We start from the raw sequence: 57,671 nt of genomic DNA, 5'->3' as shown, positions 1-57,671 counted from the left end.
ATCCGGACTACGACGCACTTTTTGGGATTCGCTCACTTTCGCAAGTTGGCTGCCCTCTGTATGCGCCATTGTAGCACGTGTGTAGCCCTACTCGTAAGGGCCATGATGACTTGACGTCGTCCCCACCTTCCTCCGGTTTATCACCGGCAGTCTCCCTGGAGTTCCCGACATTACTCGCTGGCAAACAAGGATAAGGGTTGCGCTCGTTGCGGGACTTAACCCAACATTTCACAACACGAGCTGACGACAGCCATGCAGCACCTGTCTCAGAGCTCCCGAAGGCACACCTGCGTCTCCGCTGGCTTCTCTGGATGTCAAGAGTAGGTAAGGTTCTTCGCGTTGCATCGAATTAAACCACATGCTCCACCGCTTGTGCGGGCCCCCGTCAATTCATTTGAGTTTTAATCTTGCGACCGTACTCCCCAGGCGGTCTACTTAACGCGTTAGCTCCGAAAGCCACGGCTCAAGGCCACAACCTCCAAGTAGACATCGTTTACGGCGTGGACTACCAGGGTATCTAATCCTGTTTGCTCCCCACGCTTTCGCATCTGAGTGTCAGTATCTGTCCAGGGGGCCGCCTTCGCCACCGGTATTCCTTCAGATCTCTACGCATTTCACCGCTACACCTGAAATTCTACCCCCCTCTACAGTACTCTAGTCCGCCAGTTTCAAATGCAGTTCCGAGGTTGAGCCCCGGGCTTTCACATCTGACTTAACGAACCACCTGCATGCGCTTTACGCCCAGTAATTCCGATTAACGCTCGCACCCTCCGTATTACCGCGGCTGCTGGCACGGAGTTAGCCGGTGCTTCTTCTGCAGCTAACGTCAAACGAGCACGCTATTAACGTACCCGCCTTCCTCACTGCTGAAAGTGCTTTACAACCCGAAGGCCTTCTTCACACACGCGGCATGGCTGCATCAGGCTTGCGCCCATTGTGCAATATTCCCCACTGCTGCCTCCCGTAGGAGTCTGGACCGTGTCTCAGTTCCAGTGTGGCTGATCATCCTCTCAGACCAGCTAGGGATCGTCGCCTTGGTGAGCCATTACCTCACCAACTAGCTAATCCCACCTGGGCATATCCTGACGCGAGAGGCCCGAAGGTCCCCCTCTTTGGCCCGAAGGCATTATGCGGTATTAGCCATCGTTTCCAATGGTTATCCCCCACATCAGGGCAATTTCCCAGGCATTACTCACCCGTCCGCCGCTCGACGCCGTTAACGTCACCCGAAGGGTCAGTTAACTCGTTTCCGCTCGACTTGCATGTGTTAGGCCTGCCGCCAGCGTTCAATCTGAGCCATGATCAAACTCTTCAATTTAAGATTTTGTTCGGCTCAATGAATACTGAACATTACATAAGTAATGTTTGAATTGACTGTGCTGAATCTTTCGATTCAATGGTCACTTCGTTTCATTGAAACCTAATTTGATACCGAAGTATCTAATTTGATTATCATCAACGAGTGCCCACACAGATTGATAGGTTTATATTGTTAAAGAGCTTGTTTTGAGCTTTGCTCAAAACGGACGGCCATTTTAGCGAGATAAGTTGTCGTGTCAACCACTTTTTTCAACTTATTTTGCTAAGCTTCTTAGAAGCTTGAGGCCTTCTGACTGGGTGCGAACTTTCGTCTGCGTTCCCGTGTCAGCGAGGGGGCATTATAGAGATCGAAATCTTCTTGGCAACCCTTTTTTTGAAGTTTTTCGCATTTTTTTATCGTTCGATTAAAAACAGCTCAAAACGACGCAAAAATCGACATTTTCTTATTATAGCTGAGCAAATTTATCCGCAAACAAGCTGACTTTATCCCAGTTAGTGTATTCCACTTCCTTTGAAGTATCTGTTTCTCCGCCGGTCATCGTCATAATCAGTTTAATCATAAAGCGGTCAAAAGGATTATAACGTGGGTAATACAATGCGCCGGCAAACACACCTATTAACTCCGGTTGCCAAGGTGACTTTTTCAAGAACGTCTTTATATAAGCACTGCCTTCCGGCGTATCTTTTCCTTGTTCTTCTTTTCTTGCGGTCAGATTGACGCAAAAGAATGCGGCTTTCATTGACGCTAACTTTGCACTGTTGGCATTTAAAAACTGATAGAGTTTCTTATTTAAATGACCATATCGGATTGATGCCCCGATAAGCACTTTATCGAACTCATCAAGATTAATGTTCATGTCTTGGTGTAGATTGACGATAGTGGCGGCATCATCACCTAATTGCTCAGCAATACGCGTAATGATTTTTGTCGTTTGTCCTTCACGAGAAGAATAGAGATAGAGAACTTTTTCCACGATGTTTCCTTTACCTTAATAAGCAGGCTGGTTAACTACGCCAAAATGCAGGAGTTAATAGAATAAGAAGGGTAAACACTTCAAGTCGGCCAAATAGCATCGAAACGATGAGCACCCACTTAGCGCTATCATTGACTTCACCAAAGTGGACAGCTACTTCTCCAAGACCTGGACCGAGGTTGTTCAACGTAGCCGCAACTGCGGAGAACGCACTAAGCTCATCCATACCAGTAGCAATTAACGCTAACATACAGACCACAAACACCAGTGCGTAAGCCGAGAAAAATCCCCATACGGCGTCTACTACACGCTGAGACAGTGCTGTCCCACCCACTTTGATGGTATATACCGCTCTTGGGTGTACAAGACGTTTCATCTCACGAGCACCTTGCAGAGTAAGTAATAAAATACGAATTACCTTCATACCACCACCCGTTGAGCCTGCACATCCACCAATAAAAGAAGAGAACAGTAGCAACACGGGTAAAAACAATGGCCATTCCGAGAATCCAGTAGTGGTAAAGCCCGCCGTCGTCGAAATAGATACTGACTGGAACAGTGCCTGATCAAACGCATCGTATACCGAGTTATAGGAGTGATGCTTCAATAAAATAAGGAAGCAGATCAGGAATAACACCACCTGTATAAAGATGAAGGCTCTAAACTCGGGATCTTTCCAATAATACTTCGGATGTACGCCACCTGAAGCAAATGCAGCAAAGTGCAAAGAGTAATTACAGGCCGATATAAGCAGGAATACCACGGTAATCATATTAATAGCATGACTATCAAAGTAGCCCATGCTCGCATCATGAGTGGAGAAACCACCAATCGCAATGGTTGAGAAACTATGGGCTATCGCATCAAACGGTGTCATACCTGCTACCCAAAATGCCGCTGCACAAGCGATAGTCAAGCTTAAGTAGATGTACCAAAGCGCCTTTGCTGTCTCAGCAATTCGAGGCGTCATTTTGCTGTCTTTCACCGGACCAGGGATTTCGGCCCGATATAACTGCATACCACCAATGCCTAGCACCGGTAAAATAGCGACGGCGAGTACAATAATCCCCATGCCCCCAAACCACTGGAGTAATTGACGATAAAACAATATCGCTTTAGGTAGCTCATCTAAACCAACAATAACCGTCGCACCGGTAGTGGTTAAGGCGGAGAATGATTCAAAGAATGCATCGGTTATCGATACATTAGGGAAATCGGATATAAGGAACGGTAAGGCGCCGGCGCTGCCGATTACTGTCCAAAACAAAACCACAATAAGGAAGCCATCACGAGCTTTGAGCTCGTGTTTGTGGCGTCGGTTGGGAAACCAGAAAAAGCCACCACAAACTAATAAGACAAAAAAGGTCGTAACAAAAGGTACACCCGCACCATCACGATAGATGAGCGCGACAAGAGCTGGCGCAAGCATTGACACACTGAACAGCGCTAAAAGAAGCCCGACAATGCGGATTATGGATCGAAATTGCATATATGTTGAATGAAGCTACGCTTCGTTACGTCCTAGTTGTGTTCTACTGGAGAAACCATTGCCTTGGCTCCACTTTTATTAATTATGCTTTGCGTGAGTGCATCAACCTTATTCACCTCAACTTCTACAATAAGAATAACCTTATCGCTATAGTGAGATTCCACTTCTACTGCAGAACACTTACTAAGTTCAGACTGAGCCGTGGCTACAAATGCATAGTCTAACTCTAGTCGTAATTGTGTGGTGATTTTTTTTTCTATTGTTTGAATTAGCTTAAGTGCTTGTTGAACTCCTCCACCATAAGCTTTCACTAATCCGCCTGTTCCTAGCTTGATTCCACCAGAATAACGGGTAACAACAGCCGCCAATTCTCCAATCCCGGAACCGCTTAACTGTGCCAAAATAGGCTTTCCTGCTGTGCCAGATGGTTCACCATCATCACTAAAGCCCCACATCATTGAATTTTCTGGACGACCGGCTACAAAGCCCCAACAGTTATGTCTGGCACTACTGTGTTCTTTCTTCACATCATCGATAAACGCTTTGGCACTTTCGATACTTGGTGTATGGGCAATTTGTGTGATGAAGACACTCTTTTTGATTTCTTCTTCAAAAATCACAGAGTGCTCTGGTATCAAGTATGCAGTTGAGTTCATTAGGATTTATGAGATCTGTAGCCTAAAAAGGGTATTCTATCACGGGTGAATAGGATTGACTCCAAGATTGGACCACGGTCATAATGTTAAACAGTTGTTTAAAAAATGTATTGAAATTAAATTCAATGCGGTTCAATATTAGACAACTGGTCTAACCAGAAGCAAAAACAATAACTACCGCTTTCGCACAATCACGGATTGTCTGTCACGGAGAATGACAATGATTTACCAATCTGAAACCCTACAGGTAAAGGAAGTACACAACGGCATCGCCGAACTGTGTTTTAGCTCTCCCCAGTCGGTCAATAAACTTGATCTGGCTACTCTTGAAGCCCTAGACAAAGCACTTGATGCTCTTGCAGCATGGAATGATTTAAAGGGTCTAATCCTCACTACAGATAAAAGCGCATTTATCGTTGGCGCCGATATCACGGAATTCTTGGGATTGTTTGCCAAACCAAAAGCAGAACTCAAAGAGTGGCTTGGTTTTGCAAATAGCATCTTCAACAAGTTAGAAGATCTACCCGTTCCGACACTTTCAGCCCTAAAAGGTCACACGCTTGGTGGCGGTTGTGAGTGTGTATTAGCAACAGATTTTAGAATTGGTGACAAAACCACCAGCATCGGCCTTCCAGAGACAAAACTTGGCATTATGCCTGGCTTTGGCGGCACTGTGCGTCTACCACGCCTCATTGGTGCCGATAGCGCAATGGAAATCATCACACAAGGTAAAGCATGTCGCTCAGGTGAAGCGTTAAAGCTTGGTTTACTCGACGCAATCGTCGAAACCGATGCACTGTATGAATCTGCACTTAACACGATTCAATTAGCCATCAATGAGAAAATCGATTGGAAAGCACGCCGCCAAGCGAAAGTGTCTCCACTGACACTGAGCAAGCTTGAAGCGATGATGAGCTTCACTATGGCTAAAGGTCTTGTTGCTCAAAAAGCAGGCCCACATTATCCAGCACCAATGGCTGCAGTAAAAGCCATTGAAGAAGCAGCTCGCTCTGGCCGAGATCAGGCTCTTGATATTGAAGCAAATTACTTTATTCAACTAGCTGGCTCTGATGTAGCCAATGCACTAGTTGGTATCTTCCTTAACGACCAATACATTAAAGGTCTTGCTAAGAAAGCCGCGAAGTCAGGTAAAGACACCGAACGTGCTGCCGTGCTAGGTGCTGGCATCATGGGTGGCGGTATTGCTTATCAGTCTGCGCTTAAAGGCGTACCCGTAATCATGAAAGATATTGCTCAGGCTTCTTTAGAGCTTGGCATGACTGAAGCATCCAAACTGCTGAACAAACGCTTGCAACGTGGTCGTATTGATGGCTTTAAGATGGCTGGCGTATTGGCAGCTATCACTCCAAGCCTTCATTACGCTGGCATCGAACAGAGCGATGTGATCGTCGAGGCTGTCGTTGAGAATCCAAAGATCAAGGCGTCGGTATTGAGCGAAGTCGAAGGATTGGTCGGTGAGAATACTGTCATTGCATCGAATACGTCGACCATTCCTATTAATTTACTTGCGAAGTCACTCAAGCGCCCAGAAAACTTCTGTGGTATGCACTTCTTTAATCCAGTGCACCGTATGCCATTGGTCGAAATCATCCGTGGTGAGCACACGTCAGAAGAAACCATTAATCGTGTTGTGGCTTACGCAGCAAAAATGGGTAAATCGCCAATCGTCGTTAATGATTGCCCAGGGTTCTTTGTTAACCGCGTACTCTTCCCTTACTTTGGCGGCTTTAGTCAGCTATTAAGTGATGGTGCTGACTTTATTCAGATTGATAAAGTCATGGAGCGCAAGTTTGGTTGGCCTATGGGGCCTGCTTATCTTCTCGATGTTGTTGGTATCGATACCGCTCACCACGCTCAAGCTGTCATGGCGGAAGGTTTCCCTGAGCGTATGGCGAAAGAAGAGCGCGATGCAATCGATGTTCTCTTTAGTAACACTCGCTACGGTCAGAAGAATGGCTCTGGCTTCTACGCGTACACTACAGACAAGCGTGGTCGACCGAAGAAAGCACCAAGTGAAGACATCACTAGCTTACTAGAACCGGTTTGCAAACCAAGCCAAGCGTTCGACGACGACACCATCATTCAACGTATGATGATTCCAATGATCAACGAAGTAGCACTGTGTCTTGAAGAGGGCATCATTGCAACACCACAAGAAGCCGACATGGCTCTAGTATATGGATTGGGCTTCCCTCCATTCCGCGGTGGTGTATTCCGTTACCTAGATAGCATTGGTATCGATAACTACGTAGCAATGGCGAAACAATATGAGTCATTGGGTGCAATGTACAAAGTCCCTCAGTCGCTAGTAGACATGGCAAGCTCTGGTAAGCGCTTCTATGAACTGCAGCAAACTGGCTCACTGTAATTACCCATTGGAAGAGGAATATCAAAATGAAAAATGTTGTCGTTGTTGATTGTCTTCGCACACCGATGGGTCGTTCCAAAGGTGGTGCATTTAGACATCAACGTGCTGAAGATCTATCAGCGCATCTTATGAAAGGAATTTTGGCTCGCAACCCACAAGTCAAACCTGAAGAAATTGAAGATATCTATTGGGGCTGTGTGCAGCAAACATTAGAGCAAGGCTTTAACGTGGCACGTAATGCAGCATTGCTCGCGGGTTTACCTATTGAAATTGGTGCGGTTACCGTTAACCGTTTGTGTGGTTCATCAATGCAAGCTCTGCATGACGCGGCACGCTCTATCATGGTAGGCGATGCGGAAATCTGTCTTATCGGTGGTGTAGAACACATGGGTCATGTCCCAATGACTCATGGCGTTGACTTTCATCCACAGTTGTCAAAGAACGTTGCCAAAGCAGCAGGCATGATGGGTTTAACAGCTGAGATGCTAGGTAAACTCCATGGAATTAGCCGCGAACAACAAGATGAGTTTGCTGCCCGCAGTCACCAACGTGCACAAGCCGCAACCCTAGAAGGACGCTTCAAAAACGAAATTCTACCAACAGAAGGTCACGCAGAAGATGGCTCTCTCTTCACTTTAGATTACGATGAAGTTATTCGTCCGGAAACTAACGTGGAAGGTCTATCTAAGCTACGTCCTGTATTTGACCCTGCCAACGGCACTGTCACCGCCGGCACGTCATCTGCGCTATCTGATGGTGCTTCTGCCATGTTGATAATGAGTGAAGATAAAGCTAACGAGCTAGGTTTACCTATTCGTGCAAAAATCCGCTCAATGGCCATTGCTGGTTGCGATCCTTCTATTATGGGTTATGGTCCAGTACCTGCGACTCAAAAAGCACTGAAGCGTGCAGGTTTGACGATGGATGATATTGATATTGTTGAACTTAATGAAGCATTTGCTGCTCAATCACTGCCATGTGCGAAGGATCTGGGTCTATTAGATGTGGTTGACGAAAAAGTAAACCTTAACGGTGGTGCTATCGCGCTTGGACACCCATTGGGCTGCTCAGGCTCTCGTATTTCCACCACGCTTATCAATATTATGGAAAGCAAAGATGCCAAGATCGGTCTAGCGACCATGTGTATTGGTTTGGGTCAAGGCATTGCAACCATATTCGAACGTCCATAACCCCATCTGAATGTAAAAACAGCTCCGCTTGCGGAGCTGTTTTTATTTATGCATAAAATGCATACATCAAATGTTCAAGTTTCATTTTTTTTTTACCTATTTGTCGCCTACACTTTGCAGCAGATAACACGTCAACTCATTGGAGACAACCATGTTCAAAGCACTGTTACTTAACCAAGAAGATAAAAAAACAATCGCTACTATTTCTCAAGTAGATGAGTCTCAGCTTCCAGAAGGTAATGTAAAAATAGATGTAAAATATTCATCTTTGAACTACAAAGATGGGTTGGCGATTACAGGTAAAGGCAAAATTATTCGCAATTTCCCAATGGTACCGGGTATAGATCTTTCTGGCGTAGTGTCTCAATCTGATGACCCTCGTTATAAGGAAGGCGACGAAGTGGTTCTCACTGGCTGGGGGGTCGGTGAGAATCACTGGGGTGGCATGGCAGAGAAAGCAAGTCTAAACGGTGATTGGTTGGTGCCAATGCCTGCTGGCCTAGATGCAGAAAAGGTCATGGCTATCGGTACTGCTGGCTTCACGGCTATGCTTTGCGTGCAAGCGATTGTTGATGCTGGCATCAAACCAGAAGATGGTGAAGTACTGGTAACCGGCGCAAGTGGTGGTGTCGGTAGTGTATCAGTAACGCTACTAAACCAACTCGGCTACAAAGTCGCAGCAGTCACAGGCCGTGCTTCAGAAAATGGTGAATTACTCACTTCTCTTGGCGCTTCTCGTATTGTTGAACGTAGTGAACTTGAAGAACCAGCTAAGCCACTTGAGCGTCAAGTTTGGGCTGCAGCGGTTGACACTGTAGGTAGCAAACTTCTCGCGAAAGTATTGGCTCAAATGAACTATAACGGTGTGGTCGCAGCATGTGGTCTGGCAGGTGGTTTTGATTTGCCAACAACCGTTATGCCATTCATTCTACGTAATGTCCGCCTACAGGGTATTGACTCAGTAATGTGCCCTCGCGAGAAACGTATCAAAGCATGGGAACAATTGGCAACTTTACTTCCAGAATCATACTACGCACAAGCGAATAAAACAGTGGCGTTGGAAGAAGCGATTCAAGCAGCAGAAGATATCACTAATGGCGCTATCACTGGCCGTGTGACAATTAAGATCTAATCTTAGCTAACATATATTATTGAAAAGGCTCTCATGATGAGAGCCTTTTGTATTTAATACGCATTAGTACCGAGTATTTGCTTATCATTAGCAGGGCTTGGATTACCGTACTCTCCATTATGATTATGAAAAGCTTCTTTCGTCGACTTAATATCACCATCAAAGCGTGGATCCTGTGGTCGTTCATGGCTGTCCATAAACAACGCGATATCCCAAGCTTGCTGATCTGTTAATGTTCCACCTTGCCCCAAAGGCATGTTGTGTTTTATGAACGTAGCAGCAGTATTTACTCGATGCATTCCTGCTCCCCAGTTAAAACTATCCGGCCCCCAAAGTGCAGGAAAGACATAACGTCCACCCACCTGTCGTCCTTGTCCGTTTTCACCATGGCATACAGAACATTCTTTTTGATAAGCTTTTTCACCACGCTTGTAACTAGGTACCTTCACAGGTTTCTCTAGTTTTCCAAATCCTCTTCCAGGCAACTTGTTATCAACAGAGACCCCAAACGACAACCAATAAGAGTAAGCATTAAGGTCCAATATTTCCTGACTTAATACCTCTGGGGGTTGACCATCTTTTGCGTTCATAGAATAAAGAAAACAACCTTGCAATCGATCTTCAAACGTATTTACTCGTTTATTTTTAGAACGATAGGCAGGGTAAGACACAAACGCAGCCCACATAGGTGCCGCATTGGCTACACTCCCCCCTCCAAGATGGCAATTGGTGCAGTTCATACCATTATTCACTCTTCCCGTCGGTTTCAATTGCTGGGTATTCATAAACAATGAATATCCACGCTTTATCGACTCCCCCAATTCACCCTTTGGTAAGTTATCCCAATGAGATACTTGATGAAGGGTTTCACCTTCGTTCAACGTTCTACCAGGCTCTATGGGGTGAAGCTCTTTATATTGATCAGCAAAGGCAACGAAAGTAAAACCAGCAAGCAAAGCGATTAGATAGTGAGTTTTCATAAAGAACCTCCTTGCGATGAGAAGTATTCCGCAACAGCTTCGATTTCTTCTTCACTGAGTGCTTTAGAAATAGTTACCATCGTCCCTAACAAACCCGGAGGGCGTTGATCATTTTTCCAAGCGTTGAGTTGATTGATTAAATAGTCTTTATTTTGCCCCATAAGCATAGGAAAACTTGGTGCAACCCCCACCCCATTAGGTCCGTGGCAACTGACACAAGCTGGTACATTGCTATTCCATTTACCACTGTATGCGATTCGTTCACCCAATGGCATATCAGCAGGCCACTTATCACCTCGCCATTGCAAGGTTTCAGGAGTATCAACGGGAATGGAGGCATAGAAATCAGCAGCGAGTACCAGCTGATCATCTGCAACGTCGTGAACGATAGGTTCCATAAAGCTGCTAGTTCGATGACCAGATTTAAACGCAAGGACTTGAGCCTCTAAGTAGGTTTTAGGCTGCCCTCGAAGGTTAGGGATGGTGTTTTCTCTACCAACACCATCAGAACCATGGCAGTCGATACACGCCTCCATAATGTTATTGGCGAGAGCAGTATGAGTAAGGCTTATAGCAGCTAGCCCGACGATAATCCTTTTAATATTCATTGCTCATTCCTTTGTTGTTTTTAAGTCAAACTAGGATAAAGATTAGTGAATACAAGGAAATGAAGGTATCAATTCAACCGACTGCTAGCCTAACCCTACATCTTCGATTCTTTTAGTAATCAATTTGCCACATTCTTGTTTCAACACTTTGCGCAACCATTGCTGGGACTCAGAAGTATCGCAGCGTGAGTGCCAAATCAACGAATAATCAAATGGTGTGAACGTAAATGGCAATGGCTTAATTACTAAGTCATATCGCTCTGCAACCAAATACGCTAAATCGGCAGGAACGGTAATAATAAGAGGCATGGAATCAACAATCGCCAATGCCGCTTCAAGGTGATAAGCCCGTAACACCATTCTTCTTGGATTCTGATTAACCAATGCAGCATCAAGTAATGATTTTACGCCATCGCTTATCGCAATCATGGCGTGTGGCGCATTAATATAGTCTTCGAGTAATAGTGGCTTTTCCGCAAGAGGATGCTGTTTAGACACTAAACATGAAACCCCTACAGGCCCTAATATATCTTGATGCAAAGGTGAGACAGAACCTGATGGTCGACAGATAGCCATATCTACCTTATCGGTACTCAGCTGCTTAAAAAGGCTCTCGTGTTGCAGTGGGGCAAACTCTAGCGAAATGTTAGGCGCCTGCTGATACACCATAGGTAAGGCATAAGGAAGTATGGTCTGCATAGCGTAGTCAGTAGTAGCGATAAGAAAACGCTCATTGCAGTAATATGGATTGAACTCACTCGGTGTTAACAGTTGGCGGAATGATTCTAACGGCGCATCAATTTGTTTGCAGATCTCCAATGCTTTACTGGTAGGAATGATCCGTTGCCCTTGACGGGTAAACAGAGGATCGCCCAGTAAATCTCTGAGCCGACCTAAAACACGACTGGTCGCTGACTGGCTAAGGTTCAAGCGCACAGCTGCTTGACTAACACTGCCTTCTTCGACCAACACTTTTAACGCAACCAACAAATTCAAGTCACGACGATAGATTTCTTCGAGTTCCATAAACACTTCCTAACGGGTTCTTTTATAGTGTACACCGAGCCCGAATATCTTTACCTAGCGCCAGATAAAAAAAATCCCGCCTTTGACAGCGGGGAAGCCCAAGAAAATGGGGATAGTGTCGGAATGTCGTATAGTGTTGGAAATCTAAATTAGCCAGATGTTTATAAAATGTTAACTTTCTTGTTCTTCTGAAACATCTTGCCAGCGTCTCATCTCAATCCAAATCCCTAGGATTGAGGCGCTTAATCCAATTAAAGGAACAAAGCTCGGCTCTGCTGAAGTCTTTAATACCAGGGCACAGAACGCAATAAAGCAAAGCACTGAATAAATCGTCAATCTATCTAAAGCGGTTAACATAGCTACTCCTTTGCTTCTTTGTTACCAACTTGTTAAATAAAGTTAAAACAAAAAAATCCATTTGCCAAGAGTTATTGCATATTTTTTCTTCATAAGTAGAATTTGAGCTGTTTTTTATAGATCAGAGCACACCATGACAATCAATACAGACCTAGCAACGCAAACATTAGAAGCAGAAGGCTTGCGCTGTCCAGAGCCAGTGATGATGGTCAGGAAGACAATTCGTAAAATGGAACAAGGAGAAGTGTTGTTAGTGAAAGCTGACGATCCTTCTACTACGAGAGACATCCCAAGCTTTTGTCGTTTTATGGATCACCAATTACTTGGCTCGCAGACAGAATCTATACCTTACCTTTACTTAATCAAGAAAGGTCTCTAAAGAATCAAAAAAGGCTGCATCATGCAGCCTTTTTACTATTCATCATATTCAAGCGTTCGGACTTCCGATTGCAACTGCTTAATCTGCTTTTGCATCGCACGTATTTCATTGTGCATGGGAATGAGGTGTTGCACCCTAATCCACGACTCTACAGAGAGTCCAGCCATCACAATGGCACCGACAACCATAGGTGTCCACATGTCGGTGAGCACCATTCCAAGAACCGTTAAAACAAAACCGAACGTAAATAAAGAACTCTGACTTTTCGCGGTCATTCCTGTGTAACGTGTAAGCATAGTATTGCCCTCTCGCTAGGATCCACATGATTAAAGTAGCATGACAATTGTGACACTAATATGTCACTCATCACGAAATTCACTAGATTCGTGCCAGAGTTTGATCTTGGATAAATCACAGTTAGCTAGTTGATATTGTTATTAAAAAATAGCCGCACCAATTGCTAATAATACAAACAGAATGGCGGTAACCCGGCGAATCCAATCTAATGGCAATTTATCCGCTGACAACTTTCCTATCAGTACTACCGGAACATTCGCCAACAACATACCAATAGTGGTTCCTAGAACCACCAGCATTAAAGCATCGGCATACTGCGCCCCTAATATTGATGTCGCAATTTGAGTTTTGTCACCAATCTCTGCGATAAAAAACGCAATGAAACTGGCCACAAATGGTCCTTTGTTGGAGATACTTTCCTCTTCATCCAGTTTATCGGGAATCAGTACCCATCCGGCCATGGCTACAAAACTTACGACAACAACCCACTTCAGAACTTGAGGCGAAAGGTAATCGGCGACGACAACTCCTAACCAAGCAGCAAGTGCATGGTTGGCTATCGTTGCCAGAAAAATGGCTGCAATAATGGGAATAGGTTTACGGTAACGACTGGCTAACAGCAATGAGAGAAGTTGGGTTTTATCCCCAATCTCAGCTAAGGCGACAGTAGTAATTGAAATAGCTAAAACGCTCACGACATGCTCTAAGGGGCAGGGATTATAGTTTTTAACCTATAGATAAACCTCGCACCCCACCCCGGTTCACGATGTTTATCTAAGGTCTTGCTAAACTTGTTGGCACAAGTCTCGAACGCCATGGTGATTTTGCACCAATTATGTTGACGAACGAATTCTGACTCTTGCTAGAGTCCGAATAAGCTACTCCCCAAAGATGGCGGTATTGTAATCACACTAACCATCAAATTCAACAATAACACTGTCCCTTAAGCCGCAGTTGAGCGAGAAATGCAAAAAACTGACCTTTTTTCGCATAATGACGATTAATTAACCACTTTTACCCCTACTCCCCCAAGGAATTACTGGGTATACTTGATCGTTATTTTTACCTTTTTCAGATAAAGAATCGCGCGAATTGACTATGCAAAAATACGATATCAAAACCTTCCAGGGAATGATCCTCGCGCTGCAGGATTATTGGGCACAAAATGGCTGTACCATTGTACAACCTCTAGATATGGAAGTAGGTGCGGGCACCTCTCACCCAATGACATGTTTGCGCGCACTTGGCCCTGAGCCAATGTCGACAGCTTATGTCCAACCATCTCGTCGTCCGACTGACGGCCGCTATGGTGAAAACCCGAACCGACTACAGCACTACTATCAATTTCAGGTAGCGCTAAAGCCATCTCCAGACAACATTCAGGAGTTATATCTAGGCTCACTAGAAGTACTTGGTATCGACCCACTAGTGCATGACATTCGCTTCGTAGAAGACAACTGGGAAAACCCGACACTCGGTGCTTGGGGTCTTGGTTGGGAAGTATGGCTAAACGGTATGGAAGTCACTCAGTTTACTTACTTCCAGCAAGTGGGTGGTCTTGAGTGTAAGCCAGTAACCGGCGAGATCACTTATGGTATCGAGCGCCTTGCTATGTATATCCAAGAAGTAGACTCTGTTTACGACCTAGTTTGGAACATTGCACCAGACGGAAGCAAAGTGACTTATGGTGATATCTTCCACCAAAACGAAGTTGAGCAATCTACATACAACTTCGAGCACGCTGACGTAGACTTCCTATTCTCATATTTCGATCAATGTGAGAAAGAAACTAAAGAGCTACTGGAACTAGAGAAACCTCTTCCTCTTCCAGCTTACGAGCGCATTCTAAAAGCCGCTCACGCGTTCAACTTGCTTGATGCTCGCAAAGCTATCTCTGTAACAGAGCGCCAACGTTACATTCTTCGCATCCGCAACCTGACTAAGTCAGTAGCAGAAGCATACTACGCATCACGTGAAGCACTTGGCTTCCCAATGTGTAAGAAATAAGGCGAGGAGACAGTAAACATGGCAAAAGAATTTCTAATTGAACTAGGTACTGAAGAGCTACCACCAACACAACTTCGCACTCTTGCTGAAGCATTTGCAGCAAACTTTGAGTCTGAACTTAAAGATGCAGACCTAGCACACGAAGGTGTGAAGTGGTATGCCGCACCTCGTCGCTTAGCACTTAAGGTTTCAGCGCTGGCTGAAGGTCAAGCTGACAAAGTGGTTGAAAAGCGCGGCCCAGCAGTATCGGTAGCATTTGATGCTGATGGCAATGCAACTAAAGCAGCACAAGGCTGGGCTCGTGGTAACGGTATTACTGTTGACCAAGCAGAACGTCTAGTGACTGACAAAGGTGAATGGCTGCTATTCAAACAAGAGGTGAAAGGTCAGGCAACGTCTGAGATCATCGTTGAACTTGCAGCCAAAGCACTCGCTAATCTACCTATCGCTAAGCCAATGCGTTGGGGTGATAAAACCACTCAATTTATCCGCCCAGTTAAAACGCTGACGATGCTAATGGGTTCTGACCTTATAGAAGGCGAAATCCTAGGCGTAGCGTCTGATCGAACTATCCGTGGTCACCGCTTTATGGGTGAGCAAGAGTTCACTATCGAATCAGCAGAGCAATACCCAGCGATCCTCGAAGAACGCGGTAAAGTGATGGCTGATTATGACGCACGTAAAGCCATCATCCTAGCGGACTCTCAAAAAGCAGCGGCAGCGGTTGGCGGTGTAGCTGATCTCGAAGATGACTTAGTAGAAGAAGTGACGTCCCTGGTTGAATGGCCAGTAGTACTCACTGCGAAGTTTGAAGAAGAATTCCTAAAAGTACCTTCTGAAGCGTTGGTTTACACCATGAAGGGTGACCAAAAATACTTCCCAGTTTATGACGAGAACAAGAAGCTACTACCAAACTTCATCTTCGTTTCTAATATCGAATCGAAAGAGCCTCGCTACGTTATCGAAGGTAACGAGAAGGTTGTGCGTCCTCGCCTAGCCGATGCCGAGTTCTTCTTTAATACAGATCGCAAGCGCCCGCTTATCGACCGTCTACCTGAACTAGAGCAAGCTATCTTCCAGAAGCAGCTTGGTACTATCAAAGACAAGACAGATCGCATCACTGAGCTTGCTGGCTACATCGCTGAGCAAATCGATGCTGATGTTGAAAAGTCTAAGCGTGCAGGCCTATTGGCTAAATGTGACCTAATGACATCTATGGTATTTGAATTTACTGATACTCAAGGTGTGATGGGGATGCATTATGCCACGCACGACGGTGAAGATGAGCAAGTAGCGCTAGCACTATACGAACAATACATGCCTCGTTTTGCAGGCGATGACCTACCAAGCACTGGTATCTCATCCGCTGTCGCGATGGCAGACAAGCTAGATACTATTGTTGGTATCTTCGGTATTGGTCAAGCACCTAAGGGCTCTGACCCATTTGCACTTCGTCGTGCATCGCTAGGTGTGTTGCGTATCATCGTAGAAAATGGCTACAGCTTAGACCTTACAGATCTTATCGCAAAAGCGAAGTCACTATTTGGCGACAAGCTAACCAATGCAAATGTTGAAGAAGACGTACTTGAGTTTATGCTTGGTCGTTTCAATGCATGGTACAAAGACGAAGGCTTCAGCGTAGACATTATCCAAGCGGTGTTAGCACGTCGTCCGACTAAACCTGCAGACTTTGACCAGCGTGTGAAAGCAGTATCTCACTTCCGCGAACTGGAAGCGGCAGAATCACTTGCTGCAGCAAACAAGCGTGTGGGCAATATCCTAGCGAAGTTTGATGGTGAACTCGCCGCCGATATCGACCTTGCACTTCTACAAGAAGATGCAGAAAAAGTACTGGCAGAAAATGTAGAAGTCATGACAGAAGCACTAGAGCCTGCTTTCGCTACAGGTAACTACCAAGAAGCGCTAAGCAAGCTAGCAGATCTTCGTGAACCGGTTGATGCTTTCTTCGACAACGTAATGGTAATGGCAGACGATGAAGCGTTGAAGAAAAACCGCCTAACACTGCTGAACAACCTACGTAACCTATTCTTGCAAATTGCTGATATATCACTGATTCAAAAGTAATTTTCTAGAAAAACAGCAAAAGCCCAGTTACCTAACTGGGCTTTTTTTTATTCCCACCACAAATAGTGCTTTGCCTCACAGTTTCATTAATGTATGTTCAAACATTAATCTTGCCATCAGCAGGATAAAAAACCGAAAAAATATAACAAGTGAACACAATGAACTAGGTACAGCAATGCAATTTTCTAAGTTTGGTGAAAAATTTAATCGTTACTCAGGTATTACCCAATTAATGGATGATCTCAATGATGGCCTCCGCACTCCAGGTGCCATTATGCTCGGAGGTGGCAACCCAGCCGCTATTCCAGCAATGCTCGAGTACTTTCACCAAGCCAGTGCAGATATGCTTGCCAACGGCGATCTCGTCGCAGCTATGGCTAACTACGATGGCCCACAAGGTAAAGACGCCTTTGTTAAAGCGCTTGCTAAGCTGCTGCGTGAAACCTATGGCTGGGCAATCACAGAAAAGAACATCAGCCTAACCAATGGTAGTCAAAGCGGCTTTTTCTATTTGTTCAATTTGCTTGCAGGTAAGCAGTCCGATGGCTCGCACAAGAAGATTCTATTGCCTATTGCTCCCGAGTACATTGGCTATGGCGACGCGGGCATTGACGAAGATATCTTCGTCTCTTATCACCCAGAAATTGAATTACTCGACGGTGGCTTATTCAAATATCATGTGGATTTTGAACACCTGAAAATCGATGACTCTGTTGCCGCTATCTGTGCGTCGCGTCCAACCAACCCAACAGGTAACGTGCTAACTGACGAAGAGATCCACAAGCTCGATAAACTGGCTCGTGCTAACAATATCCCACTGATTATTGATAATGCTTATGGTCTGCCATTCCCAAACATCATTTTTGAAGATGTAGAGCCATTTTGGAATGAAAACACCATCCTATGTATGAGTTTATCCAAACTAGGGTTACCAGGCTTACGCTGCGGCATTGTCATTGCGAGTGAAGAAGTCACGCAAGCGATGACCAATATGAATGGCATCATTAGTCTCGCTCCTGGGAGCTTTGGCCCTGCGCTTGCCAATCATATGATTGAAAAAGGTGATCTGCTGGATTTAAGCTCGAATGTCATTAAGCCTTTCTATCAACAGAAATCATTGCGTGCGGTAGAACTACTGCAATCAGCCATAACCGACCCACGTTTTAGAATTCACAAACCAGAGGGGGCAATTTTCTTATGGCTTTGGTTTGATGAATTACCGATTACTACCATGGAGCTGTACCAACGACTGAAAGACCGTGGTGTATTAATTGTTCCTGGTGAATACTTCTTTATTGGTCAAGAAGACGAATGGGATCATGCTCATCAGTGTTTACGCATGAACTACGTGCAAGACGATGACAAGATGCAGCAAGGCATCGCTATCATTGCAGAAGAGGTAGCAAGAGCCTACGCAGAAGCCTAACACTAAAAAGAGCGCCTTATGGCGCTCTTTCACTCTTTATTTCCGAGTATTGTTTCAAGGCAAATATTAGCCTTCGATCAGTTTATTACCACCGATCTCAATTTTACGCGGTTTCATCGCTTCTGGTATTTCACGTTCTAGGTCAACGTGAAGCAAACCATTCTCCATGCTTGCACCAACCACTTTCACATAGTCTGCTAGTTGGAACTTACGCTCAAAATCGCGCTCTGCGATGCCTTGGTAAACATAGTTTTTACCTTCTTCAGCTTTACGCTCGCCCTTAACAATCAATAGGTTCTCTTTTTGAGTAAGATCGAGCTGCTCTTCAGCAAAGCCAGCCACAGCCATAGTGATACGGAAGTGGTTCTCGTCTTGTTGTTCGATGTTATACGGAGGGTAACCGCCTGAAGCGTTTTTCGCGGTGTTCGCTTCCATCATATTAAATAGACGATCGAAGCCGATTGCGTTGCGGTATAAAGGAGTGAAATCTACAGTTCTCATAATACTATCCTCAGTTAAGCAATAGTCTTAGCTCTTTATTCATAAGATCTAAGGGGATTCATGGCTTATTCCCTGATGTTTATCTATAAACGGGACATAAGTTGGAATCAATCTAAATAGTGTGCTGCCACCGTTATCCTCTCTTGAGCAATAAGGGATCAGCTATTTCCGAGGCCCATAAGTTGGCATCCTCTTCATTACCTTATATAGGGACGATGCACTCCATATTCAAGAGAGCCCTACTCTTTTTTCTATAATCGAACACTCACTAGCAACAATAAGAATACGCGAGTAATAAAAAACGCCACCCTAAGGCAGCGTTTTTATTTAGCAGAACAACCCGTCTATACGTCTAGGTTGGCAACTTTCAGTGCGTTTTCTTCGATGAAGTTACGACGAGGTTCTACTTGGTCACCCATCAACGTGGTAAACAGTTGATCAGCGCCAACCGCGTCTTCAATCGTCACCTGCATCATACGACGAGTCTCTGGATCCATGGTTGTTTCCCACAGCTGATCAGGGTTCATCTCACCAAGACCTTTATAGCGTTGTAGGCTTAAACCACGACGTGACTCTTTGATTAACCACTCAAGAGCATCAACGAAGTTTGTAACTTCTTGAGTACGCTCACCACGTTTGATGTAAGCGCCCTCTTCAATCAGACCGTCTAACGCTTCTGACGTATCTGCCAATTGGCGATACTCTTTCGAGTTGAGTAGATCAACACTGATAACGTGCTCATGAGTCACGCCATGGGTACGAACCACAACTTTAGGTAGGTTTACACCCAGTTCAGCGTGCTGTTCTACTTCAAAGCTGTATTGGCTTGCGCCCACTTCTTTGTTGTTTAGCTGCTCAACAAGCTGTTTAGACCATGCTTCCACCGCCGCAGCATCATGACATTGCTCAGCCGTTAGACGTGGTACATACATGAACTCGCCAACCATAGCATGTGGATAACGACGACTCATGCGATCAACCGTTTTAACTGCAGCATTGTATTGCTGAACTAGCTTCTCAAGTGCTTCACCAGCCAGTGCAGGTGCTTCAGAATTAACATGCAGTGCCGCGTTATCTAGAGCCAGAGATACTTGATACTGGTTCATGGCATCTTCATCTTTAATATACTGCTCTTGCTTGCCTTTCTTCACTTTGTAAAGTGGTGGCTGAGCAATATATACGTAGCCACGCTCAATAAGCTCTGGCATTTGACGGTAGAAGAACGTTAATAGCAGCGTACGAATGTGAGAACCATCCACGTCCGCATCGGTCATGATAATGATGTTGTGATAACGCAGTTTGTCTGGGTTATATTCATCACGACCAATACCACAGCCAAGTGCCGTGATAAGCGTTGCCACTTCTTGTGAAGAAAGCATCTTATCGAAGCGCGCTTTTTCTACATTAAGGATTTTACCTTTAAGTGGAAGAATCGCTTGGTTCTTACGGTTACGACCCTGCTTAGCACTACCGCCCGCAGAGTCACCCTCCACTATGTATAGTTCAGAAAGCGCTGGGTCTTTCTCTTGGCAGTCAGCCAGTTTGCCTGGTAGACCGGCTAAATCTAGTGCACCTTTACGACGCGTCATCTCACGAGCTTTACGTGCTGCGTCACGAGCACGAGCAGCGTCGATGATCTTGGTACAAACAATCTTCGCTTCACCTGGGTTCTCAACAAGGAACTCAGACAGTTTCTCACCCATCGCAGACTCAACCGCTGATTTCACTTCCGATGAAACCAACTTGTCTTTGGTTTGGCTTGAGAACTTAGGATCGGGCACTTTCACCGAAACGATAGCGGTTAGACCTTCACGCGCATCATCACCTGATGTCGCGGTTTTCGCTTTCTTAGAAAAGCCTTCTTTATCCATAAACGTGTTCAGCGTACGCGTTAATGCCGCACGGAAGCCAGCAAGGTGAGTACCACCATCACGTTGAGGGATGTTGTTGGTAAAGCAATAGATGTTTTCTTGGTAACCATCGTTCCACTGCATCGCCACTTCGACAGTAATGCCATCATCACGTTCGTTATCGAAGTGGAAGATTTTTTGGATGATTGGTGTTTTATTGGTGTTTAGGTGCTCAACAAACGCTTGGATACCGCCTTCAAACATGAAGTGATCCATTTTGTCTTCTTCGCGCTTATCAATCAGCTTGATAGACACACCAGAGTTTAGGAACGATAGCTCACGAAGACGTTTTGCTAAGATATCGTAATGGAATTCAATGTTAGTGAAGGTTTCTTCACTTGGCCAGAAACGGATTTCCGTCCCCGTTTTATCCGTATCACCAATGACTGTAAGTGGCGCTTCTGGCTCACCATGGTGATAGGTTTGCGTATGAATTTGACCGCCACGATGAATGGTTAGCGTCACTTTTTTCGACAATGCGTTTACTACCGAAACACCTACACCGTGCAGACCACCCGATACTTTGTACGAGTTGTCATCAAACTTACCACCCGCATGAAGTACCGTCATGATAACTTCTGCAGCAGAAACCTGCTCTTCTGGGTGCATTTCAGTCGGGATACCACGACCATCATCGCTAACAGAAACAGAATTGTCCTCATGGATTGTCACAATAATGTCGTTACAGTGACCAGCCAACGCTTCATCAATTGAGTTATCAACCACCTCAAAAACCATGTGGTGCAGACCGGTTCCATCGTCCGTGTCACCAATGTACATTCCCGGACGCTTACGTACCGCATCCAGACCCTTTAGTACCTTAATACTCGATGAATCGTAATTTTCTGACATGAGTTTCTCTCACTATTTACCTGGTTCTATTGTGCCATGTTCCACATGAAACATCTTGCCATTTTCGTCAATCATATCGGCGACTTGGCTTTGGGTAATAGAACTTACAAAAACTTGAGCGTTCGTCTGTTTTAGGTAATCCGCTAAGCGTTTACGACGAAGGCTATCTAATTCGGAAGCAAAGTCATCTATTAAATAAATGCACTGCTTACCGGTCAACTCGGCGAGATGCTGTCCCTGCGCCAAACGCAATGCACACATCATCAGTTTTAGCTGACCTCGAGACAACACATCCTCAACTGGTGTGTTGTTCACTTTAATTCTTAAGTCGGCTTTATTAGGTCCACTAAAGGTGTACCCTAAGCTCTGGTCTCGTTCAAAGTTGCGCTCTAATAGCTCAGCATAGGGCGTATCTTTTTCCCAACCACGGTAGTAGCCAAGTTTGATTTCAAACTCGGGCAAAAACGACTGACACATTTCCTCAGCAAGAGGTTGCATCTGTTCGACATAACACCGACGCCAATCATCAATTTGTTCTGCCAGTTGGGCCAAATCACGATCCCAATAGCTCAGTTCTCGATAACTGGTTGCAGTCTTAAGCAGAGCATTACGCTGCTTACTTAAACGCTTAAATCGTCCCCAAGCTTCATGAAAGCCTGGTTCAGAGTGAAACACACCCCAATCGATAAAAGCGCGACGAAACTTAGGTCCATCCGTCAGTAATTCAAACCCTTCAGGGTGAATTAGTTGCAGCGGTAACACCTTGGCAAGCTGAGCCAATTTTTGCCCAGATTGACCGCCTATTTTAACCTCAGTTGAGCCATCACGCTGCTTATTAATGCCAACGGGTATCTCAAATTGATCCGAGTTCAAAAAACGGCCATGAACGAACAGTTCTTGGCAGTCATTTTGAATGACTCGTCCTGTCAAAGAACTCTTAAAAGAGCGTCCATGACCGAGCAAATATATGGCTTCCAATACGCTGGTTTTGCCACTGCCATTGGGGCCAATAATAAAGTTAAAGCCTGTAGATAGTTCGATATCACAGGCTTTAATATTACGAAATTGCTGTACGATTAAGCGCGTAAGCGGCATAACATCATGCCTAGCTTAGAGACGAATCGGCATCACCACATACATGGCACTGTCATCTTCGCTATTTTCAATCAACGCACTCGCATTGGCATTCGACATAGAAATACGAACCTGATCGCAACGAAGCGTGTTCAGTACATCCAAAACGTATGACACATTGAAACCAATTTCTAATGCATCGCCTTGGAATTCGACGTCTAACATTTCTTCCGCTTCTTCCTGTTCAGGGTTATTCGCGGTAATGCGCATTTCATTTTGGTCGAGATTAACTCGCACACCACGGAACTTCTCATTGGAAAGAATGGCGGCGCGTGAGAATGCTTGTCGTAGTTCGTCGCAATTGGCTTCCAATGTTTTATCGGTATTTTGCGGCAAAACACGGCGATAATCCGGGAAACGACCATCAACGAGCTTAGAAGTAAAGACAAAGTTATTCACTTCCGCACGGATATTAGAGCTGCCAATTTGCAACGTCACAGGTTGCTCAGGAGCATCTAATAACTTAGACAGTTCCTGCACACCTTTACGCGGTACGATAATTTGTTTGTTATCAAAGCTGCCTTCAAGTGACACCAAAGCAACAGCCATACGGTGGCCATCAGTGGCAACAGAACGAAGCGTGTTTTGGTCTAACTCAAACAGCATACCGTTGAGATAATAACGAACGTCTTGGTTCGCCATTGAAAATTGTGTTTTTTCTATCAGTGATTTAAGTTCAGCTTGAGTAACGGTCACCGCCACTTCTTGTTGCCAATCTTCAATATTTGGGAAATCACTGGCTGGTAAAGTCGATAGCGAGAAACGACTGCGTCCAGAACGTACTTGTACACGATCGCCTTCTAACACGATAGTGATAGTAGAGTCATCCGGCAGTCCACGACAAATATCTAGGAACTTGCGTGAAGGTACCGTCACACTACCCGCTTCAAACTCACTCTCTAGCGTCACTTTACTTACTAGCTCAACTTCTAAGTCGGTTGCAGTAAGAGAAAGCACCCCTTCTTCAACCTTCAACAGCAAATTGCCCAAAATAGGTAATGTTGGTCGTCCACCCAGTGCACCAGAGACTTGTTGTAACGGCTTTAATAAGTGATGACGTTCGATAGTAAATTTCATAGATAACTCTTCGTAAAGCTGGCAATCCATGCCACTTATATGCGAAATACAATAACTTGAATGCTAATTATAGCGATTATGCCACTATTATGAAGAAAGCGTACGAATTAAGTTCGAATAGTCTTCTTTAATATCGTGACTTTCTTCGCGTAGCTGAGCAATCTTACGACAAGCATGAAGCACTGTCGTGTGGTCACGACCACCAAATGCATCGCCAATTTCCGGAAGACTGTGGTTGGTAAGCTCTTTCGCCAAAGCCATCGCCAACTGGCGAGGACGCGCAACCGAACGAGAGCGACGTTTGGACAACAAGTCGGCCACTTTAATCTTGTAGTACTCAGCAACGGTCTTTTGAATGTTGTCTATAGTGACTAGCTTCTCTTGTAGTGCTAATAAATCGCGCAGTGCCTCTCGAACAAAGTCGATAGTGATAGGACGGCCAGTAAAGTTCGCGTTGGCGATAACACGGTTAAGTGCCCCTTCCAACTCACGAACATTAGAACGTAAACGCTTAGCAATAAAGAACGCCACCTCATCAGCAAGGTGAATTTGATGATCTTCTGCTTTCTTCATCAAAATTGCCACGCGGGTTTCAAGCTCTGGTGGCTCGATCGCAACCGTCAAACCCCAACCGAAACGGGATTTTAGACGATCCTCTACCCCATTTATCTCTTTAGGGTAGCGATCAGAGGTAAGGATGATCTGTTGGTTACCTTCTAATAGAGCATTAAAGGTATGGAAGAATTCTTCTTGAGAACGTTCTTTATTTGCAAAGAACTGAATATCATCGATAAGCAATGCATCAACGCTACGATAGTAACGTTTAAATTCTTCAATCGCATTGTTTTGTAGTGCTTTTACCATGTCTTGAACAAAACGTTCAGAGTGCATGTACACAACTTTCGCGTTCGGCTTGTTATCAACAATCGCATTGCCTACCGCATGCAACAGGTGGGTTTTACCCAGACCAGTACCGCCGTACAAAAACAGCGGGTTGTATGCCGCACCAGGGTTATCGGCAACTTGACGCGCAGCAGCTAAGCCGAGTTGGTTCGACTTACCTTCAACGAAATTATTGAATTTATGCTTGATATTAACGTTTGAGCGATGATTGATATCTGAGACTTCAGCTTCATCGTCCCACGTTTTATGCACAGGCTGACGTGCTTGCAGCTGTGCTGGTGCTGAAGATTCTGCCGCTACATCAGCGGCCGTCTTAACAGGCTTAGGCGCTGGTGGCGCAGAAACTGGTTTACTACCCACTTCAAAACGTAAGTTAGGTACGTCATTACCACAATACTCTTTGAGTAAACGGTTGATGCTGTTTAAGTATCTGTCACGTACCCAATCTAATACAAAGCGATTAGGCGCAAATAGAGTTAGGGTGTTGTCATTAAGTTCAGCTTGTAATGGTCTGACCCACATGCTGAATTCGGTAGCGGGTAGCTCTTCTTGTAGTCGTTGCGAACATTGCAACCAAAGCGAAGATGACACGGTGCTCTCACTCTATTTATTTGAATTGGAAAAGATTGGTAATTTTACCTGTTGATAACCAAGATCGCCAGTAAATGATCAGTAATCCAGTGAATAAGATCTAAGTTATTCACAATTTTTTCGGTTGAATTCGCTTGATCCACACAATTTGCCCTAATTTTACTCACAAATAAATGCACAAAACACAGATCTACCCACAAAAGCAGTATGTTGATCTAACTTGTGCATAGATCAACGTTCAAGCTGTCATTATCTTTTTGTTTGGTATTGATAGAGTGATGAAAAAGCCAGCATTCAACCCCGAGTTTGTTATGGTTAATAACAACTAGTTATTTAACTTATCGACATGTTTACCAGTAACATCCTCCCCATAAATATAAGGAGTAGTAAAATGAAAAACTGGATTAAAGGCCTTCTAACCGCTTTAGCGCTTTCTGCAACCGTATCTCAAGCAGCATATGCTGCGACACAACAAGAAGTGAAAGTCGGCATGTCTGGTCGCTACTTCCCATTTACGTTTGTTAAACAAGACAAGTTACAAGGGTTTGAAGTCGACCTTTGGGATGAAATTGGTCGTCGCAATGACTACAAAGTAGAGTACGTGACGGCAAACTTCTCAGGTTTGTTTGGTTTGCTTGAGACCGGTCGTATCGACACGATTTCTAACCAAATCACTATGACAGATGCTCGTAAAGCGAAGTATCTGTTCGCTGACCCATATGTTGTTGATGGTGCTCAAATTACCGTTCGAAAAGGTAATGACAGCATTCAAGGTATTGATGATTTGGCAGGTAAAACAGTCGCAGTGAACCTTGGTTCAAACTTTGAACAACTGCTACGTAGCTACGATAAAGACGGCAAAATCACCATCAAAACTTACGATACAGGTATTGAACATGACGTCGCACTAGGCCGTGCTGATGCTTTTGTTATGGATCGCCTTTCTGCACTTGAACTAATCAAGAAAACAGGCCTGCCACTGCAACTTGCAGGTCAACCTTTTGAAACCATCGAGAATGCTTGGCCATTCGTAAACAACGAGAAAGGTCAAAAGCTGCAACAAGAAGTAAATAGCGCACTGGCAGACATGCGAGCTGATGGTACGCTAGCAAAAATCTCTGAGAAGTGGTTTGGTGCTGATATCACTAAAAAGTAAGTGATTACTATTGATACGCCCACTACTCTTGGTAGTGGGCGTTTGTTTTTCTAAGAGTTTGGTACTGTTATGGGATTTGATTTTCAATACATGCTTGAGTTGATGCCGATACTGTTGAAGTATCTTGGTACAACCATGGAAATGGCGATATGGGGACTGCTGTTCTCATTGATTCTATCGGTTATTTTAGCCAACATTCGCGTGTTTAAGATCCCGGTATTGGATCAGCTCAGTCAGCTCTATATAAGCTTTTTCCGTGGTACTCCATTATTGGTTCAGCTGTTTCTGCTTTATTATGGCTTACCACAAATTTTTCCTTGGATGGTTGGGCTCAACGCCTTCAGTGCCGCAGTAATAGGCCTGACTCTGCACTTTGCCGCTTATATGGCAGAGAGTATTCGTGCCGCCATTATCGGCATTGACCGCAGTCAGATGGAAGCAAGTCTTTCTGTAGGTATGACAACTAGCCAAGCCATGCGTCGTATCATTTTGCCGCAAGCAACTCGCGTAGCCCTACCATCATTGATGAACTACTTCATTGATATGATTAAGTCGACGTCGTTAGCGTTCACACTTGGTGTGGCAGAGATTATGGCGAAAGCCCAAATGGAAGCATCATCCAGCTTCCGATTTTTTGAAGCATTTCTTGCCGTCGCGCTCATATACTGGGGTGTTGTGTTAGTACTTACTCGTGTGCAAATTGTCGCAGAGCAAAAACTGAATAAGGCTTATCAACGATGATTACATTAAAAAATATCCACAAGCGATTCGGTGACACCGAAGTGCTCAAAGGCATCGATATTGATATCAAACAAGGCGAAATTATCGTCATTATTGGTTCTAGTGGTACCGGTAAGTCTACCTTATTGCGTTGCGTCAATTTCCTGGAACAAGCAGATGAAGGCCAAATCTCTATTGACGATGTCTCGGTCAACTGCCAAAGCCATACTAAAGCAGAAGTATTGGCACTAAGACGCAAGACTGGCTTTGTGTTTCAGAACTACGCTCTATTCGCGCACATGACTGCGCGTCAGAATATTGCGGAAGGTTTGATCACAGTAAAGGGCTGGAAAAAAGAGCAAGCTCTTGAGAAAGCACAACAAATTCTCGATGACATCGGTCTAGGAGACAAAGGGGATCAATACCCAGCTTCCCTTTCCGGTGGTCAACAGCAGCGTGTCGGTATTGGCCGAGCGATGGCATTACAACCTGAGCTACTGTTATTCGATGAACCAACTTCAGCACTCGATCCTGAGTGGGTAGGTGAAGTACTTAACCTTATGAAAAAGCTCGCAACACAGCATCAAACCATGCTTGTTGTGACCCACGAAATGCAGTTTGCCAAAGAAGTCGCCGACAGAGTGATCTTCATGGCTGATGGCCATATAGTGGAACAAGGTACACCAGAGCAAATTTTTAACGATCCACAAGATATCCAACTGAAGAAATTTCTAAATCAAGTTGGGATCGAATAGGATCCTTGCGCTCTGGCTCACAAAAAGTATAATTCGCCAACCGGAATTGAAGTTGAACTGATTATTGACTCTTGACGAGTCAGTGATTACAATTCCGCCTCTTTGTTGAGAGGCGTCGGATTTCCTCTCTATATATAGAGTAGGGAAATATGTCCCACGCCGGGTTCAACGAGAACCTAAAACTACTGATCAGTAAAGGTAATAACCATGTCTAAACGCACTTTTCAACCTTCAGTTCTAAAGCGCAAGCGTACTCACGGTTTCCGTGCTCGCATGGCGACTAAGAACGGTCGTAAAGTAATCAATGCACGTCGTGCTAAAGGCCGTGCACGCCTATCAAAATAATTTTCTATTTTGAATAAGCACGCCTTTATTCGGGAGTTACGTTTGTTAACTCCCGAGCATTATCAAAACGTATTTAAGCAAGCTCATCGAGCTGGCTCCCCTCATTTCACCATCATTGCTCGTAAAAACTCTCTCTCACACCCTCGTCTTGGTCTTGCGGTTCCTAAAAAACAGATAAAAACAGCTGTTGCTAGAAATCACTTCAAGCGTCTGGTACGTGAAAGTTTTCGTAACAAACAACATGAACTTCCAAGCAAAGATTTTGTTGTAATTGCAAAGAAGAGTGCGCAAACTCTAAGCAATGAAGAAATGTTCAAACTTCTAGATAAGTTATGGCATCGCCTGTCTCGCCCTTCGCGTGGTTAGCTATCGGACTCGTCTACCTATATAGGTGGATTATCAGTCCTCTTATCGGACCTCGTTGTCGGTTCACCCCAACCTGTTCTCTTTACGCTATAGAAGCCTTGAAAGCTCACGGTTTTGTAAAAGGATGTTGGTTATCAGGCAAACGTCTATTAAAATGCCATCCTTTGAATGAAGGGGGATTTGACCCCGTTCCACCAGTCCAAAAACAAGACAGAGATAAATAACGATGGATTCTCAACGTAATATTCTGTTAATCGGTTTGGCTTTAGTTTCTTTTTTGCTGTTCCAACAATGGCAATCGTATAAGAATCCAGCGCCAGTTCCGACCCAACAGACGCAAAGCAGTACTCTACCTGCGCCATCTTTCGCTGATGAGCATGATCCTGCACCTGGTCAAAGCCAAACTGCTGCAGAAAAAATCATCACAGTGAAAACTGACGTACTAACGCTAGGTATTAATACCGTTGGCGGTGATGTAGTAACAGCAAAATTAAACGAGTACGCAACTGAGTTAGAATCTAGCGAACCGTTTGAACTTCTAAAAGACGATCAAGGTCACCAGTTTATCGCTCAAAGTGGTCTGGTAGGTCCTCAGGGTATTGACCTAAGCAGCACAAGCCGTCCAGCTTATACCGTGTCAGCTGACAGCTTTACCATTGCTGACGGTCAAGATGAACTGCGTGTTCCAATGACATTCGAAGCGAATGGCATCTCTTACACCAAAACCTTCATTCTAAAACGTGGCAACTACGCAATTGATGTTGAATACGATGTAGACAACAACTCTGGCCAAAATGCAACGTTCGGCATGTACGCACACCTTCGTCAAAATCTACAAGACAAAGGCGGCAGCATCACAATGCCAACATACAATGGCGGCGCATACTCAACTCAAGACGTTCGCTATAAAAAATACAGCTTCGAAGATATGCAAGATCGCAACCTGTCTCTTAACCTGACAGACGGTCAAGGTTGGGCAGCGATGATCCAACACTACTTCGCAGCAGCATGGATTCCTCGCGAAGCACCAGGTACTAACCTTTACACTCGTGTAATCGGTAACCTAGGTGATATCGGTGTTCGTATGCCAAACGCAACAATTGCAGATGGCCAATCAGCAACACTGAAAGCTACACTTTGGGCTGGTCCTAAACTTCAGAAGCAAATGGCTGAAACTGCGCCAAACCTAGATCTAGTAGTAGACTACGGCTGGTTATGGTTCATTGCAAAACCACTTCACACGCTACTATCGTTCATTCAAGGTATCGTTGTTAACTGGGGTCTAGCTATCATCTGTTTGACTTTCATTGTTCGTGGTGCCATGTACCCACTAACAAAAGCGCAATACACCTCGATGGCGAAAATGCGTATGCTTCAGCCTAAGCTGCAAGCAATGCGTGAGCGTATCGGCGATGACCGCCAACGCATGAGCCAAGAAATGATGGAACTGTACAAGAAAGAGAAAGTAAATCCTCTAGGTGGCTGTCTACCAATCTTGCTACAGATGCCAATCTTCATTGCACTTTACTGGGCACTAATGGAGTCGGTTGAGCTGCGTCATTCACCGTTCTTTGGTTGGATTCATGACCTTTCAGCTCAAGACCCATACTACATTCTGCCTCTACTAATGGGTGCAAGTATGTTCTTGATCCAGAAAATGAGCCCGACAACAGTAACCGATCCAATGCAGCAGAAGATCATGACCTTTATGCCGGTTATGTTTACCTTCTTCTTCCTATGGTTCCCATCAGGTCTAGTTCTTTACTGGTTGGTATCGAACATCGTTACTCTGATTCAGCAAACCTTGATTTATCGAGCGCTGGAGAAGAAAGGATTACACTCTAAGTAGTCCTGCTGATTGGTTAACAATACGCGAATAGAATAAAAGGCGGCCTAAATGGTCGCCTTTTTCATTTACCATGATTACAATTTGGCTAAAGTACTGCGATTAGGCAACACAATGACAACAGACACTATTGTGGCACAAGCCACAGCCCCAGGCCGCGGTGGCGTGGGCATTATACGAGTATCAGGCCCTCTCGCTGCTGAGGTTGCCTTACAAGTGACAGGGAAAACGCTTAAACCGCGCTACGCCGACTATCTGCCATTTAAAGCACAAGATGGCAGCGAGCTTGATCAAGGGATCGCTCTATACTTCCCTAACCCACATTCGTTTACTGGTGAGGACGTTCTTGAACTACAAGGACACGGCGGCCCTGTTGTTATGGACATGCTGATTAAGCGCATCCTGCTCATTCAGGGCGTTCGTCCAGCAAGACCTGGCGAATTTAGTGAGCGCGCATTCCTCAACGATAAAATGGACTTAACCCAAGCAGAAGCCATTGCCGATTTAATTGATGCCAGTTCAGAAGAGGCTGCTAAATCGGCATTGCAATCTCTTCAAGGGCAATTCTCTAAACGCATTCAGGTGCTGGTGGAATCGCTAATCCATTTACGTATTTATGTAGAAGCGGCTATCGACTTCCCAGAAGAAGAAATCGATTTTCTAGCGGATGGCAAAGTCGCTGGTGACCTGCAACATATCATTGATAACTTAGAGTCCGTTCGTAAGGAAGCCAACCAAGGTGCCATTATGCGCGAAGGGATGAAAGTGGTTATTGCTGGTCGCCCAAATGCAGGTAAATCTAGCCTACTCAACGCTCTATCAGGGAAAGAGTCGGCTATCGTTACCGATATCGCAGGCACAACTCGAGATGTACTGAGAGAGCACATCCATATAGACGGAATGCCACTGCATATCATTGATACCGCAGGTCTACGTGACGCTTCAGATGAGGTAGAACGTATTGGTATCGAGCGAGCTTGGGAAGAGATTGAGCAGGCCGATCGCGTTCTCTTCATGGTAGATGGCACCACAACAGATGCTACGGATCCAAAAGAAATCTGGCCCGACTTTATCGATCGCCTACCAAGTTCGATCGGCATTACCGTGATCCGCAATAAAGTTGACGAAACAGGCGAATTGCTAGGGATCTGCCATGTTAATGATCCAACCCTAATTCGACTTTCTGCACGCACTGGTGAGGGTGTGCCAGCTTTACGAGAACACCTAAAAGCCATTATGGGCTTCTCTGGTGCCAATGAAGGTGGCTTTATGGCAAGACGTCGACACCTTGATGCGTTAGAGCGAGCTGCTGAGCACCTCGATATCGGACAGCAGCAACTAGAAGGTTATATGGCGGGCGAAATTCTGGCTGAAGAACTTCGTATTGCTCAGCAACATCTGAATGAGATTACTGGAGAGTTTAGCTCCGACGATCTGCTTGGTCGTATCTTCTCTTCATTCTGTATTGGTAAATAAGGAACATTAATGATTCATATCATCACAGGTAGCACACTTGGCGGTGCGGAATATGTCGGTGACCACTTGAGTGACCTACTTATAGAACAAGGGCTAGAAACCACAATCCACAATCAGCCTGAGTTGAGTGACATTGAGGCCGAAGGGATTTGGCTTTTAATCACCTCAACGCATGGAGCTGGAGATTACCCAGATAATATCCAGCCTTTCATCTCAGCTCTGCAAGATACACCACCTCGCATGTCGAACGTGAAATACGCTGTCGTTGGCATAGGTGACTCTAGCTATGATACGTTTTGTGCAGCCGGTAAACACGCTTACGAGTTACTTGAAGACATCGGCGCGACACCACTGACAGACTGCCTGCAAATCGATGTTCTCAATGATCCCGTGCCAGAAGACGCTGCGGAAGTTTGGCTCAATGAACACATGAGCAAGTTTCGCTAGAAGCAAACACTTAATAATAAGCGGCTTCGGCCGCTTTTTTTATACCTGTGAGTAACTCTTCAACTTCAATTCACTCATAACGAGTAATTTCTGACCAATCAATCTGTGGATAAAATATGATCTTTTCGGTGAAAAACCTATATTTATCCAAAGAACAACTTTCAAGCTCTCCTTTCCCTGTGTATAACTAGCCTTTTTGATCCCAGCTAATACAGTGCCAGATCAACACTAGATCACAACAAGCGATCACAAAAAGATCCATGGATTTGTTGATCATTTTCGACTTATCCACAGACTTCGAGGATCCTAATAATAGATCTAATAAAAGATCATATATATAGATCTTATCTTTATATTACTTATTTCTTGGATCCAAAAAATGTGAAAACCGTTTTTCTCACTTCAAGAAAAGCGGTAGAATACTGCTCCTTTTGGTTTGTCTAAATTTCTCGATTGAATACTGAGGTCGGTTCATGCTTTATCACGAAACATTTGATGTCATCGTAGTTGGTGGCGGACATGCAGGAACGGAAGCCGCACTCGCATCTGCTCGTACAGGGCAAAAGACACTACTGCTAACTCATAATATTGATACGTTAGGTCAAATGTCATGTAATCCTGCCATTGGTGGTATTGGTAAAGGACATTTGGTTAAAGAAGTGGATGCTATGGGTGGTTTGATGGCAGAGGCCATTGATCATGCAGGTATTCAATTTCGTACGCTGAATGCGTCAAAGGGTCCAGCCGTTCGTGCTACACGCGCTCAAGCAGATCGTGCGTTATACAAGGCTTATGTGCGTAACGCCCTAGAAAACACACCAAACTTAACACTATTCCAACAGTCGGTGGATGACTTGATCGTGGAACAAGATCAAGTACGCGGTGTAGTAACTGAGATGGGATTGAAATTCCATTCGAGATCCGTTGTATTAACGGTTGGTACTTTCTTAGGTGGTAAGATCCATATCGGTATGGAGAGCTCTTCTGGCGGTCGTATGGGCGATCAACCATCCATTGCACTCGCGGCTCGTTTGCGAGAGTTACCATTTCGCGTAGATCGTTTAAAAACAGGTACACCTCCACGTATTGATGCTCGAAGCGTCGACTTTTCTGCACTAGAAGTGCAGCATGGTGATAACCCTACGCCTGTTTTTTCTTTCATGGGTAACCGCAACCAACATCCAACGCAGATTCCGTGTTTCATTACGCACACGAATGAGTCCACGCATGAGGTGATTCGCAATAACCTCGATCGAAGCCCAATGTATGCCGGCGTGATCGAAGGTATTGGACCGCGCTATTGCCCTTCTATTGAAGATAAGGTCATGCGTTTTGCGGACAAAAATAGCCATCAGATCTTTATCGAACCTGAAGGTTTAACCACGCATGAGCTGTATCCAAACGGTATCTCAACCAGTTTACCGTTTGATGTACAGGTACAAATCGTTCGTTCAATGAAAGGTTTTGAGAACGCGCATATTGTTCGCCCTGGTTATGCTATCGAATACGATTTCTTTGACCCTCGTGATCTAAAACAGACTTACGAAACCAAGTTTATTTCTGGTTTGTTCTTTGCTGGCCAGATTAATGGCACCACCGGTTACGAAGAAGCGGCGGCACAAGGTCTAATGGCAGGTCTAAACGCTAGCCTCTACTCGCAAGGCAAAGAAGGCTGGAGCCCACGTCGTGATCAGGCTTATATGGGCGTACTGATTGACGATTTATCAACCATGGGTACCAAAGAGCCTTATCGCATGTTTACATCTCGTGCGGAATATCGTCTATTGCTGCGTGAAGACAATGCGGATATTCGTTTGACTGAACATGCGCATAATCTCGGTTTAATTGACGAGAAACGCTGGTCGCGATTCAACGAAAAACTGAATAACATGGCGACTGAGCGTCAGCGCCTAAAAGAAACATGGGTTAATCCAAAATCCGAGGGTATCGAAGCACTTAATGTGCTACTGAAGAGCCCTATTTCTCGCGAAGCAAGCGGTGAAGATCTACTACGTCGTCCTGAATTGAACTATTCACAATTGACGTCATTAGACGCATTCGCACCCGCGATGGAAGATCAACAAGCCAGTGAGCAAGTTGAGATCCAGGTGAAATATGAAGGTTATATTCAGCGCCAACAAGATGAGATAGCTAAGTCGCTTCGTCATGAAAACACCAAGATCCCAGCCGATCTTGATTACAACGATGTGAAAGGGCTGTCTAACGAGGTCGTTGCCAAGCTGACAGAAGCAAAACCTGAAACGGTTGGAATTGCTTCCCGCATTTCTGGTATTACACCCGCAGCGATTTCCATCCTGTTGGTTTACTTGAAGAAACAAGGAATGCTTAAAAAAGGTGAAGCCGCGTGAGCAACAACTTAACCGCAAAACTTGAACAATTATTATCAGAGACCTCATTAGAGGTCTCTGAACTTCAGAAGCAACAACTTGTGGGCTATGTCCAATTACTTGATAAATGGAATAAGGCTTACAACTTGACTTCGGTGCGTCGACCTGAAGATATGTTAGTGAAACATATCCTTGATAGCATCATTGTTGGTGAGCACCTAGAAGGTGAGTGTTTTATTGATGTTGGAACGGGACCGGGACTGCCAGGGATTCCTTTGGCGATCATGCATCCAAACCGTTCATTCACTTTGCTTGATAGCTTAGGTAAGCGTATTCGTTTTATCAAACAGGTGGTTCACGAGCTTAAACTGTCTAATGTGACAGCGGTTCAATCTCGAGTCGAAGAGTTTGATCCTGAAGGTGGCTTTGATGGTGTTCTGAGCCGAGCCTTTGCCTCTATGACCGATATGGTGAATTGGTGTGAACATTTACCAAAATCACAGAGTGGTCGCTTCTATGCATTAAAAGGTCAACTTCATGAACAGGAAGTCTCAGAGCTACCGGAGTGGTGTTCTGTGATCGATATCAAACCTTTGCAAGTTCCTGAGTTGGAAGGTGACCGTCATCTTGTAATCTTATCCAAGAAGGGATAATGGAGAAGTTGTCGTGGGAAAAATTGTCGCTATTGCGAACCAAAAAGGTGGCGTTGGTAAAACTACCACGTGTGTAAATTTAGCGGCATCAATGGCTGCCACTAAACGTAAGGTATTAGTGATAGATCTTGATCCGCAGGGAAATGCGACGATGGCCAGTGGCGTCGATAAGTATCAAGTTGAAACAACTGCTTACGATTTGCTGGTTGATGAGCTTCCTTTTGAACAGGTAGTTTGTCAGGACACTTCTGGTCAGTTTGACCTCATCGCTGCTAATGGAGATGTTACGGCAGCTGAAATTAAACTCATGGAAGTGTTTGCTAGAGAAGTGCGTTTAAAACATGCACTTGCGCCAATCCGCGATAACTATGATTTCATCTTTATCGATTGTCCTCCCTCTTTGAACCTACTTACAATAAACGCAATGGCTGCTGCTGACTCTGTGTTAGTGCCAATGCAATGTGAATACTTTGCCTTAGAGGGACTGACGGCATTGATGGATACCATCAGTAAGTTGGCAGCGGTAGTCAATGAAAACCTGAAGATCGAAGGGCTACTTCGTACCATGTACGACCCTCGAAATCGTCTTGCTAACGAAGTGTCTGAACAATTGAAAAAACACTTCGGAGACAAGGTTTATCGAACCGTTATCCCTAGGAATGTACGCCTCGCAGAAGCGCCAAGTCATGGTAAACCAGCGATGTACTACGACAAGTATTCCGCCGGTGCCAAAGCTTATCTTGCCCTTGCTGGTGAGATGCTACGACGCGAAGAAGTATTGGCTTAACGCTCTTAAGGAAAATAGATTCAATGTCTAAACGTGGTTTAGGCAAAGGGCTCGACGCGCTTTTGTCGACGAGTTCTATTGCCAGAGAAAAACAACAAGTCGCAACGCAAAGCCAAAGCCTATCTACCGATGGTGATCTGGCTGAACTTTCAATCAATAGTCTGCGCCCTGGTATTTACCAGCCGCGTAAAGATATGGCTCCTGAAGCACTCGAAGAGCTCGCAGCTTCCATTCAATCGCAAGGTATTATTCAACCTATTGTGGTCAGAAGTGTTGGCCATGAGCAATTTGAAATTATTGCTGGTGAAAGACGCTGGCGAGCGGCAAGACAAGCTGGCCTGAAAATGGTGCCTTGTCTGGTGAAGAACGTTCAGGATCGTGCTGCAGTTGCGATGGCACTGATTGAGAACATTCAACGTGAAGACCTAAACGCCATTGAAGAAGCTCAGGCTCTGGAAAGGCTACAAGACGAATTTGAATTGACCCACCAGCAAGTGGCCGATGTGATTGGTAAATCACGTACTGCGGTTAGTAACTTACTGCGTTTGAATCAACTAGAGCCATCTGTGAAGAAGCTAGTTGAAGCGAAACAGATAGATATGGGTCACGCTCGCGCACTACTAGCATTGGAAGGTGAAGTTCAATGTGAGGTTGCGGACACTGTTGCTAAGAAACAGCTGACGGTTCGTCAAACCGAAGATTTAGTGAAAAAGTGCTTAAAACCGAACTCTTCAGAGAAAAAACAGTCAGAAGACCGTGATGCTAAAGAAATTTCACATCGTTTAAGTGAAATTCTGGGTGCAAAAGTGTCTCTTGTACGAAATGCAAGCGGAAAAGCAAAAGTAACGATAAGTCTTGATGAACCTCACAAATTGGAGCAACTTATTGCCAAGCTTGAGAGCTAAATGAGATAATTGATGTAGGTCAATTATTTATAAATTGAAATTTTGTGCGAAAGTTATGGTTTTGTGAACGAAATAGCACCTTTTTGGTGCTGTTTGATTGCAATAACTTTGTCGGAAAGTATAATTTTCGCGAATCTCCCAGCACAGTAGTAATTTAGGTGCATTGTGGAAAAAACTATAGGTAAGAATACATGGTAGCTGTGCTAGCTAGACCAGGACGAGAGCTTGCAAAGCGATTGTTACTGATTCAAGCCAGCGCGGTTACATTGGTAGCTGTTGGAATGGCAGTAGCTGTAAATGCTGAGTGGGGAATTTCAGCGCTCATTGGTGGTGGCAGTTTTGTTATCGCTAATGCGGTTTTTGCATTGTGTGCATTTTTGTTTAGTGGGGCTCGAGCAGCGAAAAAGGTTGCCGCGTCTTTCTACGCAGGAGTGACTCTGAAAATCCTCATTACGGTTGCTCTATTCTCGATTGCTTACATGTATATTCAGGTGGAAGTGATTCCCTTGAATCTCACTTTTTTACTGGCCGTCTTAATTAACCTTATGGCACCAGTAATATTCGTCAACAACAAAAAATAGGATGAGTTATGGCTGCGCCAGGTGAAGCGCTAACATCGGCCGGATATATCACTCACCACTTGACCAACCTTTCTTTAGGAAGTCTCGGTCTAGTGGAGGAGACGAGTTTCTGGAACGTACATATCGATAGCCTGTTTTTTTCTGTGTTTACTGGTCTGATATTCCTAGGAGTGTTTCGTTCAGTAGCTAAGAAAGCAACAGCTGGTGTGCCGGGCAAGCTGCAGTGTTTTGTTGAAATGATCGTGGAATTCGTTGACGACAACGTCAAAGAAACGTTTCATGGACGCAACGCGCTAATCGCGCCTTTAGCACTAACTATCTTCTGTTGGGTATTTTTAATGAACGTCATGGACCTTGTTCCAATTGACTTCTTACCTTACCCTGCAGAGCAGATGGGCATCCCTTATCTCAAAGTGGTTCCTTCTGCTGATGTCAATATCACCATGGCTATGGCGCTAGGTGTTTTTGCTCTGATGATTTACTACAGCATCAAAGTAAAAGGTCTAGTTGGCTTTACAAAAGAATTGACGCTACACCCATTTAACAATCCAATCATGATTCCTTTCAACATGCTGATCGAAGTCGTGTCTTTGCTTTCAAAGCCACTGTCTCTCGGTATGCGTCTGTTCGGTAACATGTTTGCGGGTGAGGTGGTCTTCATTCTTTGTGCTGCAATGCTACCATGGTATTTACAATGGATGGGCTCACTACCATGGGCGATATTCCATATTCTGGTTATTACGATTCAAGCCTTCGTGTTTATGATGCTAACGATTGTTTATCTATCAATGGCACACGAAGACAGCGATCACTAACTTTATTAACGCTTTTTATTTGGGCAAATTTAAGCCAACAACTATAAATTGGAGATAGTAATGGAAACTTTACTGAGCTTTTCTGCAATCGCCGTAGGTATCATTATCGGTATGGCAGCATTTGGTACGGCGATCGGTTTTGGTCTTCTAGGTGGTAAATTCCTTGAAGGCGCGGCTCGTCAACCTGAAATGGCTCCGATGCTTCAAGTTAAGATGTTCATCATCGCAGGTCTACTTGATGCGGTTCCTATGATCGGTGTTGTTATCGCACTGCTATTCACATTCGCGAACCCATTCGTTGGTCAGCTAGGTTAATCAGCTTTTTCTCAGACAAGTTTCGGACTTGTCACCTGATTAAACTTTAGCTCGTCAATGAACCATTAGAGGGGTAGCTGTTGTGAATATGAACGCAACTCTGCTAGGTCAAGCAATCTCATTCGCACTATTTGTGTGGTTCTGCATGAAGTATGTATGGCCACCAATCATGAATGCGATTGAAGAACGTCAGAAAAAAATTGCTGACGGTCTAGTAGCCGCTGAGCGCGCTGCTAAAGACTTGGATCTAGCACAAGCCAACGCTTCTGACCAAATGAAGGAAGCGAAGCGCACTGCAACAGAGGTCATTGAACAGGCAAACAAGCGTAAAGCACAAATTGTTGATGAAGCTCGTGAAGAAGCTTTGGCAGAACGCCAAAAGATTCTTGCTCAAGCTGAAGCAGAAATTGAAGCTGAACGTAACCGTGCCCGTGATGAGCTGCGCAAACAAGTTGCAACTCTGGCTGTAGCTGGTGCTGAGAAGATTCTTGAGCGTAGTATCGATAAGGATGCGCAAAAAGATATTCTCGACAATATTACTGCGAAACTTTAAGGCGAGGGGCGCATATGTCTGAATTGACTACAATCGCACGCCCCTATGCTAAAGCAGCATTTGACTTTGCGGTAGAAAAGCAAGCATTAGACCAATGGGTTGAAATGTTAACTTTTGCCGCTGAAATTACCAAGAATGAAGACATTGCAGACCTGTTATCAGGTTCTGTAACGGCGAAAAAAGTCGCTGATATCTTCATTGCCGTTGGTGGTGAACAGTTTGATGAATTCGGTCAAAACTTGATTAAAGTTATGGCTGAAAATGGTCGACTAGCAGCCTTGCCGTATGTGTTAGAAGAGTTTGTAGCTTTCAAAAAAGAGCTAGAAAAACAAATTGATGTTGAAGTGATTTCAGCGTCAGCTCTAAACGACGAGCAACTTGCAGCGATCAGCGACAAACTTGAGAAGCGTCTAGAACGCAAAGTTAAGCTGAATTGCAGTGTAGATGAGACCCTACTTGGTGGGGTTATTATTCGAGCCGGAGATCTTGTAATTGACAACTCAGCACGTGGTCGTTTGAACCGCCTGAGTGAAGCAATGCAGTCTTGATGGGGATTGGAGCATGCAACTTAATTCCACAGAAATTAGCGACCTAATCAAGCAGCGTATCGAATCTTTCGATGTTGTGAGTGAAGCTCGTAATGAAGGTACTATCGTATCGGTAAGCGATGGTATCATTCGCATTCACGGCCTAGCGGACGTGATGCAAGGTGAAATGATTGAATTACCGGGTGGCCGTTATGCACTAGCACTTAACCTCGAGCGTGACTCGGTTGGTGCGGTAGTAATGGGCCCATATGCTGACCTTAAGGAAGGCATGAAAGTAACAGGTACTGGTCGTATTCTTGAAGTACCAGTTGGTCCAGAATTGCTTGGTCGTGTTGTAAACACGCTAGGTGAGCCAATTGATGGTAAAGGTCCAATTGAAGCTAAACTTACGTCACCAGTTGAAGTGATTGCACCGGGTGTAATCGACCGTAAATCGGTTGATCAGCCAGTACAAACTGGTTATAAGTCAGTTGACTCAATGATCCCAATCGGTCGTGGTCAGCGTGAGCTTATCATCGGTGACCGTCAGATCGGTAAAACCGCTATGGCGATCGATGCAATCATCAACCAGAAAGACTCTGGTATCTTCTCTATCTACGTAGCGATTGGCCAGAAGGCATCTACAATCGCAAACGTTGTGCGTAAACTGGAAGAGCACGGTGCACTACAAAACACTATCGTTGTTGTAGCATCTGCATCTGAATCTGCTGCACTGCAATATCTTGCGCCATACTCTGGTTGTGCAATGGGTGAGTACTTCCGTGACCGCGGTGAAGACGCTCTGATTGTTTATGATGATCTATCTAAGCAAGCGGTAGCTTACCGTCAGATCTCTCTACTACTTAAACGTCCACCAGGCCGTGAGGCATTCCCAGGTGACGTATTCTACCTCCACTCACGTCTACTAGAGCGTGCAGCTCGTGTAAATGAAGAGTACGTAGAGCGTTTCACTAAAGGTGAAGTGAAAGGTAAGACTGGTTCTTTGACTGCTCTTCCTATCATTGAAACTCAAGCAGGTGACGTTTCGGCATTCGTACCGACAAACGTAATCTCGATTACCGATGGTCAGATCTTCCTACAAACTGAAGCCTTCAACGCGGGTGTTCGCCCAGCGGTTGACCCGGGTATCTCAGTATCTCGTGTAGGTGGTTCAGCACAGACTAAGATTATTAAGAAGCTATCTGGCGGTATCCGTACTGCACTAGCTGCTTATCGTGAACTAGCGGCATTCGCACAGTTCTCATCTGATCTAGATGAAGCAACTAAGCGTCAGCTAAGCCACGGTCAAAAAGTTACAGAACTAATGAAGCAGAAGCAATATGCTCCAATGTCTGTATTTGACCAAGCACTAGTTATCTTTGCTGTTGAGCGCGGCTACCTAGATGATGTTGAAATCAACAAGATTCTAGACTTCGAAGCAGCGCTTCTATCGTATGCTCACAGTCAATATGCTGATCTTGCAAAAGAGATCAACACTACGGGTGCTTACAACGATGATATCGAAGCTCAGCTTAAGAAACTGACTGACGATTTCAAAGCAACTCAGACTTGGTAATTGGTGGGTGACCTTTTGGTCACCACTTATGGAGAGTAACGATGGCCGGCGCAAAAGAGATACGTAATAAAATCGGTAGTGTGAAAAGCACTCAGAAAATTACGAAAGCGATGGAAATGGTAGCAGCTTCAAAAATGCGTCGTTCGCAAGATGCGCGTGAAGCTTCTCGTCCATACGCTGAAACTATGCGTAAAGTGATCGGTCATTTGGCAAACGCAAACCTAGAGTACCAACATCCGTACCTAGAAGAGCGTGAAGCCAAGCGTGTTGGTTATGTCATTATTTCTACTGACCGTGGTCTTTGTGGTGGCTTGAACATTAACTTGTTTAAAAAAGCCATTGTAGAGATGCAAGGTTGGAAAGATAAAGGTGCTGAAATCGAGTTAGCTATTATTGGCTCAAAGGCGACAGCATTCTTTAACAACAGCGGCGCAAAAGTAGCGGCACAGGTATCTGGTCTGGGTGATGAGCCAAGTCTAGAAGACCTAATCGGTACGGTAGGCGTTATGCTGAAGAAGTATGACGAAGGCGAATTGGATCGCCTGTACGTAGTGTATAACCACTTTGTGAACACTATGATTCAGGAACCAACGATCGATCAATTGCTACCTCTGCCTAAATCTGACAGTGAAGAGATGCAGCGCGAACATTCATGGGGCTACATTTATGAGCCTGAGCCAAAACCACTACTAGACGCACTATTGCTTCGTTATATCGAATCTCAAGTGTATCAAGGTGTGGTAGAGAACCTTGCTTGTGAGCAAGCGGCTCGAATGATTGCAATGAAAGCTGCAACGGACAATGCGACCAACTTGATTGATGATCTAGAGCTTGTGTACAACAAGGCGCGTCAAGCGGCTATCACACAAGAACTATCAGAAATCGTTGGCGGCGCAGCTGCGGTTTAAGCTTAGGTAAAACGAAATAGATTAGAGGATTAACGATGGCTACAGGTAAGATCGTACAGATCATCGGTGCGGTAGTCGACGTAGAGTTCCCACAGAGTGACGTACCAAGTGTATACGACGCTCTAAACGTAACGGACTCTAAAGAGCGTCTTGTTCTTGAAGTTCAACAACAGCTAGGCGGTGGCGTAGTTCGTTGTATCGTAATGGGTAGCTCTGATGGTTTACGTCGTGGCGTAACAGTAGAGAACACAGGCGCGCCAATCTCAGTACCAGTAGGTACTAAGACTCTTGGTCGTATCATGAACGTACTTGGTGATGCGATTGACGAGTGTGGTGAGATCGGTGCAGAAGAAAGCTATGCGATTCACCGTGAAGCGCCAAGCTACGAAGAGCAATCTAACGAAGTCGCTCTTCTAGAAACGGGTGTTAAAGTAATCGACTTGGTTTGTCCATTCGCTAAGGGTGGTAAAATCGGTCTATTCGGTGGTGCAGGTGTAGGTAAGACCGTTAACATGATGGAGCTTATCAACAACATCGCATTACAACACTCAGGCCTATCCGTATTTGCGGGTGTAGGTGAGCGTACTCGTGAAGGTAACGACTTCTACTTTGAGATGCAGGAAGCGGGCGTTGTAAACGTTGAGAAGCCTGAAGAATCAAAAGTAGCAATGGTTTACGGTCAGATGAACGAGCCTCCAGGTAACCGTCTACGTGTTGCTCTGACTGGTCTAACAATGGCAGAGAAGTTCCGTGACGAAGGTCGTGACGTACTGCTGTTCGTTGATAACATCTACCGTTACACACTTGCAGGTACAGAGGTATCGGCACTTCTAGGTCGTATGCCATCTGCGGTAGGTTACCAGCCAACTCTTGCAGAAGAGATGGGTGTACTACAGGAGCGTATCACGTCAACAAAAACTGGTTCTATCACGTCTGTACAGGCGGTATACGTACCAGCGGATGACTTGACTGACCCGTCTCCAGCAACAACGTTCGCGCACTTGGATGCAACGGTTGTACTTAACCGTAACATCGCTGCTATGGGTCTATACCCAGCGATTGACCCACTAGATTCAACATCTCGTATGCTTGATCCACTAGTCGTTGGTCAAGAGCACTACGAGGTAGCTCGTGGTGTGCAGCAAACACTGCAGCGTTATAAAGAGCTGAAAGACATCATCGCGATCCTAGGTATGGACGAGCTATCTGAAGAAGATAAGCAAGTTGTATCTCGTGCTCGTAAGATTGAGCGTTTCCTAACTCAGCCTTACCACGTAGCGGAAGTATTTACTGGCGACCCAGGCATCTACGTACCTCTTAAAGAGACTCTACGTGGCTTCAAAGGTCTACTAGCTGGTGACTACGATGACATTCCAGAGCAAGCGTTCATGTACTGCGGTACTATCGACGATGCTATCGAGAATGCTAAGAAGCTATAAGGCTAAATAGGAGGCGATATGGCAGCAATAACCTTTCACCTAGACGTAGTAAGCGCTGAGAAAAAGCTTTTCTCTGGTCGCGTAGAAACGTTCCAGGTGTCCGGTAGCGAAGGTGAACTTGGTATTTTCCATGGTCACACACCGCTGCTGACCGCTATCAAGCCTGGTATGGTGCGTATCGTTAAACAGCACGGCCATGAAGAGTTCATTTATGTCTCTGGTGGTATTGTTGAAGTTCAGCCAGGCACAGCGACTGTGTTGGCTGATACTGCAATTCGTGGTGAAGAACTAGACGCAGCGAAGGCGGAAGAAGCCAAGCGCAAAGCTGAGGAACATATCCAGAATCAGCATGGCGACATGGACTTCGCGCAAGCGGCCAGTGAACTGGCTAAAGCCATTGCTCAGCTTCGAGTAATCGAGCTGACAAAAAAACGTCGTTAATTCAGTTAAACTGAACTAACCGCGATGAAAAAGGCGACCTATGGGTCGCCTTTTTGCTTAATTTTTATTAGAAATTTACCCAATCCATTTAACACTATTGTCATTCATAGCTAGAATGACGTTAGCTTAATTAACGTCAATGGTTTGATAATAATGAAATTCAGTGCAGTTGTTCTTGCTGCGGGGAAAGGAACCCGCATGTATTCCAATAAGCCTAAAGTGTTGCATACACTTGCTGGCAAACCAATGGTAAAACATGTCATCGATACTTGTGAAAGCTTAGGTTCTCAGAATATCCACCTTGTTTATGGTCATGGCGGTGAAATGATGCAATCGGCTTTGCAACAAGAAAAAGTAAACTGGGTTCTACAAGCCGATCAGTTAGGGACAGGTCATGCTGTTGATCAGGCATCTCCTTATTTGGCGGATGATGAAAAAGTGCTGGTCCTCTACGGTGATGTACCTCTTATCTCCGAAGAGACTATTGAAAACCTATTAGATGCTCAGCCTACAGGTGGTATCGCTTTGCTTACTGTCGTTCTTGATAACCCTATGGGTTATGGTCGTATCGTGCGTAAGAATGGTCCTGTTGTTGCGATCGTTGAGCAAAAAGACGCCACAGAAGAACAAAAGCTGATTAAAGAGATCAATACGGGTGTGATGGTGGCAACCGGTGGAGACCTTAAACGTTGGTTGTCCGGCTTAAGCAATGATAACGCGCAAGGTGAGTATTACCTGACAGACGTGATTGCAGCTGCTCATAATGAAGGTCGTGCAGTAGAAGCCGTTCACCCGGTAAACCCTATTGAAGTTGAAGGTGTGAACGACCGTGCTCAGCTTGCTCGTCTAGAGCGTGCATTCCAATCTATGCAGGCGCAGAAATTATTAGAGCAGGGGGTTATGCTACGTGACCCTGCACGTTTTGACCTTCGTGGTCAGTTACAGTGTGGCATGGACGTAGAAATCGATACCAATGTCATCATCGAGGGTAGTGTAACTCTTGGCGATAATGTAGTTATTGGTGCAGGTTGCGTACTGAAAGACTGTGAAATCGATGATAACACACTTGTACGCCCCTATAGCGTAATCGAAGGTGCGACAGTTGGCGAGGAGTGTACTGTTGGCCCATTTACACGTTTACGCCCTGGAGCTGATTTACGTAATGATTCGCACGTTGGCAATTTCGTTGAAGTGAAGAATGCGCGTCTAGGTGAAGGTTCGAAAGCTAATCACTTAACTTACCTGGGTGATGCCGAAATTGGCCAGCGCACTAACGTTGGTGCTGGTGTTATTACTTGCAACTACGACGGTGCAAATAAGTTTAAGACAGTTATCGGCAATGACGTTTTTGTCGGTTCTGACAGTCAACTGATTGCTCCTGTGATTATCGCTGATGGGGCAACGATTGGTGCGGGCACCACATTAACCAAAGATGTAGCTGAAGGTGAGTTAGTGATTACTCGCGCAAAAGAGCGCAAAATTACAGGATGGCAGCGTCCAACCAAACAGAAGTAAACTCTTCCATTAGAAAGGGCCTCATTGAGGCCCTTTTTTGTCTCTTGATACTTATTGTTAGTGGCTTGGAATAGCAATACGCTTTTCCAGCCAGCGTACACCTTGTGAGACCAATAGTATTAATACTAAGTACTCGAGTACCAAAAACGTATAGATTTCTAAAGGTAAGTACTCATTTACAACCAGCTCATTGGCGCGTCTAGTTAGGTCACTTAGCCCGATAACGCTTACTAAGGATGACATTTTGAGGATATAGACAAACTGGTTACCGAGTGGTGGCAGTATCTGACGAAAGGCCTGCGGTAAGATAACCAGTCGCATCTTCTGCCAATAATTGAGGCCGAGTGACTCAGCAGCTTCATGCTGACCCCGAGTCACTGCCTGAATACCGCCACGGAACACTTCTGCCATAAAGGCACTTTCCGCGATAGTAAGTGCTATCACTCCTGCCCAAAAATGGTTGAGAGAAATGTCTAATAACGTGGGCATGCCGTAGTACACCCAAAGTAACAAAACTAGAACCGGGATGGAGCGAATCACTTCGACATAAACTCGATTAATAGCGCGCAGCCAAGGCTTCTCTGACAAGGCTGGAAAGGCAACAAGCAGGCCTATAAGCATGGCAAACACCATACTTAGCAAGGAGACATAGATAGTGTCCTTGAAGCCCGCTAGTAGGAAAGCGAGGTTAGTTTTTCCTTGTTCAGTAGAGGGATCAAGCACATACCAACCCCATTCATACTCAGAACAGCCACTTAATAGTGGTAGGCACAAAACAACAGCAAGTAATCGATAGCTCACAATCGTCCCTAATTATTCCTGAAAAATCCATCTGTTACTGCTATGTTATCAAGGATGTACCACTAATGTTTAATAATTTTAGGGACTATTCAATGAAGAAGTGGATTCTGGGTTTTATTATTACTTTTCTTTCTATCGGTCAGGTAGCGGCTGAAACCAGTCGTCTGCAGAAGATCTTAGATTCAGGTGTATTGCGTGTGGGTACAACGGGTGACTGGAACCCGATGACCATGAAAGATCCTGCGACCAATTCGTATCGTGGTTTCGATATTGATGTGACGACAGAACTTGCAAAAGATCTTGGTGTTAAAGTGGAGTATGTGGCAACGGATTGGAAAACGTTAGTAAACGGTATTACTGCCAACAAATACGATATGACGGGTAGTGCGTCGCTTAACATGTCTCGTGCTAAAGTGGCGGGATACAGCCAGCCTTATTTCTATCTGGCATTTGTCCCCGTAGTTCAAAAGAAAGATTTAGAGAAATTCTCTGATTGGGCTGATTTTAACAAACCTGATGTCAAAGTGGCTGCCACACTTGGTACTGTACAAGAGAAAATGGTGAAAGACTTTTTTCCTGATGCTGAGCACATCGTGATTGAAGCTCCTGCTCGTGACTTCCAAGAATTACTCGCGCGTCGTGCCGATGTGTCAGTGACGTCAAATGTGGAAGCGGCAACGTTAGTAACCAAGTTCAAGCAACTTGCCATTGTACCTGTTAAGGAACCTCGCAAGCCGACACCGATTTCGATGCTGTTACCACAAAGTGACCAAGTTTGGATTAACTATGTGAATCATTGGGTAGAGCTGAAAAAAACGCAGGGTTTCTTTGAAGAAACTGCGAAAAAGTGGGGGCTGAAAAGTCTTTAATATTAGAAAAATGGGTGACTTGGTCACCCATTTTTGATTACTCGTCGCTCACTACTCGTGAGTTATCCGGTATTGTCAGTTCTTCGGTTAGTGCTGGTGTTGCGATCAGGTAACCGACCCACATTAATGCTAAACAACCAAGAATTACATAGCCTACCGCTGATTGAGCGACAACGGCAAATGCTGCAACTAGCGCACTGGCTAAACTACTAATACCAATCTGTAAGCTATTTTGTAGACCTGCCGCAGTTGCTGAACAATGTGGTGCGCTTGATAGTGCACGGTTAACAACAATTGGATACAGTGCCCCATTAGCGACTGCAAGTAAGCAGAATGGCGCTAGAATTGGCCATACGCTGGTTAGCTCCCACTGACACGCAGCAAATACTAACAGTATAGCGACCGTCTCCAGTCCTAGTAGCTGTTTCAGTACCGCGTCATCACCTAATTTAGCCACCAATTTCTTGCCCATATAGCCACCGAGCATAAATGCGATGGTTTGTGGAATGAAGCTCAAACCAATGTCTTTTGCCGAATAGCCCAGCTGGCTCATAATCTCTGGCATACCAGTTAGGTAGGCGAAGAACGCTGCAGAAGCGACTGAGAACAACATCACGTTGCCCACATACTCACGTGACCCCAATAGACTCTTAAGATCAGCACCAACAGATGATTGTTTATGCTCTGCTTTTTTATGATCTTTCATCGATAAGGTGATCATGGCTAGTAGAGCGCCAGTGATCGCCAGTACGACAAAGATACTATGCCATCCCCATAATTCAGTTAATAACACGCCAAGTTGAGGCGCTAGTGCCGGAGACAGGGCGACGAGAGGCATAATAGTGGCAAATATCTGCTGGCTTGTTTTTTTATCGAATTTGTCGATCACCATAGACTGCCAAATCACAGCTGGCGCACAGACACCAATAGCTTGTAGCATGCGCAGTGCCAGCAGGTGCCATACTTCTTGGCTCCAAGCTAAGCCTACCGAGGCAATCGTAAAGATAACGAGTCCTGCAAATAGGGTTTTACGGTGTCCAAAACGGTCACTGGCTAGTCCCCATAGGAACTGACCCAGCCCCATACCGACTAAAAAGACCGTCAATGACAGAGCAATCTGTTCTGGTCCAGTCGCAAAATCTTGCTCAATGAGTTTAAACGCAGGCAAATACATATCGGTAGCTATGAAGCCCAACATGGATAAGGTCGCAAGATAGATGAGTTGTAGTTTAGTTATTTTCATTGTTATTCCTTGAAATATTTTCACAGGAATGAATTGGCGCCAGCTCATACTGCTGATGGTGTGTATTCTATTTTTGGATCTTAGAAAAATAAAACGCTATATTTTGTAGTTATCTATCAAAAAATTTGAAAGCTAAAGTATGTATTCTCGCTCATCATTAGAAATGCTAGATGTGGTTGCTCGATTAGGAAGCTTTAGCGCTGCCGCTGAGGTATTGCATAAAGTGCCTTCTGCGATTAGCTACAGTGTGCGACAGATTGAACAAGAACTCGGGGTAAAACTGTTTACTCGGCTACCAAGAAAGGTTGAGTTAACCTCGGCCGGTGAAGTCTTCATGGTGGAAGCTCGGCAAATGCTGCGCAAAATGGATGAACTTACTCACCAGACACGACGTACAGCTCTAGGGTGGCAAAGTAGCTTAAAGCTGACCTTAGATAATGTGGTTAGAGTAGATAAGCTGTCTGACCTGATTGAAGATTTCTATCAAGAGTTTGAGTTTGCTGAGCTGCAGATCAATATGGAGGTCTATAACGGCTCTTGGGAAGCTATTTCCCAGCAACGAGCGGACATTGTGATTGGCGCGACGAGTGCGATTCCTGTCAGTGGTGAATACGGCGTTAAGAAAATAGGCAGCCTAGACTGGGCTTTGGTTATGTCGCCCTCGCATCCATGTGCTCATCAGGCGCAATTGGATGAAGATTTTGTCAGTCAATTTACCGCCATTTGTATTGATGACACGTCGCGAGTATTACCTAAGCGTCACAATGAGCACTACCCGCAACAGCGGCGGTTATTGCTACCTAATTGGTTTACTGCCATCGAGTGTTTGAAAAAGAACGTAGGCATTGGTTACATGCCAAGGCACATTGCTCAGCCACTTATCGACTACGGCATGCTGGTGGAGCGAACTCTCGAAGATGCTCAAGCGCCAAGTGAGTGTTGCTTGGTGTGGAGAAAGCACGATAATCATAATCTATTGGATTGGATGGTAGAGTACTTAGGGGATGAAGCTCAGCTGTATCGCGATTGGTTGAAATAAAAATGGGAAGCAGCCACTTCCCATTTTCTGATTAAGATAAAAAGAACTTATAAGATGGATTATCGGTCTCGTCTTTGCACTGGTAGCCCAGTTCTCTCAGATGAGCCGAGAACTCATTCAAATCACTGTCTTCTAATTCAAAACCACATAAAACTCGACCGTAATCTGCGCCTTGGTTACGATAATTGAATAAGCTGATATTCCAATGCGTCCCTAACGTGCTTAAGAACTTAAGTAGCGCTCCTGGATACTCTGGGAATTCAAAACTATATAGGCGTTCTTTAAGCTGTTTTGACGGTCTGCCACCAATCATATAGCGAATGTGCAGTTTTGCCATTTCATCGTCAGAGAGGTCAACCACAGGGTAGCCACTCGCTCTGAGATCACTAATGATGCCATCCAATTCTTCTTGACCACCTACGAGACGCACACCGACGAAAATGTTGGCCAATTTGTCATCGTTGTATCGGTAGTTAAACTCAGTAACCGCTCGGCCACCAATAATATTGCAGAACTCGAAGAAGGCGCCTTGGCGCTCTGGAATGGTCACCGCTAGTATACCCTCACGTTTTTCACCGAGTTCACAACGTTCAGAGACATAACGTAAGCCATGGAAATTGGTATTAGCACCCGAAAGCACTGTGCCTAGATGCTTACCTTGCAAGTGATTTTGCTCAGCAAACTTTTTCAGACCAGCAAGTGCCAGTGCACCTGATGGCTCGGCAATAGCGCGAGTATCTTCAAAGATGTCTTTCACTGCGGCACAGATTTCATCGCTAGAAACCGTAATGTGGCCATCAATATATTTCTGGCACAGTCGGAAGGTTTCATTACCAATGATTTTAACCGCAACACCGTCTGCAAACATACTGACCTGATCGAGTACTACAGGTTCTCCAGCATCCATCGCAGCTTTAAGACAGGCAGAATCTTCCGGTTCAACAGCAATGACTTTTATCTCAGGCATCAGTTGTTTGACCAAGACCGCAACACCCGCAGCTAGACCACCACCGCCAACAGGAACGAAAATATAGTCGAGGTGACCATTTTGCTGCAGCATTTCCATACCAATGGTGCCTTGCCCCGCAATCACCAATGGATGATCGAAAGGCGGCACAAAGGTGTAGCCATGTTCTTCTGACAGACGCTGTGCTTCGGCTTTGGCTTCATCAAAATTACTGCCATGCAGAACGACGTTACCACCAAAGCCACGAACCGCTTCAACCTTGATATCAGGGGTGGTTTTAGGCATCACAATGGTGGTATTGATGCCCAGTTTCGTGCCAGATAGTGCCATGCCTTGAGCATGGTTACCCGCTGAGGCGGCAATCACACCTGCACGTTTTTGCTCATCAGTTAGATTAGCCACCATGTTGTAGGCGCCGCGCAACTTGAACGAGTGCACAGGCTGGCGATCTTCACGCTTGATTTGAACCTGGTTGCCGATGCGTGCTGCCAATCTTGGCATTTCTTGAAGTGGCGTTACGGTCGCCACTTCATAAACTGGTGCTCTGAGTATCTGGCGCAGATAATCTGCGCCAGACTCAGGATGATTATCTGCTGCACTCATTGTTGTTAGCCCTCGAGTTTCGACTTATCGCGCACCGCACCTTTGTCTGCACTGGTTGCAAGGTTAGCGTAAGCTTTAAGTGCTAAAGAGACCGTACGTTCGCGATCAGCAGGTTTCCAGCCCAACTGGTCTTGCTCTGCGCGTCGAGTAGCAAGCTCAGATTCAGCGACATCCAATGTGATGCTGCGTGACGGGATATCAATGCTAATAGTGTCGCCGTCTTTGACAAGTCCAATAGTACCGCCATTTGCCGCTTCCGGAGAGGCGTGACCGATAGATAGGCCAGAAGTACCGCCAGAGAATCGACCGTCAGTAAGAAGTGCACACTCTTTACCAAGGCCCATCGATTTTAGGTATGTGGTTGGGTACAACATTTCTTGCATACCCGGACCGCCTTTTGGTCCTTCGTAGCGAATAACCACAACATCGCCTGCTTTTACTTTACCACCCAAAATGCCATCAACCGCATCTTCTTGGCTTTCAAAAACAACAGCAGGGCCTTGGAATACTAGGCTGCCTTCATCTACACCAGCTGTTTTAACAATACAGCCATCTAGAGCAATATTACCTTTCAGCACTGCGAGACCACCATCTTGGCTATAGGCGTTGTCTTTTGTGCGAATACAGCCATTCTCACGATCATCATCTAAGGTATCCCAGCGACAATCTTGAGAGAACGCTTGAGTGGTGCGAATACCAGCAGGACCTGCGCGATAGAACGACTTAATTTCCTCGGAATCCGTCAACATGATGTCGTATTGATTGAGTTGTTCTTCCATCGTAAGGCCAAGAACAGTCTTAGTCTGGCTATTAAGCAAGCCTGCACGATTTAGTTCACCCAGAATGCCGATAACCCCACCAGCACGGTGTACATCTTCCATGTGATACTTAGGTGTGGAAGGTGCCACTTTACACAGGTTAGGGACGCGGCGAGACATTTGGTCGATATCTTCCATATCGAAATCCACTTCACCTTCTTGAGCGGCTGCTAATAGGTGAAGCACCGTATTGGTTGAGCCCCCCATAGCGATATCAAGCGCCATCGCGTTCTCAAAAGCATCTTTGGTGGCGATGTTGCGTGGAAGGGCAGTCGCGTCATCTTGCTCGTAGTAGCGCTTAGTTAGGTCAACGATACGTTTACCAGCATTTTTGAACAGCACCTCACGGTCTGCGTGAGTTGCAAGTAGTGAGCCATTACCTGGTTGAGAGAGACCTAAAGCCTCTGTTAGACAGTTCATCGAGTTGGCAGTGAACATGCCTGAGCAAGAACCACAAGTTGGACATGCTGAACGTTCAACTTGCTCGCTTTGTTCATCAGAAACCGTAGGATCGGCACCTTGGATCATGGCATCAACCAGATCGAGTTTGATGATCTGATCAGAAAGCTTTGTTTTACCAGCCTCCATTGGGCCGCCAGAAACGAAGATCACTGGAATGTTCAGGCGCATTGAAGCCATCAGCATTCCCGGAGTGATCTTATCGCAGTTGGAGATACATACCATGGCGTCTGCACAGTGAGCATTGACCATATACTCTACAGAGTCGGCAATGAGCTCACGTGAAGGCAGTGAGTACAACATTCCGCCGTGACCCATTGCGATGCCATCATCAACAGCAATGGTATTGAATTCTTTGGCAATACCGCCCGCTTCTTCAATTTCTTTGGCGACTAGTTGGCCAAGGTCTTTAAGGTGAACGTGTCCCGGTACAAATTGAGTAAACGAGTTTACAACAGCAATAATTGGCTTACCGAAATCTTCTTCTTTGACTCCAGTTGCACGCCAAAGTGCACGAGCACCAGCCATGTTGCGACCATGAGTTGTGGTGGCTGATCTGTATTTAGGCATTGTACTTCTTCCTTATTTTGCTGATGCTGGTTTCTGTTCTGGGTATACGTAATCTAGCCAGCCCCACTTATCTTCAGTGGTGCCATTGAATAGGCCAAAATACGCATCTTGCATAACTTTGGTAATTGGACCGCGTTTACCTGTACCAACATCGATTTTATCAATGCTGCGTACCGGAACGATTTCAGCAGCGGTACCGGTCATAAATACTTCGTCTGCTAGGTAAAGTGCTTCACGAGCAATGTTAGCTTCACGAACGTCGTAGCCCATATCTTTCGCAATCGTCATTATTGAGTCGCGAGTGATACCTGGTAGGATCGCGCTGGTTGCTGGTGGTGTCGTGATGACGCCATCTTTGACTACGAAAATGTTCTCACCAGCGCCTTCTGATAGATAACCATCGACACTGAGAGCAATACCTTCGTCATAACCGTGACGACGTGCTTCACCGCCAACAAGCAATGAAGAAAGATAGTTACCACCAGCTTTTGCTGCAGTTGGAATGGTATTTGGCGCGGCGCGGTTCCAACTTGATATCATTGCGTCTACACCGTTTGCTAGTGCTTCTTCACCTAGGTAAGAACCCCAAGGGAAAGCAGCAATGATGAGCTCCATTTGCGTGCCTTCTGGAGGGCAAACACCTAGACCAACGTTACCGACAAAACCTAATGGACGAATATAAGCGGATTCAAGCTTATTTTGGCGTAGTGTCTCACGGGTTGCTTCCATGATTTCTTCCTCTGTGTAAGGAATTGGGAAGCGATAAATCTTAGCGGAATCTTTAAGGCGCTTGGCGTGCTCAGGGTGACGGAAAACCACAGGGCCGTTAGGTGTGTTATAACAACGAACCCCTTCAAAAACAGAAGTACCATAATGCATTGCGTGAGTTAAGACGTGAACGTTCGCCTCAGCCCATGGAACCATCTCACCATTAAACCAAATAAAATCTGCTGTACTTTTAGCCATTTAGCATTCCTTCCTTATGCACTTTGTTCTTGTAGGTTGTGATTGGTCAGTTCGTTGTGTTTAAGCTCTGTCACCTCGATGGTACGAATATCCCAAAGCTTCTCAATCTGATTGATCAAGGTCGTGATAGGGCGATCGCTATCAACAATGATCTCAACACTGGCAATCTTACTTTCATGGTTTTGTGTTGCAGCCACTTGTTTAATGATAAAGCCACGGTGGCGAATAACGCGTAATACGCGCTCTAGCAAGACAGGTTTGTCATCGGCTTTGATGTCTAATAAGTATCTGTCCATTAGGTATTCTCCAACATGTCACTATTTGAGGCACCTGGCGGAACCAAAGGCCATACATTTTCTTCTTCATCTATTAACACGTGAAGCATGTACGAGGTCTTGCTCTCTAGCATTTCTTTGAGAGCAGGCTCAACTTCTTCTTTACGAGTAATGGTTTTACCTGGGATATCGAATGCTTTAGCAAGCATGACAAAGTCAGGGTTATCATCCAAAATCGTTTCGCTGTGTCGACCATCAAAAAACAGTGATTGCCACTGTCTAACCATACCAAGACGTTGGTTATTTAACAGCACAATTTTGACGGGTATTTGACGGCGCTTCAGTGTGCCTAGTTCTTGAACATTCATCATGAATGAACCGTCACCAGTAATTAGAATTGATTGGTCGTCAGGGCGACCAACTGCTGCTCCCATTGCTGCTGGAAGACCAAAGCCCATAGTGCCGAGACCAGCCGAAGTAATAAAATTCTCAGGCAATCTAGGCTGGATATGTTGTGCTGCCCACATCTGGTGTTGGCCAACGTCCGTTGAGATAATTGAAGACTCAGGCATCATGTCTGATAGCTGTTTAAGGAGCAGTGGAGCAAAAATTAAATCTCCAGGATGGTCATAGCGCCATTTAAAACCACTGCGTAAGCTCTCGCTGTGATGTACCCAAGGAGCAATATCTTTTGACAGTTCAAGCTGTGGCAAGATGACGTTTATGTCACCACGTAATGCAGCATGAGCTTGTCTGAGCTTGTTAAATTCCGCAGCATCAATATCGATATGAATCACTTTTGCATGAGGAGCAAAGGTATCCAGTTTTCCGGTCACGCGGTCATCAAAACGAGCACCAACCACGATTAAAAGGTCACATTCTTGAACGACTAAGTTTGCGGCCTTGGTACCGTGCATGCCCAACATTCCCAAGTAGTGTGGGTCATGTCTCTCAATAGTACCTAAGCCTTTTAGTGTGCTGACACTTGGCATAGGGTTGAGGCGTAAAAACTCACGTACAGACTCTGTGGCATCGGCAAGTTGCACACCACCACCTACATACAAAACTGGGCGAGAGCTTTGATCAAGCAGTTGCTGTGCTAACTGGACTTGCTCTGACGAAGCAACAGGGATCGCTGGTGGCGTAAACGGGGGAAGGACATCAACCGGAGCATTAGCAAGTTGGACATCTTTAGCAATATCGACAATAACAGGGCCAGGTCTGCCTGTTTTAGCAACTTCAAATGCCTCGGCAAGAGTTGGAGCTAACTCTTCAATATCCGTGACCAGATAGCTATGTTTCGTGCATGAGAGAGACATACCAATCACATCCATTTCTTGGAATGCATCAGTACCGATATGGGAGCTGGCAACTTGACCAGTGATAGCTACGAGAGGGATCGAATCGAGAAAAGCGTCGGCGAGGCCGGTTACGAGATTGGTGGCGCCGGGGCCGGAGGTGGCCATACAAACAGCAACGTCTTTGGTGGCTCTTGCCAGTCCGATGGCTGCCATTGCAGCGCCTTGTTCGTGTCGGCAGAGGATATGTTCTACACCACCATCATACAGAGCATCGTAGATTGGCATGATGGCTCCACCAGGATAGCCAAATACCGTTTCAATGCCTTGCTGTCTCAATGCGGCTACAACTAATTCAGCACCTGTCATTATAGCCTCCTTGGGTGTCACGCTTGCTGTCGTGACTGTTTGTCGTTCGATTGCACATTGTGTGCTCCATTTCTTCCTGTCATATCCACCGAGAGGGTTTCTATGAGTGATCACTATCAAATTTATATTTTGAGTTTGTAAAAAAACCCCCGGACTTTTCAGTGCGGGGGTTTTTTGAATCTCGTGGTTATTTTCCGCCCACATGCCCCCGTGCGGTACCAATCAGGACCACAATAATCAGGCTAATCAGAGTGTGAGAGTGAGCGTTAAAAGTCATTATCTTGTTTCTAAATCGTTGTGTTGTTTCTAACGAAAATGTTTGCGTCACTAGTGGTATCACAAATTTCTGTTACCTGACAAGCAAAAAATCATACTTTTTTCACATTTACTCAGCATTAAATATGGCTGTATAACATGGGGTATATATAAAACTCTGACTTTTAACCATCTAAGTGAGAGAAGTTGGAAGGAAAAAGGGATTTCATGGGATTATCGATTATTTATAGTCGAGCGAGCGTTGGTGTTGAAGCACCTTTGGTTACGGTTGAAGTCCACATCAGTAATGGTATGCCCGGTTTTACACTGGTAGGACTTCCAGAGACGACAGTTAAGGAATCTAAAGACCGAGTACGTAGTGCCATCATCAATTCACGATTTGAGTTTCCGGCGAAGAGAATCACGGTGAATCTCGCTCCTGCGGATCTGCCTAAAGAGGGGGGGGCGATTTGATCTTCCTATTGCGTTAGGTATTTTGGCGGCGTCTGATCAGTTACCTCACGATAAGCTACTCTCACATGAATTTGTTGGCGAGCTAGCGCTTTCTGGAGAGCTAAGAGTCGTCAAAGGTGTTTTACCTGCTGCACTCGCCGCTAACAAAAGCCGTCGATGCTTAGTGGTGCCAGAAGGCAATGGTAATCAGGCGGCGTTGGTTGGCCGAGAGCACCATAAATCAGCATCAGGTCTACTCGATGTCTGTGCGTATTTGATGGGCCAACAAGCTTTATCCCTATATACCGACACTAAACAGATAAAGATGGTGCCGAAAACACGCGATTTACAGGATATCATCGGCCAACAACAGGGAAAGCGAGCTTTAGAGATTGCCGCAGCCGGAAATCACAACCTACTCTTTCTCGGTCCACCAAAAAAACACTGTGGAAGACGTAGGGTATCGCAAGAATAAGCCATCAGCAAAGACGATGTTATCAGTTTTCACTTAAGTCATTGTTCTTTATTAGATTGAATATGTAAACTATGGCATAGGTTTCTTCTTTATAAACTCAAGGAAAGGTAATGGGTAGTGTGTCAGTCCCACGAGTGAGCGATAAAGAGTTAGTTAAGTTCTTTATTGATAATATCCTCCTCAAGCATGAAGACTATGGCTTAAGCGATGAAGCCACTTGTCTAGTTCAATTGTCAGGTTTGCAAGTAACAGTTGATGTTCGGGGTGCTAGTGACCATAAAGACTTAATTGACTCTATCAGGAAGGGACATCAACTCTCTACAACGATAAGTGAGATATACCTTTCTGACCAATCCATGAATGGTTCAAGTGTTATCTACAAGAGAAGCAAAGAGAGTTTTATCGATTTGTTAGAGGTAACAGAGAGCAGATATGCAGTTTCTGATACTGCATA

At 45.1% G+C, this 57,671-nt stretch carries 54 protein-coding genes, 1 rRNA gene, 1 pseudogene and 1 riboswitch (2 of these 57 cut by a window edge); of the genes and pseudogenes, 34 read left to right on the top strand and 22 right to left on the bottom strand.

All coding sequences use genetic code 11. The features are described from left to right. The 4 genes from HOP38_RS16475 to HOP38_RS16460 form a co-directional block, all read right to left on the bottom strand. Positions 1-1,318 (bottom strand): 16S ribosomal RNA (locus HOP38_RS16475); it reaches 235 nt to the left of the window's first position. A gap of 448 nt (positions 1,319-1,766) precedes the next feature. Then, positions 1,767-2,297: a menaquinone-dependent protoporphyrinogen IX dehydrogenase gene (gene hemG, locus HOP38_RS16470; protein ID WP_373682918.1), complete on the bottom strand. Its 531-nt coding sequence runs from the start codon at positions 2,295-2,297 to the stop codon at positions 1,767-1,769. 28 nt (positions 2,298-2,325) lie between these two features. Beyond that, positions 2,326-3,783: a TrkH family potassium uptake protein gene (locus tag HOP38_RS16465; protein WP_006075112.1), complete on the bottom strand. Its 1,458-nt coding sequence runs from the start codon at positions 3,781-3,783 to the stop codon at positions 2,326-2,328. Positions 3,784-3,815: 32 nt separating this feature from the next. Then, positions 3,816-4,439 carry a YigZ family protein gene (locus HOP38_RS16460; protein ID WP_006075111.1) on the bottom strand — a complete coding sequence of 208 codons (624 nt, stop codon included), beginning with the start codon at positions 4,437-4,439 and terminating at the stop codon, positions 3,816-3,818. 220 nt (positions 4,440-4,659) lie between these two features. Here HOP38_RS16460 and fadB point away from each other — a divergent pair, with 220 nt between their 5' ends. The 3 genes from fadB to acuI all read left to right on the top strand — a co-directional run bounded on the left by fadB (position 4,660) and on the right by acuI (position 9,150). Beyond that, the gene (gene fadB, locus HOP38_RS16455; protein ID WP_198558517.1) at positions 4,660-6,828 is read left to right on the top strand and encodes a fatty acid oxidation complex subunit alpha FadB; all 2,169 of its coding nucleotides are present in this window, start codon (positions 4,660-4,662) and stop codon (positions 6,826-6,828) included. A 26-nt stretch (positions 6,829-6,854) separates the two neighbouring features. Next, positions 6,855-8,018 (top strand): acetyl-CoA C-acyltransferase FadA, encoded by a 1,164-nt coding sequence (fadA, locus tag HOP38_RS16450; RefSeq protein ID WP_124940471.1) that lies wholly within the window; start codon positions 6,855-6,857, stop codon positions 8,016-8,018. A gap of 151 nt (positions 8,019-8,169) precedes the next feature. Next, the gene (gene acuI, locus HOP38_RS16445; RefSeq protein WP_198558516.1) at positions 8,170-9,150 is read left to right on the top strand and encodes an acrylyl-CoA reductase (NADPH); all 981 of its coding nucleotides are present in this window, start codon (positions 8,170-8,172) and stop codon (positions 9,148-9,150) included. Between the two features lie 53 nt (positions 9,151-9,203). Here acuI and HOP38_RS16440 read toward each other — a convergent pair whose 3' ends face one another. The 4 genes from HOP38_RS16440 to HOP38_RS16425 form a co-directional block, all read right to left on the bottom strand. After that, positions 9,204-10,130, bottom strand: coding sequence for a c-type cytochrome (locus HOP38_RS16440; protein WP_198558515.1), 927 nt, complete (start codon positions 10,128-10,130; stop codon positions 9,204-9,206). Further along, complete coding sequence (locus HOP38_RS16435; RefSeq protein ID WP_198558514.1) at positions 10,127-10,738, bottom strand: c-type cytochrome; 612 nt, start codon at positions 10,736-10,738, stop codon at positions 10,127-10,129. Before HOP38_RS16435 ends, HOP38_RS16440 begins: the two co-directional genes overlap by 4 nt. 84 nt (positions 10,739-10,822) lie before the next feature. Beyond that, complete coding sequence (locus HOP38_RS16430) at positions 10,823-11,764, bottom strand: LysR family transcriptional regulator (RefSeq protein WP_006075105.1); 942 nt, start codon at positions 11,762-11,764, stop codon at positions 10,823-10,825. A gap of 171 nt (positions 11,765-11,935) precedes the next feature. After that, the gene (locus HOP38_RS16425) at positions 11,936-12,121 is read right to left on the bottom strand and encodes a hypothetical protein (RefSeq protein ID WP_006075104.1); all 186 of its coding nucleotides are present in this window, start codon (positions 12,119-12,121) and stop codon (positions 11,936-11,938) included. Between the two features lie 133 nt (positions 12,122-12,254). On the opposite strand from HOP38_RS16425, the gene tusA reads away from it, so the two are divergent. Continuing rightward, positions 12,255-12,500 (top strand): sulfurtransferase TusA, encoded by a 246-nt coding sequence (gene tusA / locus HOP38_RS16420; RefSeq protein ID WP_198558513.1) that lies wholly within the window; start codon positions 12,255-12,257, stop codon positions 12,498-12,500. A gap of 35 nt (positions 12,501-12,535) precedes the next feature. Here tusA and HOP38_RS16415 read toward each other — a convergent pair whose 3' ends face one another. Next, positions 12,536-12,796 (bottom strand): hypothetical protein, encoded by a 261-nt coding sequence (locus HOP38_RS16415; protein WP_006075102.1) that lies wholly within the window; start codon positions 12,794-12,796, stop codon positions 12,536-12,538. 141 nt (positions 12,797-12,937) lie between these two features. Further along, on the bottom strand, positions 12,938-13,492 hold the full coding sequence (locus HOP38_RS16410; RefSeq protein WP_006075101.1) for a TMEM165/GDT1 family protein: 555 nt from the start codon (positions 13,490-13,492) through the stop codon (positions 12,938-12,940). A gap of 92 nt (positions 13,493-13,584) precedes the next feature. Further along, positions 13,585-13,696: riboswitch (yybP-ykoY riboswitch) on the bottom strand. Between the two features lie 199 nt (positions 13,697-13,895). Here HOP38_RS16410 and glyQ point away from each other — a divergent pair. The 3 genes from glyQ to HOP38_RS16395 all read left to right on the top strand — a co-directional run bounded on the left by glyQ (position 13,896) and on the right by HOP38_RS16395 (position 18,315). Beyond that, entirely contained in the window at positions 13,896-14,804 is a 909-nt protein-coding gene (gene glyQ, locus HOP38_RS16405) for a glycine--tRNA ligase subunit alpha (RefSeq protein ID WP_006075100.1), read from the top strand. A gap of 18 nt (positions 14,805-14,822) precedes the next feature. Then, positions 14,823-16,889 (top strand): glycine--tRNA ligase subunit beta, encoded by a 2,067-nt coding sequence (gene glyS / locus HOP38_RS16400; protein ID WP_006075099.1) that lies wholly within the window; start codon positions 14,823-14,825, stop codon positions 16,887-16,889. Positions 16,890-17,064: 175 nt separating this feature from the next. Beyond that, positions 17,065-18,315 carry a valine--pyruvate transaminase gene (locus tag HOP38_RS16395; RefSeq protein WP_038224180.1) on the top strand — a complete coding sequence of 417 codons (1,251 nt, stop codon included), beginning with the start codon at positions 17,065-17,067 and terminating at the stop codon, positions 18,313-18,315. 66 nt (positions 18,316-18,381) lie between these two features. On the opposite strand, the gene HOP38_RS16390 is transcribed toward HOP38_RS16395, so the two are convergent. From HOP38_RS16390 to dnaA, 5 genes are all read right to left on the bottom strand, one after another. Beyond that, entirely contained in the window at positions 18,382-18,816 is a 435-nt protein-coding gene (locus HOP38_RS16390; protein WP_006075097.1) for an Hsp20 family protein, read from the bottom strand. Positions 18,817-19,160: 344 nt separating this feature from the next. Further along, on the bottom strand, positions 19,161-21,578 hold the full coding sequence (gyrB, locus tag HOP38_RS16385) for a DNA topoisomerase (ATP-hydrolyzing) subunit B (RefSeq protein WP_006075096.1): 2,418 nt from the start codon (positions 21,576-21,578) through the stop codon (positions 19,161-19,163). Between the two features lie 12 nt (positions 21,579-21,590). After that, complete coding sequence (recF, locus tag HOP38_RS16380) at positions 21,591-22,673, bottom strand: DNA replication/repair protein RecF (protein ID WP_006075095.1); 1,083 nt, start codon at positions 22,671-22,673, stop codon at positions 21,591-21,593. A gap of 15 nt (positions 22,674-22,688) precedes the next feature. Then, positions 22,689-23,789 carry a DNA polymerase III subunit beta gene (dnaN, locus tag HOP38_RS16375; RefSeq protein ID WP_031493149.1) on the bottom strand — a complete coding sequence of 367 codons (1,101 nt, stop codon included), beginning with the start codon at positions 23,787-23,789 and terminating at the stop codon, positions 22,689-22,691. Positions 23,790-23,876: 87 nt separating this feature from the next. Next, the gene (gene dnaA, locus HOP38_RS16370; RefSeq protein WP_038224178.1) at positions 23,877-25,283 is read right to left on the bottom strand and encodes a chromosomal replication initiator protein DnaA; all 1,407 of its coding nucleotides are present in this window, start codon (positions 25,281-25,283) and stop codon (positions 23,877-23,879) included. Positions 25,284-25,674: 391 nt separating this feature from the next. Between dnaA and HOP38_RS16365 the strand changes: the two genes are divergently transcribed. The 23 genes from HOP38_RS16365 to glmU all read left to right on the top strand — a co-directional run bounded on the left by HOP38_RS16365 (position 25,675) and on the right by glmU (position 45,757). After that, positions 25,675-26,439, top strand: coding sequence for an amino acid ABC transporter substrate-binding protein (locus tag HOP38_RS16365; protein WP_031493906.1), 765 nt, complete (start codon positions 25,675-25,677; stop codon positions 26,437-26,439). 69 nt (positions 26,440-26,508) lie between these two features. Next, positions 26,509-27,180: an amino acid ABC transporter permease gene (locus tag HOP38_RS16360; RefSeq protein ID WP_198558512.1), complete on the top strand. Its 672-nt coding sequence runs from the start codon at positions 26,509-26,511 to the stop codon at positions 27,178-27,180. After that, positions 27,177-27,914, top strand: coding sequence for an amino acid ABC transporter ATP-binding protein (locus tag HOP38_RS16355; RefSeq protein WP_062463369.1), 738 nt, complete (start codon positions 27,177-27,179; stop codon positions 27,912-27,914). The genes HOP38_RS16360 and HOP38_RS16355 overlap by 4 nt, the downstream gene beginning before the upstream one ends. Positions 27,915-28,121: 207 nt before the next feature. Further along, a complete protein-coding gene (gene rpmH / locus HOP38_RS16350; RefSeq protein WP_004400210.1) occupies positions 28,122-28,259 on the top strand; it encodes a 50S ribosomal protein L34 in 138 nt (45 codons plus the stop codon). A 9-nt stretch (positions 28,260-28,268) separates the two neighbouring features. Continuing rightward, positions 28,269-28,625, top strand: coding sequence for a ribonuclease P protein component (rnpA, locus tag HOP38_RS16345; RefSeq protein ID WP_081836356.1), 357 nt, complete (start codon positions 28,269-28,271; stop codon positions 28,623-28,625). Further along, positions 28,592-28,849 (top strand): membrane protein insertion efficiency factor YidD, encoded by a 258-nt coding sequence (yidD, locus tag HOP38_RS16340; RefSeq protein WP_081836355.1) that lies wholly within the window; start codon positions 28,592-28,594, stop codon positions 28,847-28,849. The genes rnpA and yidD overlap by 34 nt, the downstream gene beginning before the upstream one ends. A 2-nt stretch (positions 28,850-28,851) precedes the next feature. Next, positions 28,852-30,474 (top strand): membrane protein insertase YidC, encoded by a 1,623-nt coding sequence (gene yidC, locus HOP38_RS16335; RefSeq protein ID WP_006073083.1) that lies wholly within the window; start codon positions 28,852-28,854, stop codon positions 30,472-30,474. A gap of 111 nt (positions 30,475-30,585) precedes the next feature. Then, entirely contained in the window at positions 30,586-31,947 is a 1,362-nt protein-coding gene (mnmE, locus tag HOP38_RS16330) for a tRNA uridine-5-carboxymethylaminomethyl(34) synthesis GTPase MnmE (RefSeq protein WP_198558520.1), read from the top strand. 9 nt (positions 31,948-31,956) lie between these two features. Next, positions 31,957-32,394 (top strand): FMN-binding protein MioC, encoded by a 438-nt coding sequence (mioC, locus tag HOP38_RS16325; protein ID WP_006073079.1) that lies wholly within the window; start codon positions 31,957-31,959, stop codon positions 32,392-32,394. Between the two features lie 473 nt (positions 32,395-32,867). Further along, entirely contained in the window at positions 32,868-34,763 is a 1,896-nt protein-coding gene (mnmG, locus tag HOP38_RS16320; RefSeq protein WP_198558511.1) for a tRNA uridine-5-carboxymethylaminomethyl(34) synthesis enzyme MnmG, read from the top strand. Next, complete coding sequence (gene rsmG, locus HOP38_RS16315) at positions 34,760-35,395, top strand: 16S rRNA (guanine(527)-N(7))-methyltransferase RsmG (protein WP_124940467.1); 636 nt, start codon at positions 34,760-34,762, stop codon at positions 35,393-35,395. The genes mnmG and rsmG overlap by 4 nt, the downstream gene beginning before the upstream one ends. Positions 35,396-35,408: 13 nt before the next feature. After that, positions 35,409-36,182 carry a ParA family protein gene (locus HOP38_RS16310; RefSeq protein WP_038224165.1) on the top strand — a complete coding sequence of 258 codons (774 nt, stop codon included), beginning with the start codon at positions 35,409-35,411 and terminating at the stop codon, positions 36,180-36,182. Positions 36,183-36,205: 23 nt separating this feature from the next. Next, positions 36,206-37,087, top strand: a complete 882-nt coding sequence (locus tag HOP38_RS16305) for a ParB/RepB/Spo0J family partition protein (RefSeq protein WP_006073071.1) — start codon at positions 36,206-36,208, stop codon at positions 37,085-37,087. Positions 37,088-37,278: 191 nt separating this feature from the next. Then, entirely contained in the window at positions 37,279-37,668 is a 390-nt protein-coding gene (locus HOP38_RS16300; protein WP_006073069.1) for a F0F1 ATP synthase subunit I, read from the top strand. A gap of 8 nt (positions 37,669-37,676) precedes the next feature. Next, positions 37,677-38,483, top strand: coding sequence for a F0F1 ATP synthase subunit A (atpB, locus tag HOP38_RS16295; RefSeq protein WP_006073067.1), 807 nt, complete (start codon positions 37,677-37,679; stop codon positions 38,481-38,483). A gap of 60 nt (positions 38,484-38,543) precedes the next feature. Beyond that, positions 38,544-38,798, top strand: coding sequence for a F0F1 ATP synthase subunit C (atpE, locus tag HOP38_RS16290; protein WP_006073065.1), 255 nt, complete (start codon positions 38,544-38,546; stop codon positions 38,796-38,798). A gap of 82 nt (positions 38,799-38,880) precedes the next feature. Further along, on the top strand, positions 38,881-39,351 hold the full coding sequence (gene atpF, locus HOP38_RS16285; RefSeq protein ID WP_006073063.1) for a F0F1 ATP synthase subunit B: 471 nt from the start codon (positions 38,881-38,883) through the stop codon (positions 39,349-39,351). A gap of 14 nt (positions 39,352-39,365) precedes the next feature. Beyond that, positions 39,366-39,899 (top strand): F0F1 ATP synthase subunit delta, encoded by a 534-nt coding sequence (gene atpH, locus HOP38_RS16280; RefSeq protein ID WP_031493873.1) that lies wholly within the window; start codon positions 39,366-39,368, stop codon positions 39,897-39,899. 13 nt (positions 39,900-39,912) lie between these two features. After that, entirely contained in the window at positions 39,913-41,454 is a 1,542-nt protein-coding gene (gene atpA, locus HOP38_RS16275; RefSeq protein ID WP_198558510.1) for a F0F1 ATP synthase subunit alpha, read from the top strand. A gap of 41 nt (positions 41,455-41,495) precedes the next feature. After that, entirely contained in the window at positions 41,496-42,362 is an 867-nt protein-coding gene (gene atpG / locus HOP38_RS16270) for a F0F1 ATP synthase subunit gamma (protein WP_006073057.1), read from the top strand. A gap of 35 nt (positions 42,363-42,397) precedes the next feature. Then, positions 42,398-43,801, top strand: coding sequence for a F0F1 ATP synthase subunit beta (gene atpD, locus HOP38_RS16265; RefSeq protein ID WP_006073055.1), 1,404 nt, complete (start codon positions 42,398-42,400; stop codon positions 43,799-43,801). An 18-nt stretch (positions 43,802-43,819) separates the two neighbouring features. Then, the gene (locus tag HOP38_RS16260) at positions 43,820-44,242 is read left to right on the top strand and encodes a F0F1 ATP synthase subunit epsilon (RefSeq protein ID WP_006073053.1); all 423 of its coding nucleotides are present in this window, start codon (positions 43,820-43,822) and stop codon (positions 44,240-44,242) included. 153 nt (positions 44,243-44,395) lie between these two features. After that, positions 44,396-45,757, top strand: coding sequence for a bifunctional UDP-N-acetylglucosamine diphosphorylase/glucosamine-1-phosphate N-acetyltransferase GlmU (gene glmU / locus HOP38_RS16255; protein WP_038222699.1), 1,362 nt, complete (start codon positions 44,396-44,398; stop codon positions 45,755-45,757). A 57-nt stretch (positions 45,758-45,814) separates the two neighbouring features. Here glmU and HOP38_RS16250 read toward each other — a convergent pair whose 3' ends face one another. Continuing rightward, on the bottom strand, positions 45,815-46,558 hold the full coding sequence (locus HOP38_RS16250; RefSeq protein WP_198558509.1) for an amino acid ABC transporter permease: 744 nt from the start codon (positions 46,556-46,558) through the stop codon (positions 45,815-45,817). Between the two features lie 92 nt (positions 46,559-46,650). Between HOP38_RS16250 and HOP38_RS16245 the strand changes: the two genes are divergently transcribed. Then, a complete protein-coding gene (locus HOP38_RS16245; RefSeq protein WP_063604567.1) occupies positions 46,651-47,427 on the top strand; it encodes a transporter substrate-binding domain-containing protein in 777 nt (258 codons plus the stop codon). A 37-nt stretch (positions 47,428-47,464) separates the two neighbouring features. On the opposite strand, the gene punC is transcribed toward HOP38_RS16245, so the two are convergent. After that, positions 47,465-48,718: a purine nucleoside transporter PunC gene (punC, locus tag HOP38_RS16240; RefSeq protein WP_198558508.1), complete on the bottom strand. Its 1,254-nt coding sequence runs from the start codon at positions 48,716-48,718 to the stop codon at positions 47,465-47,467. A gap of 91 nt (positions 48,719-48,809) precedes the next feature. Between punC and punR the strand changes: the two genes are divergently transcribed. Next, the gene (gene punR, locus HOP38_RS16235) at positions 48,810-49,709 is read left to right on the top strand and encodes a DNA-binding transcriptional activator PunR (RefSeq protein ID WP_088876462.1); all 900 of its coding nucleotides are present in this window, start codon (positions 48,810-48,812) and stop codon (positions 49,707-49,709) included. A gap of 31 nt (positions 49,710-49,740) precedes the next feature. Here punR and ilvA read toward each other — a convergent pair whose 3' ends face one another. Genes ilvA through ilvG form a run of 5 tightly spaced genes read right to left on the bottom strand, consistent with a single transcriptional unit; the run spans position 49,741 to position 56,034 of the window. After that, positions 49,741-51,279 carry a threonine ammonia-lyase, biosynthetic gene (gene ilvA / locus HOP38_RS16230; protein ID WP_006073044.1) on the bottom strand — a complete coding sequence of 513 codons (1,539 nt, stop codon included), beginning with the start codon at positions 51,277-51,279 and terminating at the stop codon, positions 49,741-49,743. A 5-nt stretch (positions 51,280-51,284) separates the two neighbouring features. Beyond that, a complete protein-coding gene (gene ilvD, locus HOP38_RS16225; RefSeq protein WP_198558507.1) occupies positions 51,285-53,126 on the bottom strand; it encodes a dihydroxy-acid dehydratase in 1,842 nt (613 codons plus the stop codon). A gap of 12 nt (positions 53,127-53,138) precedes the next feature. Next, on the bottom strand, positions 53,139-54,092 hold the full coding sequence (locus tag HOP38_RS16220; RefSeq protein ID WP_006073040.1) for a branched-chain amino acid transaminase: 954 nt from the start codon (positions 54,090-54,092) through the stop codon (positions 53,139-53,141). A 14-nt stretch (positions 54,093-54,106) separates the two neighbouring features. After that, positions 54,107-54,388 carry an acetolactate synthase 2 small subunit gene (gene ilvM / locus HOP38_RS16215; protein WP_006073039.1) on the bottom strand — a complete coding sequence of 94 codons (282 nt, stop codon included), beginning with the start codon at positions 54,386-54,388 and terminating at the stop codon, positions 54,107-54,109. After that, complete coding sequence (gene ilvG / locus HOP38_RS16210) at positions 54,388-56,034, bottom strand: acetolactate synthase 2 catalytic subunit (protein ID WP_038224147.1); 1,647 nt, start codon at positions 56,032-56,034, stop codon at positions 54,388-54,390. Before ilvG ends, ilvM begins: the two co-directional genes overlap by 1 nt. 483 nt (positions 56,035-56,517) lie before the next feature. Here ilvG and HOP38_RS16205 point away from each other — a divergent pair. Both HOP38_RS16205 and HOP38_RS16200 read left to right on the top strand, forming a co-directional pair. Beyond that, positions 56,518-57,178 (top strand): annotated as a pseudogene (locus HOP38_RS16205) (magnesium chelatase domain-containing protein); the annotation flags it as partial. 149 nt (positions 57,179-57,327) lie between these two features. Beyond that, positions 57,328-57,671: the start of a hypothetical protein gene (locus tag HOP38_RS16200; protein ID WP_198558506.1), read on the top strand. The gene runs 1,042 nt beyond the window's last position; the window shows 344 of its 1,386 coding nt (coding positions 1-344); it begins with the start codon at positions 57,328-57,330; its stop codon lies off the right edge, out of view.

The organism is Vibrio mediterranei (assembly GCF_013364395.1).
GTDB lineage: Bacteria > Pseudomonadota > Gammaproteobacteria > Enterobacterales > Vibrionaceae > Vibrio > Vibrio mediterranei.
The sequence above is the reverse complement of the archived record's forward strand: the minus strand, read 5'-3'. Positions and strand labels throughout refer to the sequence as shown.

Coding starts and splice junctions, on each gene's coding strand:
- dnaN (WP_031493149.1), bottom strand. CDS start 23,789: ATGAAATTTACTATCGAACGTCATCACTTATTAAAGCCGTTACAACAA.
- ilvD (WP_198558507.1), bottom strand. CDS start 53,126: ATGCCTAAATACAGATCAGCCACCACAACTCATGGTCGCAACATGGCT.
- HOP38_RS16245 (WP_063604567.1), top strand. CDS start 46,651: ATGAAGAAGTGGATTCTGGGTTTTATTATTACTTTTCTTTCTATCGGT.
- HOP38_RS16365 (WP_031493906.1), top strand. CDS start 25,675: ATGAAAAACTGGATTAAAGGCCTTCTAACCGCTTTAGCGCTTTCTGCA.
- punR (WP_088876462.1), top strand. CDS start 48,810: ATGTATTCTCGCTCATCATTAGAAATGCTAGATGTGGTTGCTCGATTA.
- atpH (WP_031493873.1), top strand. CDS start 39,366: ATGTCTGAATTGACTACAATCGCACGCCCCTATGCTAAAGCAGCATTT.
- HOP38_RS16415 (WP_006075102.1), bottom strand. CDS start 12,796: ATGCTTACACGTTACACAGGAATGACCGCGAAAAGTCAGAGTTCTTTA.
- atpD (WP_006073055.1), top strand. CDS start 42,398: ATGGCTACAGGTAAGATCGTACAGATCATCGGTGCGGTAGTCGACGTA.
- HOP38_RS16300 (WP_006073069.1), top strand. CDS start 37,279: ATGGTAGCTGTGCTAGCTAGACCAGGACGAGAGCTTGCAAAGCGATTG.
- fadA (WP_124940471.1), top strand. CDS start 6,855: ATGAAAAATGTTGTCGTTGTTGATTGTCTTCGCACACCGATGGGTCGT.
- ilvM (WP_006073039.1), bottom strand. CDS start 54,388: ATGGACAGATACTTATTAGACATCAAAGCCGATGACAAACCTGTCTTG.
- HOP38_RS16305 (WP_006073071.1), top strand. CDS start 36,206: ATGTCTAAACGTGGTTTAGGCAAAGGGCTCGACGCGCTTTTGTCGACG.
- gyrB (WP_006075096.1), bottom strand. CDS start 21,578: ATGTCAGAAAATTACGATTCATCGAGTATTAAGGTACTAAAGGGTCTG.
- HOP38_RS16465 (WP_006075112.1), bottom strand. CDS start 3,783: ATGCAATTTCGATCCATAATCCGCATTGTCGGGCTTCTTTTAGCGCTG.
- HOP38_RS16220 (WP_006073040.1), bottom strand. CDS start 54,092: ATGGCTAAAAGTACAGCAGATTTTATTTGGTTTAATGGTGAGATGGTT.
- acuI (WP_198558516.1), top strand. CDS start 8,170: ATGTTCAAAGCACTGTTACTTAACCAAGAAGATAAAAAAACAATCGCT.
- HOP38_RS16435 (WP_198558514.1), bottom strand. CDS start 10,738: ATGAATATTAAAAGGATTATCGTCGGGCTAGCTGCTATAAGCCTTACT.
- punC (WP_198558508.1), bottom strand. CDS start 48,718: ATGAGCTGGCGCCAATTCATTCCTGTGAAAATATTTCAAGGAATAACA.
- glmU (WP_038222699.1), top strand. CDS start 44,396: ATGAAATTCAGTGCAGTTGTTCTTGCTGCGGGGAAAGGAACCCGCATG.
- atpA (WP_198558510.1), top strand. CDS start 39,913: ATGCAACTTAATTCCACAGAAATTAGCGACCTAATCAAGCAGCGTATC.
- glyQ (WP_006075100.1), top strand. CDS start 13,896: ATGCAAAAATACGATATCAAAACCTTCCAGGGAATGATCCTCGCGCTG.
- HOP38_RS16440 (WP_198558515.1), bottom strand. CDS start 10,130: ATGAAAACTCACTATCTAATCGCTTTGCTTGCTGGTTTTACTTTCGTT.
- HOP38_RS16355 (WP_062463369.1), top strand. CDS start 27,177: ATGATTACATTAAAAAATATCCACAAGCGATTCGGTGACACCGAAGTG.
- HOP38_RS16425 (WP_006075104.1), bottom strand. CDS start 12,121: ATGTTAACCGCTTTAGATAGATTGACGATTTATTCAGTGCTTTGCTTT.
- yidC (WP_006073083.1), top strand. CDS start 28,852: ATGGATTCTCAACGTAATATTCTGTTAATCGGTTTGGCTTTAGTTTCT.
- HOP38_RS16360 (WP_198558512.1), top strand. CDS start 26,509: ATGGGATTTGATTTTCAATACATGCTTGAGTTGATGCCGATACTGTTG.
- atpG (WP_006073057.1), top strand. CDS start 41,496: ATGGCCGGCGCAAAAGAGATACGTAATAAAATCGGTAGTGTGAAAAGC.
- HOP38_RS16430 (WP_006075105.1), bottom strand. CDS start 11,764: ATGGAACTCGAAGAAATCTATCGTCGTGACTTGAATTTGTTGGTTGCG.
- HOP38_RS16390 (WP_006075097.1), bottom strand. CDS start 18,816: ATGAGAACTGTAGATTTCACTCCTTTATACCGCAACGCAATCGGCTTC.
- tusA (WP_198558513.1), top strand. CDS start 12,255: ATGACAATCAATACAGACCTAGCAACGCAAACATTAGAAGCAGAAGGC.
- atpB (WP_006073067.1), top strand. CDS start 37,677: ATGGCTGCGCCAGGTGAAGCGCTAACATCGGCCGGATATATCACTCAC.
- yidD (WP_081836355.1), top strand. CDS start 28,592: ATGGCATCGCCTGTCTCGCCCTTCGCGTGGTTAGCTATCGGACTCGTC.
- fadB (WP_198558517.1), top strand. CDS start 4,660: ATGATTTACCAATCTGAAACCCTACAGGTAAAGGAAGTACACAACGGC.
- HOP38_RS16260 (WP_006073053.1), top strand. CDS start 43,820: ATGGCAGCAATAACCTTTCACCTAGACGTAGTAAGCGCTGAGAAAAAG.
- mnmE (WP_198558520.1), top strand. CDS start 30,586: ATGACAACAGACACTATTGTGGCACAAGCCACAGCCCCAGGCCGCGGT.
- recF (WP_006075095.1), bottom strand. CDS start 22,673: ATGCCGCTTACGCGCTTAATCGTACAGCAATTTCGTAATATTAAAGCC.
- HOP38_RS16395 (WP_038224180.1), top strand. CDS start 17,065: ATGCAATTTTCTAAGTTTGGTGAAAAATTTAATCGTTACTCAGGTATT.
- mnmG (WP_198558511.1), top strand. CDS start 32,868: ATGCTTTATCACGAAACATTTGATGTCATCGTAGTTGGTGGCGGACAT.
- ilvA (WP_006073044.1), bottom strand. CDS start 51,279: ATGAGTGCAGCAGATAATCATCCTGAGTCTGGCGCAGATTATCTGCGC.
- HOP38_RS16460 (WP_006075111.1), bottom strand. CDS start 4,439: ATGAACTCAACTGCATACTTGATACCAGAGCACTCTGTGATTTTTGAA.
- atpE (WP_006073065.1), top strand. CDS start 38,544: ATGGAAACTTTACTGAGCTTTTCTGCAATCGCCGTAGGTATCATTATC.
- rpmH (WP_004400210.1), top strand. CDS start 28,122: ATGTCTAAACGCACTTTTCAACCTTCAGTTCTAAAGCGCAAGCGTACT.
- glyS (WP_006075099.1), top strand. CDS start 14,823: ATGGCAAAAGAATTTCTAATTGAACTAGGTACTGAAGAGCTACCACCA.
- mioC (WP_006073079.1), top strand. CDS start 31,957: ATGATTCATATCATCACAGGTAGCACACTTGGCGGTGCGGAATATGTC.
- ilvG (WP_038224147.1), bottom strand. CDS start 56,034: ATGACAGGTGCTGAATTAGTTGTAGCCGCATTGAGACAGCAAGGCATT.